General features: G+C 65.0%; 53 protein-coding genes and 1 pseudogene (2 of these 54 running past the window's edge). 25 read left to right on the forward strand and 29 right to left on the reverse strand.

Going from position 1 to position 56,814, the window contains the following annotated elements; genetic code table 11:
- Both ilvD and LK440_RS00280 read right to left on the reverse strand, forming a co-directional pair.
- Window positions 1–1,106 carry the 5' portion of a dihydroxy-acid dehydratase gene (gene ilvD / locus LK440_RS00275; protein WP_005016653.1) on the reverse strand. The gene continues 751 nt to the left of window position 1, outside the view, so the window shows 1,106 of its 1,857 coding nt (coding positions 1–1,106); the start codon lies at window positions 1,104–1,106; its stop codon lies beyond the left edge, outside the window.
- A 91-nt stretch (window positions 1,107–1,197) separates the two neighbouring features.
- The gene (locus LK440_RS00280) at window positions 1,198–2,106 is read right to left on the reverse strand and encodes a LysR family transcriptional regulator (RefSeq protein WP_005016652.1); all 909 of its coding nucleotides are present in this window, start codon (window positions 2,104–2,106) and stop codon (window positions 1,198–1,200) included.
- Between the two features lie 105 nt (window positions 2,107–2,211).
- Between LK440_RS00280 and LK440_RS00285 the strand changes: the two genes are divergently transcribed.
- A complete protein-coding gene (locus LK440_RS00285) occupies window positions 2,212–2,754 on the forward strand; it encodes a GNAT family N-acetyltransferase (RefSeq protein WP_005016651.1) in 543 nt (180 codons plus the stop codon).
- Between the two features lie 12 nt (window positions 2,755–2,766).
- On the opposite strand, the gene queC is transcribed toward LK440_RS00285, so the two are convergent.
- Entirely contained in the window at window positions 2,767–3,480 is a 714-nt protein-coding gene (queC, locus tag LK440_RS00290) for a 7-cyano-7-deazaguanine synthase QueC (RefSeq protein ID WP_005016630.1), read from the reverse strand.
- A 146-nt stretch (window positions 3,481–3,626) separates the two neighbouring features.
- Between queC and ppc the strand changes: the two genes are divergently transcribed.
- The 5 genes from ppc (at window position 3,627) to LK440_RS00315 (ending at window position 13,019) form a co-directional block, all read left to right on the forward strand.
- Complete coding sequence (gene ppc / locus LK440_RS00295; RefSeq protein ID WP_005016629.1) at window positions 3,627–6,473, forward strand: phosphoenolpyruvate carboxylase; 2,847 nt, start codon at window positions 3,627–3,629, stop codon at window positions 6,471–6,473.
- Between the two features lie 256 nt (window positions 6,474–6,729).
- A complete protein-coding gene (locus tag LK440_RS00300; RefSeq protein ID WP_227944750.1) occupies window positions 6,730–9,684 on the forward strand; it encodes a S8 family serine peptidase in 2,955 nt (984 codons plus the stop codon).
- Between the two features lie 228 nt (window positions 9,685–9,912).
- Window positions 9,913–10,845 (forward strand): 3-hydroxyacyl-CoA dehydrogenase family protein, encoded by a 933-nt coding sequence (locus tag LK440_RS00305; protein WP_005016624.1) that lies wholly within the window; start codon window positions 9,913–9,915, stop codon window positions 10,843–10,845.
- Between the two features lie 94 nt (window positions 10,846–10,939).
- Window positions 10,940–12,280, forward strand: coding sequence for a short-chain fatty acid transporter (locus LK440_RS00310; protein WP_005016622.1), 1,341 nt, complete (start codon window positions 10,940–10,942; stop codon window positions 12,278–12,280).
- Between the two features lie 13 nt (window positions 12,281–12,293).
- On the forward strand, window positions 12,294–13,019 hold the full coding sequence (locus LK440_RS00315; RefSeq protein ID WP_005016620.1) for an SDR family NAD(P)-dependent oxidoreductase: 726 nt from the start codon (window positions 12,294–12,296) through the stop codon (window positions 13,017–13,019).
- A gap of 37 nt (window positions 13,020–13,056) precedes the next feature.
- Here LK440_RS00315 and LK440_RS00320 read toward each other — a convergent pair whose 3' ends face one another.
- Complete coding sequence (locus LK440_RS00320) at window positions 13,057–13,842, reverse strand: IclR family transcriptional regulator (RefSeq protein ID WP_005016619.1); 786 nt, start codon at window positions 13,840–13,842, stop codon at window positions 13,057–13,059.
- A gap of 181 nt (window positions 13,843–14,023) precedes the next feature.
- Between LK440_RS00320 and LK440_RS17780 the strand changes: the two are divergent.
- The 6 genes and pseudogenes from LK440_RS17780 to LK440_RS00345 all read left to right on the forward strand — a co-directional run.
- Window positions 14,024–14,104 (forward strand): annotated as a pseudogene (locus LK440_RS17780) (CoA-transferase); the annotation flags it as partial.
- A gap of 20 nt (window positions 14,105–14,124) precedes the next feature.
- A complete protein-coding gene (locus LK440_RS00325) occupies window positions 14,125–14,769 on the forward strand; it encodes a 3-oxoacid CoA-transferase subunit B (RefSeq protein ID WP_005016616.1) in 645 nt (214 codons plus the stop codon).
- 67 nt (window positions 14,770–14,836) lie between these two features.
- Window positions 14,837–15,112, forward strand: coding sequence for a muconolactone Delta-isomerase (gene catC / locus LK440_RS00330; protein ID WP_005016613.1), 276 nt, complete (start codon window positions 14,837–14,839; stop codon window positions 15,110–15,112).
- 14 nt (window positions 15,113–15,126) lie between these two features.
- Window positions 15,127–15,423, forward strand: a complete 297-nt coding sequence (locus LK440_RS00335) for a YciI family protein (protein WP_005016612.1) — start codon at window positions 15,127–15,129, stop codon at window positions 15,421–15,423.
- A 35-nt stretch (window positions 15,424–15,458) separates the two neighbouring features.
- Window positions 15,459–16,238: a 3-oxoadipate enol-lactonase gene (gene pcaD, locus LK440_RS00340; protein ID WP_005016609.1), complete on the forward strand. Its 780-nt coding sequence runs from the start codon at window positions 15,459–15,461 to the stop codon at window positions 16,236–16,238.
- A 3-nt stretch (window positions 16,239–16,241) separates the two neighbouring features.
- On the forward strand, window positions 16,242–17,282 hold the full coding sequence (locus tag LK440_RS00345) for a cyclase family protein (protein WP_005016604.1): 1,041 nt from the start codon (window positions 16,242–16,244) through the stop codon (window positions 17,280–17,282).
- A 48-nt stretch (window positions 17,283–17,330) separates the two neighbouring features.
- Here the strand turns inward: LK440_RS00345 and LK440_RS00350 are convergent, their stop codons facing one another.
- Complete coding sequence (locus LK440_RS00350; RefSeq protein ID WP_005016603.1) at window positions 17,331–17,663, reverse strand: PsiF family protein; 333 nt, start codon at window positions 17,661–17,663, stop codon at window positions 17,331–17,333.
- A 157-nt stretch (window positions 17,664–17,820) separates the two neighbouring features.
- Between LK440_RS00350 and LK440_RS00355 the strand changes: the two genes are divergently transcribed.
- The 5 genes from LK440_RS00355 to LK440_RS00375 all read left to right on the forward strand — a co-directional run bounded on the left by LK440_RS00355 (window position 17,821) and on the right by LK440_RS00375 (window position 23,373).
- On the forward strand, window positions 17,821–18,162 hold the full coding sequence (locus tag LK440_RS00355; protein WP_005016601.1) for an FxLYD domain-containing protein: 342 nt from the start codon (window positions 17,821–17,823) through the stop codon (window positions 18,160–18,162).
- A gap of 142 nt (window positions 18,163–18,304) precedes the next feature.
- Window positions 18,305–18,952 carry a carbonic anhydrase gene (locus LK440_RS00360; protein WP_005016600.1) on the forward strand — a complete coding sequence of 216 codons (648 nt, stop codon included), beginning with the start codon at window positions 18,305–18,307 and terminating at the stop codon, window positions 18,950–18,952.
- Between the two features lie 54 nt (window positions 18,953–19,006).
- The gene (locus LK440_RS00365) at window positions 19,007–20,530 is read left to right on the forward strand and encodes a phospholipase D family protein (protein ID WP_005016599.1); all 1,524 of its coding nucleotides are present in this window, start codon (window positions 19,007–19,009) and stop codon (window positions 20,528–20,530) included.
- Between the two features lie 156 nt (window positions 20,531–20,686).
- Window positions 20,687–22,195, forward strand: a complete 1,509-nt coding sequence (locus LK440_RS00370; protein WP_005016598.1) for a nitrite/sulfite reductase — start codon at window positions 20,687–20,689, stop codon at window positions 22,193–22,195.
- Window positions 22,196–22,252: 57 nt separating this feature from the next.
- Window positions 22,253–23,373, forward strand: a protein-coding gene (locus LK440_RS00375) for an IS3 family transposase (RefSeq protein ID WP_101557886.1) whose coding sequence is annotated in 2 segments (ribosomal slippage) — window positions 22,253–22,505 and window positions 22,505–23,373 — 1,122 coding nt in all. Because the reading frame shifts where the segments join, the coding sequence is not laid out codon by codon here.
- Here LK440_RS00375 and LK440_RS00380 read toward each other — a convergent pair.
- The 4 genes from LK440_RS00380 to LK440_RS00395 all read right to left on the reverse strand — a co-directional run bounded on the left by LK440_RS00380 (window position 23,341) and on the right by LK440_RS00395 (window position 26,731).
- The gene (locus tag LK440_RS00380) at window positions 23,341–24,048 is read right to left on the reverse strand and encodes a Bug family tripartite tricarboxylate transporter substrate binding protein (RefSeq protein WP_005016595.1); all 708 of its coding nucleotides are present in this window, start codon (window positions 24,046–24,048) and stop codon (window positions 23,341–23,343) included. The two genes, LK440_RS00375 and LK440_RS00380, sit on opposite strands and share 33 nt — an antisense overlap.
- Before the next feature lie 38 nt (window positions 24,049–24,086).
- A complete protein-coding gene (locus tag LK440_RS00385; RefSeq protein WP_005016594.1) occupies window positions 24,087–25,037 on the reverse strand; it encodes an IS481-like element IS481 family transposase in 951 nt (316 codons plus the stop codon).
- Between the two features lie 145 nt (window positions 25,038–25,182).
- Window positions 25,183–26,232, reverse strand: coding sequence for an NADP(H)-dependent aldo-keto reductase (locus LK440_RS00390; RefSeq protein ID WP_005016592.1), 1,050 nt, complete (start codon window positions 26,230–26,232; stop codon window positions 25,183–25,185).
- A gap of 85 nt (window positions 26,233–26,317) precedes the next feature.
- Window positions 26,318–26,731, reverse strand: coding sequence for a hypothetical protein (locus tag LK440_RS00395; protein WP_005016590.1), 414 nt, complete (start codon window positions 26,729–26,731; stop codon window positions 26,318–26,320).
- 135 nt (window positions 26,732–26,866) lie between these two features.
- Here LK440_RS00395 and LK440_RS00400 point away from each other — a divergent pair, with 135 nt between their 5' ends.
- Window positions 26,867–27,514 (forward strand): OmpA family protein, encoded by a 648-nt coding sequence (locus LK440_RS00400; protein ID WP_005016587.1) that lies wholly within the window; start codon window positions 26,867–26,869, stop codon window positions 27,512–27,514.
- A 53-nt stretch (window positions 27,515–27,567) separates the two neighbouring features.
- Entirely contained in the window at window positions 27,568–27,891 is a 324-nt protein-coding gene (locus tag LK440_RS00405) for a 4a-hydroxytetrahydrobiopterin dehydratase (RefSeq protein WP_005016586.1), read from the forward strand.
- A gap of 8 nt (window positions 27,892–27,899) precedes the next feature.
- Here LK440_RS00405 and LK440_RS00410 read toward each other — a convergent pair whose 3' ends face one another.
- The 3 genes from LK440_RS00410 to LK440_RS00420 form a co-directional block, all read right to left on the reverse strand.
- Window positions 27,900–28,625, reverse strand: a complete 726-nt coding sequence (locus LK440_RS00410) for a DUF6776 family protein (RefSeq protein WP_005016584.1) — start codon at window positions 28,623–28,625, stop codon at window positions 27,900–27,902.
- A 141-nt stretch (window positions 28,626–28,766) separates the two neighbouring features.
- The gene (gene murU, locus LK440_RS00415; protein WP_005016582.1) at window positions 28,767–29,447 is read right to left on the reverse strand and encodes an N-acetylmuramate alpha-1-phosphate uridylyltransferase MurU; all 681 of its coding nucleotides are present in this window, start codon (window positions 29,445–29,447) and stop codon (window positions 28,767–28,769) included.
- Entirely contained in the window at window positions 29,447–30,490 is a 1,044-nt protein-coding gene (locus LK440_RS00420) for an aminoglycoside phosphotransferase family protein (protein WP_005020202.1), read from the reverse strand. Before LK440_RS00420 ends, murU begins: the two co-directional genes overlap by 1 nt.
- A 171-nt stretch (window positions 30,491–30,661) precedes the next feature.
- On the opposite strand from LK440_RS00420, the gene LK440_RS00425 reads away from it, so the two are divergent.
- The 3 genes from LK440_RS00425 to rsmA are packed head-to-tail and all read left to right on the forward strand — an operon-like array spanning window position 30,662 to window position 35,413.
- Window positions 30,662–33,076 carry an LPS-assembly protein LptD gene (locus LK440_RS00425; protein ID WP_017685703.1) on the forward strand — a complete coding sequence of 805 codons (2,415 nt, stop codon included), beginning with the start codon at window positions 30,662–30,664 and terminating at the stop codon, window positions 33,074–33,076.
- Window positions 33,073–34,611 carry a peptidylprolyl isomerase gene (locus LK440_RS00430; protein WP_032826964.1) on the forward strand — a complete coding sequence of 513 codons (1,539 nt, stop codon included), beginning with the start codon at window positions 33,073–33,075 and terminating at the stop codon, window positions 34,609–34,611. The genes LK440_RS00425 and LK440_RS00430 overlap by 4 nt, the downstream gene beginning before the upstream one ends.
- Before the next feature lie 13 nt (window positions 34,612–34,624).
- Window positions 34,625–35,413 carry a 16S rRNA (adenine(1518)-N(6)/adenine(1519)-N(6))-dimethyltransferase RsmA gene (gene rsmA / locus LK440_RS00435; RefSeq protein ID WP_005016572.1) on the forward strand — a complete coding sequence of 263 codons (789 nt, stop codon included), beginning with the start codon at window positions 34,625–34,627 and terminating at the stop codon, window positions 35,411–35,413.
- 28 nt (window positions 35,414–35,441) lie between these two features.
- Here rsmA and LK440_RS00440 read toward each other — a convergent pair whose 3' ends face one another.
- Window positions 35,442–35,921: a thioesterase family protein gene (locus tag LK440_RS00440; RefSeq protein WP_005016571.1), complete on the reverse strand. Its 480-nt coding sequence runs from the start codon at window positions 35,919–35,921 to the stop codon at window positions 35,442–35,444.
- Window positions 35,922–35,939: 18 nt separating this feature from the next.
- Window positions 35,940–37,082, reverse strand: a complete 1,143-nt coding sequence (locus LK440_RS00445) for a glycerate kinase (RefSeq protein WP_005016569.1) — start codon at window positions 37,080–37,082, stop codon at window positions 35,940–35,942.
- Window positions 37,083–37,177: 95 nt separating this feature from the next.
- On the opposite strand from LK440_RS00445, the gene pyk reads away from it, so the two are divergent.
- Entirely contained in the window at window positions 37,178–38,620 is a 1,443-nt protein-coding gene (pyk, locus tag LK440_RS00450; RefSeq protein ID WP_005016566.1) for a pyruvate kinase, read from the forward strand.
- Here pyk and LK440_RS00455 read toward each other — a convergent pair whose 3' ends face one another.
- A complete protein-coding gene (locus tag LK440_RS00455) occupies window positions 38,621–39,850 on the reverse strand; it encodes a nucleoside recognition domain-containing protein (protein ID WP_005016565.1) in 1,230 nt (409 codons plus the stop codon).
- Between the two features lie 118 nt (window positions 39,851–39,968).
- Between LK440_RS00455 and LK440_RS00460 the strand changes: the two genes are divergently transcribed.
- On the forward strand, window positions 39,969–42,227 hold the full coding sequence (locus LK440_RS00460; protein WP_005020201.1) for an acyl-CoA dehydrogenase: 2,259 nt from the start codon (window positions 39,969–39,971) through the stop codon (window positions 42,225–42,227).
- Window positions 42,228–42,240: 13 nt separating this feature from the next.
- On the opposite strand, the gene def is transcribed toward LK440_RS00460, so the two are convergent.
- From def to glyQ, 10 genes are all read right to left on the reverse strand, one after another.
- Complete coding sequence (gene def / locus LK440_RS00465; RefSeq protein ID WP_005016562.1) at window positions 42,241–42,774, reverse strand: peptide deformylase; 534 nt, start codon at window positions 42,772–42,774, stop codon at window positions 42,241–42,243.
- Between the two features lie 5 nt (window positions 42,775–42,779).
- The gene (gloA, locus tag LK440_RS00470) at window positions 42,780–43,175 is read right to left on the reverse strand and encodes a lactoylglutathione lyase (protein ID WP_005016560.1); all 396 of its coding nucleotides are present in this window, start codon (window positions 43,173–43,175) and stop codon (window positions 42,780–42,782) included.
- Window positions 43,176–43,288: 113 nt separating this feature from the next.
- On the reverse strand, window positions 43,289–44,371 hold the full coding sequence (gene tcuB, locus LK440_RS00475) for a tricarballylate utilization 4Fe-4S protein TcuB (protein ID WP_005016559.1): 1,083 nt from the start codon (window positions 44,369–44,371) through the stop codon (window positions 43,289–43,291).
- On the reverse strand, window positions 44,358–45,773 hold the full coding sequence (gene tcuA / locus LK440_RS00480; RefSeq protein WP_005016557.1) for an FAD-dependent tricarballylate dehydrogenase TcuA: 1,416 nt from the start codon (window positions 45,771–45,773) through the stop codon (window positions 44,358–44,360). Before tcuA ends, tcuB begins: the two co-directional genes overlap by 14 nt.
- A 78-nt stretch (window positions 45,774–45,851) precedes the next feature.
- Entirely contained in the window at window positions 45,852–46,778 is a 927-nt protein-coding gene (locus LK440_RS00485; RefSeq protein ID WP_005016555.1) for a LysR family transcriptional regulator, read from the reverse strand.
- Window positions 46,779–46,782: 4 nt separating this feature from the next.
- Entirely contained in the window at window positions 46,783–47,616 is an 834-nt protein-coding gene (locus LK440_RS00490) for a M48 family metallopeptidase (RefSeq protein WP_005016554.1), read from the reverse strand.
- Entirely contained in the window at window positions 47,603–48,331 is a 729-nt protein-coding gene (locus LK440_RS00495; RefSeq protein WP_005016551.1) for a lysophospholipid acyltransferase family protein, read from the reverse strand. The genes LK440_RS00490 and LK440_RS00495 overlap by 14 nt, the downstream gene beginning before the upstream one ends.
- 3 nt (window positions 48,332–48,334) lie before the next feature.
- Window positions 48,335–48,874 (reverse strand): D-glycero-beta-D-manno-heptose 1,7-bisphosphate 7-phosphatase, encoded by a 540-nt coding sequence (gene gmhB / locus LK440_RS00500; RefSeq protein ID WP_005016549.1) that lies wholly within the window; start codon window positions 48,872–48,874, stop codon window positions 48,335–48,337.
- Window positions 48,871–51,006 carry a glycine--tRNA ligase subunit beta gene (gene glyS, locus LK440_RS00505; RefSeq protein WP_005016548.1) on the reverse strand — a complete coding sequence of 712 codons (2,136 nt, stop codon included), beginning with the start codon at window positions 51,004–51,006 and terminating at the stop codon, window positions 48,871–48,873. The genes gmhB and glyS overlap by 4 nt, the downstream gene beginning before the upstream one ends.
- Before the next feature lies 1 nt (window position 51,007).
- A complete protein-coding gene (gene glyQ / locus LK440_RS00510) occupies window positions 51,008–51,919 on the reverse strand; it encodes a glycine--tRNA ligase subunit alpha (RefSeq protein ID WP_005016546.1) in 912 nt (303 codons plus the stop codon).
- Between the two features lie 169 nt (window positions 51,920–52,088).
- Between glyQ and LK440_RS00515 the strand changes: the two genes are divergently transcribed.
- Window positions 52,089–53,309: an MFS transporter gene (locus LK440_RS00515; RefSeq protein ID WP_005016544.1), complete on the forward strand. Its 1,221-nt coding sequence runs from the start codon at window positions 52,089–52,091 to the stop codon at window positions 53,307–53,309.
- Here the strand turns inward: LK440_RS00515 and LK440_RS00520 are convergent.
- The 4 genes in view from LK440_RS00520 to LK440_RS00535 are tightly spaced (at most 21 nt apart) and all read right to left on the reverse strand, a layout consistent with a single transcriptional unit that may run on beyond the window.
- Window positions 53,300–54,163 (reverse strand): isocitrate lyase/PEP mutase family protein, encoded by an 864-nt coding sequence (locus LK440_RS00520; protein WP_005016543.1) that lies wholly within the window; start codon window positions 54,161–54,163, stop codon window positions 53,300–53,302. The two genes, LK440_RS00515 and LK440_RS00520, sit on opposite strands and share 10 nt — an antisense overlap.
- Window positions 54,160–55,482, reverse strand: coding sequence for an aconitase/3-isopropylmalate dehydratase large subunit family protein (locus LK440_RS00525; protein WP_005016540.1), 1,323 nt, complete (start codon window positions 55,480–55,482; stop codon window positions 54,160–54,162). Before LK440_RS00525 ends, LK440_RS00520 begins: the two co-directional genes overlap by 4 nt.
- A 12-nt stretch (window positions 55,483–55,494) precedes the next feature.
- A complete protein-coding gene (locus tag LK440_RS00530; protein WP_005020197.1) occupies window positions 55,495–56,271 on the reverse strand; it encodes a GntR family transcriptional regulator in 777 nt (258 codons plus the stop codon).
- Window positions 56,272–56,292: 21 nt separating this feature from the next.
- Window positions 56,293–56,814, reverse strand: the 3' portion of a protein-coding gene (locus LK440_RS00535) for a tripartite tricarboxylate transporter substrate binding protein (protein WP_005020195.1). The gene runs 435 nt beyond the window's last position; 522 of the gene's 957 nt are visible here — the last part of the coding sequence; its start codon lies off the right edge, out of view; the stop codon is at window positions 56,293–56,295.

Raw genomic sequence — 56,814 nt, forward strand, 5'->3', positions numbered from 1 at the left:
GCCACGTCCCATTGCGCGATCGCATTGCCCAGCGTGCCGCTGTGCACATTGCCGCAGCTCAGATCCAGCAGATCGGCTCGGCCCAACTCACCCAGGATGCCCAGGATGCCGCCGGCGCGATGCACGTCTTCGATGTGGTACTTGTCGGTCGCCGGTGCGGCTTTGCACAAGCAGGGCACCTTGCGCGAAATGCGGTCGATGTCAGCCATGGTGAAGTCCACCCCGGCTTCCTGGGCGGCGGCCAACAAATGCAACACCGTGTTGGTCGACCCGCCCATGGCCACATCCAGCGCCATGGCGTTCTCAAAGGCGGCCTTGGTGGCAATGCTGCGCGGCAGCACCGAGCTGTCTTCCTGTTCGTAGTAACGGCGGCACAGGTCCACCACCAGGCGGCCAGCCTGCTCGAACAGCCCCCGGCGCCAGGCGTGCGTGGCCACGATGGTGCCGTTGCCCGGCAGCGCCAGGCCGATGGCCTCGGTCAGACAGTTCATGGAGTTGGCAGTGAACATGCCGGAACAGGAGCCGCACGTCGGGCAGGCGCTGCGTTCGACCTGCTCGGCTTCGGCGTCGCTTACGTTGGGATCGGCGGCCTTGATCATGGCGTCGACCAGATCGAGCTTGATGATCTTGCCGTCGGTGGGCGAGGTCACCTTGCCAGCCTCCATCGGGCCACCGGAAACAAACACCACGGGGATGTTCAAGCGCATGGCAGCCATCAGCATCCCCGGCGTGATCTTGTCACAGTTGGAGATGCAGACCATGGCATCGGCGCAATGGGCATTGACCATGTATTCAACCGAGTCGGCGATCAGCTCGCGCGACGGCAACGAATACAGCATGCCGCCGTGCCCCATGGCGATGCCGTCGTCCACGGCGATGGTATTGAATTCTTTGGCCACGCCGCCGGCGGCTTCGATCTGGCCTGCCACCAGCGCACCCAGATCCTTCAGGTGCACGTGGCCGGGCACGAACTGCGTGAACGAGTTGACCACTGCGATGATGGGCTTGCCGAAATCGCCGTCCTTCATGCCGGTGGCGCGCCAGAGTGCGCGCGCGCCGGCCATGTTGCGGCCATGAGTAGAGGTGCGTGAACGGTAGTGCGGCATGATCCTTCTCGGGCGATGATGTCAGCAAAGGCGTAAATATTACGCTGGATCGGCCTGCGCTGCGCTCAAACCCCTCGAGACGCCGCGGCAATCAGGGTGCGTCCCCGGGCAGTTTGAGACTCAGCAGGCCGTCGAGCACCTGGCGCAGGGCGCGGCTGACCGGCTTGTCGCGCCGGGTGACCATGGCCAACTCGCGCCCAAGCCGGGGCTGCAGCGGGCGCGTCGTGAGGCTGGCGCGGGCCCCGGCGGCCGATACCGCCATACGCGGCAGGACGGCGCAGCCCAGGCCGGCACCGACGATCTCCTTCATGGCCTCGGTGCTGCCCAACTCCATCGTCGGCTTGGCCGACAGACCTGCCGTGCCGAACCAGCCGTCGACCAGCACCCGGGTCTGCGCACCGGGCTCAAACAATACCAATGGCCGTTGCATCAGCAGCCGGGGCGTGATGCGGCCGGCGGGCGCCGGGGCATTGGCCGGAAATATGGCCACGAACTCGTCTTTGAGAATGGGGGTGGCCAGCAGTTTTCGAGCGCGTATGGGCATGGTCAGCAGGCCGACATCCAGCCGGTTGTCTTCGATATCCCGTAGAAGATCCACGGTGTTTCCCACCCTGACCACGATATCCAGATCCGGAAACCGCTGCCGCAGATTGGCCAGCAGCGCAGGCAGCAGGTAGGTGCAGGCCGTCGCCCCCGTGCCCAGCCTGACACGCCCCGCCACCCCGCAAGCCAGCGACTGCATGGCCCGGTCGGCATCGTCGACCGCCGCGAGGATGCCGCGCAGATGGGTGGCCAGCTCCGTGCCGGCAGCCGTGGCACTGGCGCGCCGGCCCATGCGCTCGATCAGGCGCAGACCGAAACGGCGCTCCAGTTGCCGCACCTGCTGGCTCACGGCGGGTTGCGACAGCCCGTGGCGTTCAGCGGCCAACGAAAAACTTCCCTGCTCCATGACATCGAGCAGAACGCGCAGATGATCCAAGTTAAGGCCGGCGGTTTTCATGGCATACAGAATATTTTCTTATACGAATGATAATTCCAAGAATATTCACTTATCCATGGCCGGGGCGCACACTAGCGCCTCCCCGCCGCATCGCCATTGGTTGCCATGAACCCTAGCCTGACCCCTTTCATCCTGATTCGCTCCAGCGCCGAGCAGGACCTGGCCCAGATCCAGGCCATCTACGCCCACCATGTCGTCCATGGCACGTCATCCTTCGAGCTCGAGCCGCCTTCGACCGAAGAGATCGGCCAGCGCCGTGCTGCCGTACTGCAACACGGACTGCCGTATCTGGTGGCCGAGTGCGGCGGCGACATCGTGGGCTATGCCTATGCGACGGTCTACCGGCCCAGGCCCGCCTACCGGCATACCTGCGAAGACTCCGTTTATGTACGCAACGGCCGCCACGGCCTGGGCATAGGACGCAAACTGCTCGAAGCCCTGATCGAGCACTGCACAGGGCAAGGCTGGAGTCAGATGCTGGCGGTCATTGGCGACAACAACCCGGCCTCGCTGGGCTTGCACGCCCGTTGCGGCTTTCAGGTTGCCGGCACGTTGCGCGCTGTGGGTTTCAAGCACGGCAAGTGGCGCGATACGGCCCTGATGCAGCGTGCGCTGGGCGCGGGCGACCTCACTCCGCCCGAAGACTAAAGCCTGGCGCCTTCAGTCTTCGGCGCGGGCCACCCAGCGCAACCAACCAGCCTTGCGCAGGCTGCAGGCCGGACACTCTCCGCAGCCATAGCCCCAGTCATGCCGCTGGCCCCGCTCGCCCAGATAGCAAGTATGGCTTTCCTGCACGATGATCTGCACCAGATCCGGACCGCCCAGGGTGTCAGCCAATGCCCAGGTATCGGCCTTGTCCAGCCACATGAGCGGGGTCTCGATGGTGACCCGCGCCCCCAGCCCCAGGCCTAACGCAACCTGTTGCGCCTTGATGGTGTCGTCGCGGCAGTCCGGGTAGCCCGAAAAATCCGTCTCGCACATACCGCCTACCAGCACATCGAGCTGACGACGGTAGCCCAGCGCCGCGGCCAGCGTCAGAAACAGCAGATTGCGCCCCGGCACGAACGTGTTGGGCAGGCCGTTGGCCTGCATCTCGATGGCGCGATCGCTGGTCATGGCCGTATCGCCGACCTGGCCCAGTACTTTCAGATCCAGCAAATGATCCTCACCCAGGCGCGCGGCCCAATCCGGGAAGCGGGCGCGAAACTCGCGCAGCACATTCAGGCGGGCATCCAGTTCGATGCGGTGGCGCTGACCATAGTCGAAGGCGACCGTCTCGACGTGGGCGTAACGCTGCAGCGCCCATGCCAGGCAGGTGCTCGAATCCTGGCCTCCGGAGAAAAGAACCAGGGCGCGACGTTGATGATTTTGCATGACGGAAAGACGTAAACAGTGCCAGAGGTAGCCGCCAATGTAACGCAGCAGACGCCGTAAGCAAGCCTGCGTAGAATTTGGGTGTCCCGAATTTTTGCATTGCCCTATCGCCACACCATCCTTCCCATCCTTTTACGGAACGCTTGATGAACGCCACACGCGCGCAATCTGAATTGGCAGACCCCTTACGCAATGACATCCGACTCCTGGGACGCTCCCTGGGAAGCGTGATTCAGGCCTGCGAAGGCAAACGGGTTTTCGACACCATAGAGACGCTGCGCCGCAGCGCCGTGCGTTTCCGCCGCCAAGGACGGGAAGAGGATGGCCAACTCATGCAGCAACTGGTCAAACAGTTGCGCTCGGACGACCCCAACCTCGTGGCGCGGGCCTTCAGTTATTTTCTGCACCTGTTCAACATCGCCGAGGATCGCGACCAGAATCGCCGCAAGCGCGCCCGGGCGCTGACCGATCCCGCTGCGGCGGCCGGCAGCCTGCGCCAGACCGTGCAACTGTTGCATGCGCAGGGTGTGACGGCGGCGCGCATACGCCGCCTCATCGGCGAGGCCTGCGTCATGCCGGTACTGACCGCTCACCCCACCGAAGTCCAGCGCAAAAGCACGCTGGATGCCCACCGCGAGATCGCCGCACTCATCACCCAACGTGATCAGCCGTTGACCCACGACGAAATCGCCGAGATCGACAGTGCCCTGCTCGGCCGCGTGGACACGCTCTGGCAGACGCGCATGCTGCGCAACACGCGCCTGACCGTCGCCGACGAAATCGAAAACGCGCTGAGCTACTACCGCAGCACCTTCCTGGCGGCCATCCCCCGCCTGTACGCCGATCTGTCCCGCTTGCTGGGCCAGGAAGCCGCCAATCCCTTCGCTGCCCCGCCTGCGCCGCTCGAGCCGTTCTTGCGCATGGGCAGTTGGATAGGCGGTGACCGCGACGGCAATCCCAATGTAGACGCCGCCACCCTCGACCTGGCATTGCTGCGCCAGGCCACGGTGGTGTTCGAGCACTATCTGAACGAGATCCATGCTCTGGGCGCGGAAGTCTCGGTCAGCACCTTGCTGATCGACGCCGGCGATGCGTTGCAGGAACTGGCCGATGCCGGCGGCGACACCTCACCCCATCGCCGGGACGAACCCTACCGGCGCGCGCTGATCGGCATTTATGCCCGTCTGGCGGCCACCGCCCGCACGCTAACCGGCCGCGAACTGGCGCTCAGGGCGGCCCTGCCCGCGCAACCCTATCCCCATCCGCAGGCGTTCGCGCAGGACCTGGCCGTCATTGCCGAATCGCTGGCCAGCCATCACGGCACACCGATCGCAAAGCTCCGTCTGTCAGGCCTGCAACAGGCCGTCGAAGTGTTCGGCTTTCACCTGGCCACGGTGGACCTGCGCCAAAGCTCTGACGTGCACGAGCGTGTCCTGACCGAGCTCCTGGCACGCGCGGCGCAGGATGACCCGGGTCCCAGCTACGACCAGTTGGATGAAGAGGCCCGCGTGCAACTGCTGCGCCGCGAGCTGGCCACCGCGCGTCCGCTGGCTTCGCCCTGGATTACGTACAGCGAAGACACCACACGCGAACTCGCCGTGCTGCGCGCGGCCGCGGCCGCGCGTGCACGCTATGGCCGCGCCGCCGTACGGCAGGCCATCGTGTCGCACACCGAAACCCTGAGTGATCTGCTCGAAGTCCTCGTGCTGCAGAAAGAAACCGGGCTTATTTCCCCGGCGGGCACGCAGCCCCAACCCGAAGACGGCCTGATGGTCGTGCCGTTGTTCGAAACCATCCCTGACCTCGAACGCGGCCCGGCCATCATGGCCGCCTGGCTGGATCTGCCCGAAGTCCGGCAGCGCGTGCGTCTGGCTCAGAACGAGAGCCAGGAAGTCATGCTGGGATACTCCGACAGCAACAAAGACGGCGGATACCTGACGTCCAACTGGTCGCTCTATCGCGCCGAGCGCGAACTGGTCGATGTCTTTCGCGCCCGCCAGGTCAAACTGCGCCTGTTCCATGGCCGCGGCGGCTCCGTGGGCCGCGGCGGCGGCTCCAGTTTCGACGCCATCGTCGCGCAGCCTCCGGGCACCGTGGCCGGCCAGCTTCGCCTGACCGAGCAAGGCGAAGTCATCCAGACCAAGTACAAAAATGCCGATATCGGACGCTGGCATCTGGAACTGCTGGTATCTGCCGTGCTGCAGGCCTCGCTGGCTCAGCAACCCGCCGCCGCACGCCAGGCCGAAGACGCCCACATGGCGCACCACGGCCAGACCATGGACTTCCTGTCGGCCAGCGCGCAGACCGGCTATCGCAAACTGGTCTACGACACCCCGGGCTTTGACGACTACTTCTTCGCGGCCACGCCCATCAACGAAATCGCCGGCCTGAACATCGGTTCGCGCCCGGCCTCACGCAAGCAAGGCCAAAAGATCGAAGACCTGCGCGCCATCCCCTGGGGATTCTCGTGGGCGCAATGCCGCCTCATGCTCACCGGCTGGTACGGCATGGGCTCGGCCCTTCAGGCCTATCTCGAAGAGGGCGCGACTGGCGCGCCGCGCAGCAAACGTGCCCGCCTGGCGCAATTGCGCGAAATGGCCCGGGACTGGCCGGCCTTCCGCACCTTGCTGTCCAACATGGAGATGGTGCTGGCCAAATCCGATCTGGCCATCGCCTCGCGCTACGCCATGCTGGTGCCGCAGCGCGGCCTGCGCGAACGCATCTTCGGCGCCATCTCGGATGAGCATGGGCGCACGCTTGCCATGCTCAAGCTCATCAACCAGCGCGACCTGCTGGCCGACAACCCCGCACTGGCTGCCTCGCTGCGCGAGCGCTTTGCCTACATCGATCCGCTGAACTATCTGCAGATCGATCTGCTGCGCCGCCAGCGCGCCAGCCAGCGCCGGCCAGACGCCAAGGCGGACCCACGCATCACGCCCGCCATTCACCTGACCATCAACGGCATCGCCGCAGGCCTGCGCAACTCAGGTTGAGCAGGCGCCTGAGGGACGTGGCACGTTCCCCCTTTAGAGTCGCGGCAGGATGTTGAGTGCCTAGCGCGCGCAGCCGGAAAGTTCCGACAATCTAAAGGAGTGATCGCACGCCCTTAGGGGAACCCTACTGTCGCGCGCCTAATTGAATTCTTACGTGACATCTCCAGGACTTCGACTGATATATGCATGGAGGCGGCATATCGGACGGTTTGGCTGAGCAAAATGGCTATCGTTTTTTCGTCTTGCTCCGCTCGTCATGTCCACCCGCCCTACCTTCATGGCGGCGCAACGCCTCTCGCGTCGCGCCAGCCTCGCGCTGCTTGCTTTACTTTCTGCCTGCGGTGGAGGCGGCGGCGGAGGTGGCAGTACAGGAGATGACGGTCGAACCCCTCCCGCGCCCCCTCCCTCTGCCACGCCCCCCCTTTCGCCCTATCTCCCCGTGCCGCCCGCCCTGCCCGACCTTGCAGCGGATGGCCGTCCTGCGGCGCCGGTCCCATCCGCGGGCTACGCCAAGACCGCGCCCAGCCACTTTGCTTCCGCGCCGGGCCGCGCTTTCAATGCCGACCACGACCGGGTACTCAACCTGGTCAACCTCAAACCCGCGCATGACGCCGGTCTGAGCGGCTCACGCGTCAAAGTTGCCGTCGTCGACACCGGAGTCAGCCTCGACCACGCCCTGCTTCGCGTCAACACGCGCCACGGCGGGGACTACCAGGCCAATGGCACACGCAGCGCGGCCAATCGCGCCAATCAAGGCGAGCACGGCAGTTCGGTGGCCCTGGTGCTGGCCGGCCGCCCCACCGCCAGTTATCGCGGCGGCGTGGCGCCCGACGCCGATCTCTATTCCGCCAACATCGCCACCGCCGCGGACCGAGTGTCCGACGGTGGCGCGTTTCACGCCTGGAAGGATCTGCTCGGTCACGGCATGACGATCTTCAACAACAGCTTCACCACCGACGGACCAGATGGCGAGCGACGCGTCAAGCAAGACCAGATGGAGTACCAGCAGGCCGCCGACAAATCCCAAACTCAGATCGGCAAACTCCATGAGTTGGTCAAAGGCGGGGCATTATTGGTTTTTGCCGCGGGCAATGGCAGTAACGTGTCGGGGCGCGGCTACCAGGAAGTGGGCAGCCTGGGACGCACGCCACTGGTCGAGCCCGAACTGCAGAAAGGCCTGCTGGTCGTCACGGCAGTAGACAAGTTTGGCGATCTCGAGCGCTGGTCCAATCGTTGCGGCCAGGCCAGACGCTGGTGCCTGGCCGCAAGCAGTCAGGCCTATCTGCCCGGCATCAAGACTCACGACCCCAACTTTTTTCGTGTCCACCAGGGCACTTCGCTGGCTGCGCCTCAGGTCACGGGCGCGGCCGTGCTGGTCAAACAACGGTTTGGCTGGATGGACAACGACAACCTGCGCACGACACTCCTGACCACGACCCAGGATAAGGGCCGCCCTGGCGTGGATGCCGATTACGGCTGGGGCTTGCTGGACATCGGACGGGCAATAGAAGGCCCTGCCAAATTTGCCTTTGGCGATTTCGTCGCGAACGTGCAAGGCCAATCGGTGTTCGGCAACGACATCTCCGGCGCCGGAGGGCTGACCATCGATGGCCCGGGCCTGCTCACGCTCGCCGGCCACAACACTTACGCTGGTGCGACCGTCATTCGCCAGGGCACGCTGGACGTCCTGGGCAGCATCCGCTCGGGCACCACCGTACTCGAGCACGGCACGCTCGTGGGCCGGGGCAGCGTCGGCGCCGTCGACAATCACGGCACCGTCGCCGTCAAGGAATCCGGGCTCACCGTCAACGGCGATTACCACCAGCACGCGCAAGGGCGGCTGGTCACCGACATCGGCAGCGCGCTCAATGTCGCGGGCAAGGCGCGCCTGGCCGGGCAACTCCATGTCGAAGGCATTCGTCCGGGCTATGTGGTGGCTGAAGGCAGCGTGCACACCGTCGTGAAGGCTGCCTCGATCGAGGGCCGCTTCGACACACTCACCCGCGCGCCGAACCTGCTGCTGCAGGCGCAGTTGGACTATCAACCCCAAGGTGTCGGCCTGGCCGTGCGACGCGCGGCCTCGGTCGAGGCGGTAGCGCGGCGGCTGCCCTCTGGAGCCGACCGCGTGTCTGTCGTCGCTGGAGCGAGGCACTTGGACGCCGCCATGCATGCGCTCGATGCCCTGCCCCAAAAACAGCGGCAGACCACGTCGGCAGCCGCCTCGATCGCGCGGATCCAATATGCTCAAAATGGCATCGCGTTGCGCAACAGCCTCTACTCGCTATCCGGCAGCATCTACGCCAACGCCTCGGCACTCGTCACCCTGGGACAGAGCCAGTGGTCAGACATCTTGCAATCCCGAATCGCCCTGGCCTCGCCAGGCGGCCAGCCGCTGGCAGAATACCGTCGCGGCAGACTACGCTGGCAACCCCCTGGCCTTGACGGCCACCAGCGCAACAACGGCTTGCTGGCCGGCATCACCCACGAGATCAGCCCGCAACTGAGCGTGGGCGCAGCCTTGGCCTACGACCAGGGCAACTGGCGTGAGTCCGCCACCGCAGGCGCCGGCAGCAATGCCAAGGCCACCACCACGGCCGCCTTGCTGGGCGCGCGCAGGTCCTGGGACTCCGGATGGTTTGTGCAGACGGGGCTGAGTTACGGCCACTATCGCAACCGCGTCGAGCGGCAACTCGTTCTGGCCGATGTGCGCCAACGTGCGGCGGGCCTGGCGCGCGGCCAGCTCTGGCACGCCGAGCTCGGTGCGGGCAGACGCTGGCAGGCCTGGCCTGGCGTGGGGCTCACACCATCGGCAGGTGTAGCCGTCAGCCATCTGCGCCAACGCCGGTTTCGCGAAACCAGCGCATCGGGGCTGGGCCTGCACGCTGCCGGCCTGCATCGAAGCGTTCCCACGCTTTGGGCTCATCTGCAGGGTGACCACGCCCTGGCCGACGCGTTCGCGCTGCAATGGCACCTGGCCCTGCATCACGACACGCGGGAACGCCGTTATGCACCGCGCGCCAGCTTCGATGGGCTTGGCGACCCTCAAGACGTCAGCGGCCACTGGCCCCTGCCACGCACTCGTCTGTCGTTGGGGCTGAGCGCACACGCCCACCTGGCCGACGGGCTTGCCTTGCGTCTGCGCTACACCGGCCAGGCCGCAAGCCACTGGCGGGACCATCACGTCGGCGCGGCCCTCACCTACCGTTACTAGTCCCTAGGCGTCCACCAGATGGACACCATGTCGCGGCATTTGTCCACCAGCAGCAATTCTTAGCAATATCTGAGAAGAAATTCTATATCCGCACAAATGTTCGTATATAGAACATAAAGATTTTTCTGGCTACGGTACGGAGAAGCGCCCAGGACGAGACACCGGCCACGCCCGGACCCCGACCACAGGGAGGCGTCGTGCCAAGGCCGCTGGTAAGCGAGCTTCGTCATGGATTTCCCCATCCAGAATCTGGCCGTCATCGGTGCAGGCGCCATGGGCAGCGGTATTGCCGCCCTGTTCGCCTCTCAGGGACTGCCTGTTGTACTGATAGACCCTGTGGACGGAGCGCTTGCGCGCGCCACGCAGATCATTGAGCGCCAACTGAGCGTCTACGCCCCCCAGGACGTGGACAACTGTATGGCCCGCATCCAGATGTCCGCCGACTTGCTGGCCGCTGCCGAGTGCGACCTCGTGATCGAAGCCGTGCCCGAGAAGCTGGACCTGAAGCGCCATCTGTTTGCGCAGCTCGATCAGATCTGCAAACCTGCAACCATCTTTGCGACCAACACCTCGGGCCTGTCGATCAATGCCATTGCCCAGGCCGTCACAAGGCGCGACCGGTTTGTCGGCACGCATTTCTTCACGCCGGCCGATGTCATCCCGCTGGTCGAAGTCGTCCGCGGCGATGAAAGCGCCGACGCCGCCGTCGATCTTGTGATGGCCACGCTGAAGGCCGCTGGCAAGCGCCCGGTTCGCGTCAACCGCGACATTCCCGGCTTTATCGCCAACCGCATCCAGCATGCCCTGGCCCGCGAAGCCATCTCGCTGCTCGAAAAAGGTGTGGCCAGCGCCGAAGATATCGACGAAGTCGTCAAATGGAGCCTGGGCATCCGCCTGGCGCTCTCCGGTCCGCTGGAGCAGCGCGACATGAACGGCATCGATGTCCACCACGCCATCGCCAGCTACCTCTATGCCGACCTGGAAAACCGTGAAACGCCCTCCGCGCTGCTGACAAGCAAGGTGCAGAACGGCGAGATCGGCGCCAAAGCAGGTCAAGGCTTCTATGCCTGGCCCGCCGAGCGCCGCGAGCGCGTGCTGCGCGACAAAAGCGCAGCCCTGGCTGGCCTGGTCCAGTGGCTCAACACCCAAAAACTCGATTGATCCCCGGCTCGTCCGAGCTGCCTGCACGGGCAGCCTCGGCGCGGCCGCACGCATAAACACGCCTTAAGTATTACCGGAGTCTGTAGGAGGCACCATGAATAAACTCGCTTCATTTTTCACGGAGCTGATGCGCAAGTATCTGTCCGATCCGTTTGTGTTTGCGATCGGGCTGACGCTGCTGACGGTTGTGTTGGCCTTTGCCGTCGAAGGCCAGGGCCTGCCGCAGATCACGCGCGAATGGGGTTCCGGCTTCTGGAGCCTGCTGGCCTTCACGACCCAGATGGCCGTCATTCTGGCCATGGGCTATGTGCTGGCTACGGCGCCGCTGACCGACCGGCTGCTCAACCGTATCGTCAGCCACGTGCACAACCCGCGCACCGCGATCATCATCGCCACGCTGGTCGGTGGTATCGGCAGCTATCTGAACTGGGGCTTCGGCTTGGTGATCGGCGGCATCGTCGCCAAGAAACTGGCGCTCAAGGTCAAGGGTGTGCACTATCCGCTGATCATCGCGGCCGCCTACAGCGGATTTACGCTTTACGGCCTGGGCTTTTCGGCGAGCATTCCGGTGCTTGTCGCCACGCCTGGACACCCGATGGCCAAGGCCATGGGCGTGATCCCGCTGTCTGAGACCATTTTCTCGGTGCCCATGCTGCTGACCAGCTTGGTGGTCATCATCACGCTGCCTCTGCTCAATGCCTGGCTGCACCCGAAGGCCGGTGAGAAAATCGTCGAGGTTGACCCCGACATCGACAAGGCCAGCGAGAACACCTCGTCGGCGCACAGCATCGGCGGCGAAAACACCTTGGCCACGCGCTTAAACAACAGCCGTGTGCTGAGCATGCTGATCGGCATTCTCGGCATCGCCTATGTGGTGTTCTATTTCGCCGACGGCAAGTCGCTGGACCTGAACCTCATCAACTTCATCATTCTGTTCCTGGGCATCATTCTGCTGGGCTCGCCGGCGGCCTACGTCGCCAAACTGAATGAAGGCATCAAGACCATCTCCGGCATCATCCTGCAGTATCCCTTCTACGCCGGCATCATGGCCATCATGGCCGGCTCGGGTCTGGTCACGACGATCTCCGAAGTCTTCGTGGACGTTGCCACGCCAGGCAGCCTGCCCTTCTGGGGCCTGGTGGGCTCGTTTGTCATCAACTTCTTTGCGCCTTCGGCTGGCGGCCACTGGGTCATCCAGGGTCCCTTCATGATCGACGCGGCCAAGGAAATCGGCAGCGCCCTGAACCAGACGACCATGTCGGTCATGCTGGGCAATGCCTGGAACGATTTGATCCAGCCGTTCTGGATCCTGCCGGCGCTGGCGCTGTCCAAGCTCAAGCTGCGCGACGTGATGGGCTATACCGTGATTATGATGATCTGGGTTGGCGCTATCTACATCACCGCCGTGCTCGCTTGGGGCTACATGACCCACTAATCGGAGATTCCGCATGAAACCCACCGCCTATCTGGTCACCGGCGCGAGCAACGGCATCGGCGCGGCCATCGCCCGCAGCCTGCTCGATGCCGGCCACACCGTCGTCAACATCGATTACCGTCTGCCGGATGCGGCGCCCGCCGGGCTGGTCTCCTTTCAGGCCGACCTGACCGATGCCGCGCAGACCGAGGCGGTGGCCCGCGAAGTCACCGATCGCTACGCCATCGTTGGCCTGGTCAACAATGCCGGTGCCACGCGCCCCGGCTCGGCTGACACGGCCACGCTGGCCGATCTGGATTACGTCGTTTCGCTGCATCTGCGCACCGCGCTCATCCTCATTCAGGCCGCGCTGCCGGCCATGCGTGAGGCGGGCTTTGGCCGCATCGTCAACATGTCGTCGCGCGCAGCATTGGGCAAACCGGATCGCGTCGTCTACTCGGCCACCAAAGCCGGCCTGTTGGGCATGACGCGCACGCTGGCCATGGAGTTGGGCGGCGACGGCATCACCGTCAACGCCATCGGGCCCGGCCCCATCGCAACCGATCTCTTCACGAAGAGCAACCCGGCCGGCGCTCCCAAGACGCAACGCATCATCGACAGCATCGTCGTCAAGCGGCTGGGCACTCCGGAAGACGTGGCCCGCGCGGCGATGTTCTTCTTGTCGCCGGATAACGGGTTCGTCACGGGCCAGGTGCTCTATGTATGCGGTGGCACCACGCTCGGCGTGGCTCCCGTCTGAGAACGGGATGCTCAAGGCCCGGGTTCGCGTCTGGCAATCAGCGCCGCAACAAGGCCTGATTGACCTGGCCCGCTGCGTGCTGCAGGCCAGGCAGAAAGGCCCGCAGCATTTCATCGCGCGAAAAACGGCTGACATGGCCGCTGACATTCATCGCGGCGATGACGCGGCCACTGCGATCCATGATGGGCACAGCCACCGATTGCAGACCGGGTTCGAGCTCCTGCACCACACAGGCGTAGCCCTGTTCACGCACGCGGGTCAGCTCGTCCTTGACCTGCGCGACCGTGGTCAAGGTGCAGGCGGTGTAAGCCTGGATCGGGCTGGCGGCCAGCACACGGTCCAGCTCGGCCGACGGCAAGCCGGCCAGCAACACCCGCCCCATGGACGTGACCCACGCAGGCAAGCGGCTTCCAACGGCCAGATTGATGCTCATGACCTTGTGGGTGGACAGCCGCAAGATGTAGACGATGTCGGTGCCCTCGAGTACCGATACGGAACAGGACTCCCGCGTGGCCTGCGCCACCTCTTCCATGTAGGGCAACGCCAGATTCCACAACGGCGTGGCCGACAGATAGGCATAACCCAGCTCGAGAATGCGCGGCGTGAGCGAAAAGCGCCGCTCTTCCTGGGTGACATAACCCAGCTGCACCAGGGTCAACAGGATGCGGCGCGCGCCTGCGCGCGTCAGTCCCGCCACCGTGGCGACCTCCGACAGTGTCATCTGCGCGCGGTCCGGCCCAAAAGGCCGGATCACGGCCAGGCCTCGGGCGAAAGACTGCACATAGCTGTCGCTGGGGACTTGGGGGTGACCTTCTTCAATCACGCTCGCTCTTCCTACCGCAAGATTATGGGTGTTCGCGCATGCAGGCCTTGCCCTGGCATGCCCCCCCATCAAAGGATGTTCTACTGAAGAACGAATGTTCTACAGCAGAACAAAATTATCACACGCCACCTCTCTCGCAGACACCTATGATTTCTAGCTCGTTCCAAGCGCGGCGGCCGCCCTGGCGGATGTGCCGGACGGCGCCACCATCATGATCGGCGGCTTCGGCACTGCCGGACAACCCATGGAGCTGATCGACGCCAGCAGCGTCAAGGAGTAACCATGAGCGAAAAACTGAGCCGCGATGCAATGGCCGCCCGCGTTGCGCAAGACATCCCTGAGGGCGCGTACGTCAATCTGGGCATCGGCCTGCCCACCCTGGTCGCGAATCATTTGCCGGCCGGACGCGAAGTCATCCTGCACACCGAAAACGGCATGCTGGGCATGGGCCCGGCGCCGGCAAAAGGCCAGGAAGACTACGACCTCATCAATGCCGGCAAGCAACCCGTGACCGAGTTGCCAGGTTGCTCGTATTTTCATCACGCTGACTCGTTTGGCATGATGCGCGGAGGCCATCTGGATATCTGCGTGCTGGGCGCGTTTCAGGTGTCGCAGCAGGGCGACCTGGCCAACTGGCACACCGGCGCGCCCGATGCCATCCCGGCCGTGGGCGGCGCAATGGATCTGGCCATCGGCGCCAAGCAGGTCTTCGTCATGATGGATCTGCTCACCCGCGAAGGCCAGAGCAAGCTGGTTCAAGCCTGCACCTACCCGCTCACGGGCGTGGGCTGCGTCTCGCGTGTATACACCGATCTGGCCGTGTTCGACATCAACAAAGACGGCGTGACGGTCACCGACCTGTTCGGTGGCGTCACGCCCGAACGCCTGCTCGAACTGACCGGCCTGCCGCTGAAGTTCACCAACTGAATTTGGGCATGCCCCTGCGCGGGGCCTGCCACATCGACGCCGGACGCCCCGGCCAAGGAGAAAAAACATGTTGTATATGGTCGAAATGCAAGTCAACCTGCCCGTGGACATGCCCACCGACAAGGCTGACAAACTCAAAGCCGACGAGAAGGCTCTGGCGCAGAAACTGCAGCACGAAGGCAAATGGCAACACCTCTGGCGCGTGGCTGACCGCTATGCCAACGTCAGCATTTTCGACGTGGCCAGTCACGACGAACTGCATCAATTGCTGTCCTCGCTGCCGCTGTTTCCTTATATGGACGTGCGTGTCACCGCGCTGGCGCGCCACCCCTCGGCCATCTGATCCCGGAGCCGCTCATGCCCTACATCATCGAAACCTTCGACAAGCCCGGCAGTCTGGCCCTGCGCCAGGCCACGCGCGCCGAGCATCTGGCCTTTCTGGACGCCAACAAGCATCTGCTGCTGGCCTGCGGCGCCAAGCTGCATGAAGACGGCACGGATATCGACGGTGGCCTCTATGTCGTCAATGTCGATACCCGTGAAGAAGCAGAGCGGCTGATCCAGGCCGACCCCTTCCATAAGGCCGAATTGTTCGAGCGCGTCGCGATCACGCGCTGGCGCAAAGCCTATGTGGACGGCAAGAGCTATCTTTGATGTTGTAAACCGGCGCGCAGCGCCAAGGAATTCCCATGCCCTACGCTGATCTCAGCCAGGCTCGCCTGTACTACGTCGTTGACGGCCCCGCCGACGCCCCCGCCCTGGTCCTGTCCAACACGCTGGGCACCAATGCCGACATGTGGGCGCGCCAGGTGCCGGCCTTTGCCAAGCACTTTCGCGTCGTGCGTTACGACACACGCGGCCACGGCCGCTCGTCCGTGCCGCAAGGCGAATACCGCTTTGATCAACTGGCCGGCGACGTGGTCGAACTGCTGGATCACCTGGGCATCGAACGCGCCCACTTCTGCGGTCTGTCCATGGGCGGCCCCACGGGCCTGACCCTGGCTCTTGACCACGCCAGCCGCATCGATCGCCTGGTTCTGTGCAACACCGCTGCCCGTATCGGCAGTGCGCAGGGCTGGAGTGATCGCATCGGCGCCGTGCAGAAGCAGACGCTGGCCGCGATGGCGCCCGCCCTGGTCGAGCGCTGGCTCACGGAAACGTACCGGCAGCGCGAGCCGGGCCTGTCACAAGTCCTGATCGACATGCTGCGCCGCACGCCCGACGCCGGCTACAACGGCAACTGCGCCGCTCTGCGCGATGCCGATCTGCGCGAGCGCCTGGGTCAGATCCGTGCGCGCACCTTGGTCGTAGCCAGTACGCACGACCTGGCTGCCACCCCCGCCGATGGCCGCTACCTGAGCGAGCAGATCCCCGACGCGCGTTATGTCGAACTGAACACTTCGCACATTTCCAACTGGGAAGATCCCGAGACCTTCACCCGTGAGGTCCTGGCCTTCCTGACGGAGTAAGCCATGCAACGCTGGAAAAACCGCCCGCCGGGCTCGAACTGGGGTGATTACGGTCCGGACGACCAACTCGGGCGCCTGAACCTCATCACCGAAGAGCAGGTCCTGAAGGGCGCACGCGAAATCCAGGCGGGCAAGACGTTTTGCCTGTCCCTGCCGCTGGATTTGCCGGGCGGCAATGTCCTCAATCCGCGCCGGCATCCGCCTCAACTGAGCCCGACGCGGCTGCATGACACGCCCTACGTCAACTTCCCGCTGCGCGCCATCAATCCGGACGCCGTCGACGTCCTCAGCGATGACCAGGTATTGCTGTCCATGCAGTACTCGACCCAATGGGACTCGCTCGCTCATGTCGGCGCGCTGTTCGATGCCGACGGCGACGGACGCGACGAGCTGGTCTACTACAACGGCTTTCGGGCTGGGGTGGACGTGATTGGTCCGGCCGATGGCGACCACACCGGTTGCGGCTGCAACAGTGGCGGCCCTTCGGCAGCACTGAAGATCGGCGTGGAGAACCTCGCCGAAAAAGGCATGCAGGGCCGCGGCGTACTGGTGGATCTGGCGCGCGAATTCGGCACCGGCCGCACCCTGGTCGGCGCCGCCGAGCTGCATCAGGCCATGAAGGCGCAAAACGTGGCCATCGAACCTGGCGACATGCTGGTGCTGCGCACCGGCTACGCCGAGGCGGTGGTGCAGATGCAAGGCACTCCCGACGCCAACGTGCTGCACCAGTTCGGCGCGGCGCTTGACGGCACGGATGAGGCGTTGCTGTCATGGATCACGGAAAGCGGCGTAGCGGCCATCTGTGCCGATAACTACGCGGTGGAAGCTTATCCGGCGCGAGACCGCCAGGGCCGACGCGCCATGCTGCCGCTGCACCACCATTGCCTCTTCAAGCTGGGCCTGCCGCTGGCAGAACTCTGGTACCTGAAGGATCTGGCGCAATGGCTGCAGGACAACGGCCGCAACCGCTTCATGCTGACTGCCCCGCCGCTGCGTCTGCCGCATGCGATCGGTTCGCCGGTCACACCCATCGCCACGGTTTGAGGTCTACGTCACCCGCGCGGCGTGCCGCGCGGGTCACTGCCAGATGCTTTAGCCGCCCTTGAGGCAAGTGCTCATGAAGGTCTTGCGCTGGTCACCCGCCAAAGACTGAGCCCCCGCCTTGGCGTTGCAGTCTTTCATCCTCTGCTGCTGCGGCGTGAGCGGTTTGGCCGGCGCTTCGCCCTTGAGGCAGCTGCTCATATACGTTTTGCGGTCATCGCCCTTTTTACCCGCTGCGGACGCATTGCAATCGGACATGCGTTTTTGCTGCGGGGTCATTTCCTTGGTTGCTGCGGCCGGGGCCGCCGTCTGAGCAACGGCCGTGCCGCCGGCCATGAGGGCCAGACACAGACCGGCAACGATGGTGGATGTGCGGAAAATCATGCTTTCCTCCCTGCTCCAGCCCGAGCACGCTGCGCATCAACGCCGGAAGCGGACATGCCGGGGCCGTCCCCGGTCGGCACCAGTGTCGATCAAAGGTCTGGCTCTGGCAAGCCCGCTCAGGACATAATGGCCGGGTCTGCCACCCTGGAGGTGCACCATGACACTGTTCAAGAAATTGTCAGCTACCACCTTGCTTTGCCTTAGCACGCAGGTATCGGCCCAGAGCCTGCCCCAAGGCGTGAGCCTCGGCAATCTGGAGGCGTCCCGAGACGCCCAGACCGGGCAAACCGTCATTACGGGCACGTATGGCAATCAGAGTCAGGCCCGCATCGAGCACGCGTCGGTCACCTTTGCGCTATTTGATGCAGGCGGTCGCGAAATTGGCCGCATTTCCACGCAATCCGAGGCGGCGCTACTGCCGGGCGCCGTCTGGCACTTCCGCGCCAGCACACCGCTGGATGTCCGGCGCTTTTCGGCCATAAGCGCTACGGCGCAATAAGCCCCGGCCACCCGCCGTTTTCCAGCATCCAGCCATTGTGGGAAAATGCAGTACGCCCAGGGCCCGCCTAAGCGATCCCGGTGCGCGGCCTGGTCTGGCACCATGCAACGCGCCCAAGAGGCACTAACCGCAGGATACGATCATGTTTCCCAAAAGACTTACCGACGGCTACCAGTCCTTTCTCGAGGGCCGCTTTCCCGCTGAACGCAGCCGCTACGAAGCCCTGGCTGAGAAAGGCCAGCGACCGGAAATCCTGATCATCAGTTGCTGCGACTCGCGCGTATCGCCCGAAGCCATTTTCGATGTGGGCCCCGGCGAACTATTCGTCGTGCGCAACGTGGCCAACCTGGTGCCACCCTGCGATCCCGACTCCGAATCCTCCTACCACGGCACCAGCGCGGCAATCGAATTCGCCGTCAATGGCCTGGAGGTCAAACACATCGTCGTGATGGGCCACGCGTCCTGTGGCGGCATTCGCTCTTATTACGATGATGCCGAACCGCTGTCCAAGATGGATTTCATCGGCAAATGGATGTCGCAGATTGCGCCGGTGGCCACGTCGTTGGGTGAGAGCACAGGCGACCGCGCCCAGGATCTCAAGCGCCTGGAGTTGGCCGTCATCGGACACAGCCTGGACAATCTGATGACCTTCCCGTCCATCCGCCGCCGCGTGCAAAGCGGCGCGCTGCAATTGCATGGCTGCTACTTCGGCGTGGCCTCGGGTGTGCTGTTCGTGCGCGACACCGCATCCGGTGCATTCGTCCCCTGCCTTGAACATCAACCTGGCTGACATGCCACGGCGGTTGCGCTCGCGCGCCGGCCGTCACGGTGGCGACGCGTCGCGATGACTCGTTCCCGCGCCTCCTGGCTCGGCGGCCGCGCCCTGCCTTCGCACGAAGGCCGCGCCCCTTCGGCCTGCCTTCCCCGTCCCGAGGCCGACGACACACCGCTGGGCCGCGCCATTGCCCCACGTGTGGCACGGCATCCTGGCCTGGCAGGCATCCACGCGCTGGCCGACGCGTACGACGCTTTCGCCGCACGCATGCTGCTGGCGCGCGCGGCGCAGCGCACGCTGGATGTGCAGTACTACATCTGGCATGACGACATGACGGGCACGCTGCTGCTGGAGGCCTTGCATCAGGCGGCCGAGCGAGGCGTACGCGTTCGCCTGCTGCTCGACGACAACGGCACATCCGACCTGGATGCCACGCTTGCTGCACTCGCTCAGCATCCTCATATCGAGGTGCGGCTGTTCAACCCCTTCGTCGTGCGCCGCCCCAAGGTCATCGGCTACCTGACGGACTTCAAGCGCCTTAACCGGCGCATGCACAACAAATCCTTCACTGCCGACAACCAGGTGACGATTCTGGGCGGTCGCAATGTCGGCGATGAATATTTCGGTGCGACCGACAGCGTGCTGTTTGCGGATCTGGATGTCCTGGCCGTCGGGCCGGTCGTGCAGGAAGTCTGCGCGGATTTCGATCGCTACTGGAACAGCCCCCCCGCGTATCCGGTAGAACAGATTCTCGGCGCGGCGCCGGCGGGCGAACTCGGCCGGCTGGCCAGAACCGCCAGACGGCTCGAAGGCGACCCCAAGGCTGACGCCTATATCAAGGTACTGTCGCAGACCCCGCTGGTGCATCAGTTGTTGCAGGGCGAACTGCCGCTGGAGTGGTCGCCTGCGAGCATGGTCAGTGACGATCCCGCCAAGACGCTAGGCCAGGCCCGACCTGAAGCCCTGCTGACCTATCAGCTCAAAACCGTCATTGGCGAACCTCAGGCGCACGTGGACCTGGTCTCGCCCTACTTCGTGCCCACCACGCAAGGCACGGAGGCATTCTGCGCCTTGGCACGCCGCGGTGTGCAAGTGCGTGTACTGACCAATGCACTGGAGGCGACCGACGTCAGCGCGGTGCACTCCGGTTATGCGCGCCGCCGTAAAGATCTGCTGGCCAGTGGCGTACAGCTGTTCGAGATGCGCCGCACGGGCGGTGCCATGCAGCGCAACCGCAGCCTAGGCCCATTCGGCAGCTCCGGATCCAGCCTGCATGCCAAGACCTTCGCGATCGACGGCCACAGCGTTTTTGTGGGCTCTTTCAACTTCGACCCGCGTTCGGCTCACTTGAACACCGAACTGGGCGTGGTCATCGAAAGCCCGGCCCTGGCGCAAAGCATCTGCCAAAGCTTCGACACGCAGATACCCGCGGGCGCCTACCATGTGCGGCTGGACGAACGCGGCCGGCTCTACTGGCTGGAGCCCACCACAGGCGGCACCTTCATCCGCCACGATCGCGAGCCAGGCGCCAGCCTGTGGCAGCGTTTTGCCGTGTGGATCCTGTCGCTGTTGCCCCTGGAGTCGCAGCTCTGACGGCCCAGGCGCTGCGCTCCATATCCATATAACCACAATGACTTAGACGGGCTCGCGGGCCTGCTGTTACGGTTGTGTGCAAATCACCGCAATGGCGCCCGTCGATGCCGAGGCGCCTTTTGACGCCGGCGCGCCGGCGCATTCAGGGTTTCCATCATGTACGTGTATGACCCCGTCGACCAACAGCTCGTGCAAGAGCGCGTGGACCAATTCGCTGGCCAGACGCGCCGCTTTCTCGATGGCCAGTTGAGCGAAGACGAATTCCGCGTTCTGCGCCTGCAGAACGGCTTGTATATCCAGCGCCACGCCCCGATGCTGCGCGTGGCCATTCCCTACGGCATGCTGTCGGCGCGGCAACTGCACAAGCTGGCTCATATCGCGCGCCACTATGACCGCGGCTATGGCCACTTCTCCACCCGCCAGAACATCCAGTTCAATTGGCCGCGCCTCGAAGACGTGCCCGCCCTTCTGGGCGAGCTGGCCGAAGTGCAGATGCACGCCATCCAGACCAGCGGCAACTGTATCCGCAACACGACCACTGATCACTTTGCCGGCATCGCTCCCGATGAGTTGATCAATCCGTTAGTGTGGTGCGAAATCATCCGTCAGTGGTCCACGCTGCATCCGGAGTTCGCCTTCTTGCCCCGAAAGTTCAAGATCGCCGTCAGCGGTGCCATCGAAGACCGCGCGGCAGTGGGCGTGCACGACATCGGCCTGCAGGCGGTCGAGCGCGACGGCGAAGTCGGTTTCCGTGTCTGGATCGGAGGCGGCATGGGCCGCACGCCGATGGTGGGCCATCTGATCAAACCCTTTGTCGCGTGGCAGCATCTGCTCACGTACATGCAAGCGGCGCTGCGCATCTACAACCTGCACGGCCGGCGCGACAACAAGTACAAGGCCCGCATCAAGATCCTGGTCAAAGATCTCACCCCCGAGGTCTACGCCCAGCAGGTCGAAGAAGAATGGCTACGCATCAAGGACGGCCCGGACACCATCACCCAGCAGCAGCTCGACACCATCGCCGGGCGCTTTGTCTGGCCCGACTATGACGCGGCGGCCGCCAGCGAGCCGGATCCGAGCCCCGAACTCGCGCTCCAGGACAAACACTACGCCCGCTGGCTGCGCAGCAATGTCCATGGCCACAAAATCGCGGGTTACGCCGCGGTATCGCTATCGCTCAAACCCACGGGGGTGCCGCCCGGCGATATCACCGCCGACCAGATGGACGCCGTGGCCGACCTGGCCGAACGCTATGGCTTTGGCGAGCTGCGTGTCTCGCATGAACAGAACCTCATCCTGGCCGACGTCAAGCGTTCGCAACTGCCCGCGCTGTGGGCGGAACTCAAGGCGCTGAATCTGGCCACGCCCAATATCGGCCTGCTGACCAACATCATCGCCTGTCCGGGCGGCGACTTCTGCGCCCTGGCCAATGCCGCGTCCATCCCGGTGGCCGAAGCCATCCAACGCCAGTTCGATGACCTCGACTACCTGTTCGAGATCGGTGAGCTGGATCTGAACATCTCTGGCTGCATCAACTCCTGCGGCCACCATCACGTCGGGCATATCGGCATTTTGGGCGTCGATAAGGCAGGCGAAGAGTGGTATCAGGTGACCATCGGCGGACGCCAGAACGGGGCGGCACGGCCCCTGCCGGACCTCGAGTGACCTGCTCCCCGTGATTAGTACGAAATCGATGTAGAGTCCGTTCCCAAAGGAATGGCAATGAAGAAACGATTTACGGAAGAGCAAATCATCGGCGTGCTCAAGGAAGCCGATGCAGGTGCCAAGCCCGCAGAGTTGTGCCGCAAGCACGGAATCTCCGAGGCAACGTACTACAACTGGAAGGCGAAGTTCGGTGGCATGACGGTGTCGGACGCTCAGAGGCTCAAGGAGCTGGAGCAGGAGAACAACAAGCTCAAGAAGCTGTTGGCCGAGTCGATGCTGGACAAGGCGGCGCTTCAGGATCTGCTAAGCCGAAAGTAGTCAGCCCGCAGGCCAAACGCGAGGCGGTCAGGACATTAATGACCGAGCGCAGCATGGGTGTTACCCGGGCCTGTGGGCTGGTAGGAATTTCGCGGTCGCTGTTTGCCTACGAGAGCACACGCTCAGGCGATGCTGCGCTGACCGAGCGCATGAAAGAGATGGCAGTGGCGAAACGACGCTACGGCTATCGGAGGATCCATGTGCTCTTACGTCGCGAAGGCTGGCAAGCAAATCACAAGCGAATCTGGCGGCTGTACAGTCTGGCAGGGTTAAGCGTGCGAAAACGAAAGCGTAAGCGAATCGCGGCGACCGAGCGCGTGGTTCGCCCAGCGGCAATCGCGCCGAATCAGAGTTGGTCAATGGACTTTGTGGCCGACGGCCTAGCCTATGGCCGCCGATTCCGCTGTTTGACTATCGTCGATGACTACACTCGCGAATGCCTGGCCATCGAGGTCGATACGTCGTTGCCGGGACTGCGTGTTGCCATGGTGCTGCAACGGCTGGCGGAGATGCGTGGCCTGCCGCGATCTATTACCGTGGACAACGGGCCAGAGTTCGCCGGAAGAGCCTTGGACGCCTGGGCCTACCAAGCAGGCGTAAAGCTGTCGTTTATTCGGCCGGGTAAGCCGGTGGAGAACGCTTATATCGAAAGTTTCAACGGCAAGTTCCGCGACGAATGCCTTAACGAGCACTGGTTCTTGTCCCTGCGACAGGCTAAAAGCTTGATCGAAAACTGGCGAGTCGAGTACAACACCGATCGGCCTCACAGCGCGCTCGGATATTTAACGCCGGCGCAATTCGTGCAGGCTCATCAGAAAGAAGGTCTTTTACCCCTGGGCTCTATGTCGGTGCCGTACTAAATCTGGGGGCAGGTCACCAGCCTTGACGTGCGGACTGACCGCGCTCAAATTCAAGAACCCCACATCCGAGTGGCCCGCGAGCAAGTCTGAAACCGCCTGACCTGACCCCTTGTAGGGGACATGCAGCCCTTTCGTTTTGGTTTCCTGCCAGAAGAGTTCTGTATTCAAATGCTCGGACGAACCCAGGCCGCCGCTTGCGAAACTTATCTCGCCGGGCTTCTTCTTCAGCAGCTCAATCAACTCCGCAACGCTGTTGGCCGGGAAACTGGCGTTTGTCACGAGAACGTTGGGCGTGCGAACCGCCTCGGTCAGCAACGTGAAATCTTCCTGAGGCTTATAGGAAAGACGTGGTTGAATGGCCGGGTTGATAGCGTAGACGCCTATCGACGCGATCAGCATCGTGTCGCCATTGGGGTTAGAGCGAGCGACGGCGGACGCGCCAATTGCACCGGTGGCGCCCGGCTTGTTGTCAATGACGACGTTCCGTCCGAGATCCTGGCCTAGTTGTTGTCCGATAGTGCGGGCCACTATGTCCGACGATCCGCCGGGCCCAAACGGAACCACGACCATCAGCGGATGAGACTGCGCTGCGGCCTGAGATGCGGCACAGAGAATGCCTGCCGCGAAGAATGCGGTGGTGAGCTTTTTGAACGTGCTACGTCGCGCGTCTTGCATGGTTGTCTCCTGAAAGTTTTCTTTTGTTTGATTGGTCGCTAGCTGTGAACTGTCAATAGGTTGTATTCGTCCAGGTTGAGTCTGGAGATGGGTACAGCGCGCCCGATGCCTTGGTGGGGTCGATGCCAGTTGTAGTGGTGTAGCCAGGATTTCATGGCATCGGCTCGGTGTTGGGAGTTCTGGTAGGTGTGAGCGTAAGCCCACTCACGCAAGGCCGACTGGATGAAGCGTTCGGCCTTGCCATTGGTCTGTGGGCGGTAAGGTCGGGTAAAGCGGTGCTTGATGCCCAGCTCATGGCACAGCGCGGCGAAGGCGCGGCTGCGAAAGGCCGAGCCATTGTCGGTGAGCAAGCGCTGGATGGTCACGCCCAGGCGCTGGTAGTAGGCCACTGCGTCCTTGAGGAACTGGACGGCGCTGGGGAAGCGCTCGTCGGGGTGGATGTCGGTGAAGGCCACGCGGGCGTGGTCATCGATGGCCACGAAGACGAAGTCCCAGCCGGCCCCCTCAACGGTATCGCGTCGGTTGCCCGTGACCCGGTGGCCAGGGCGCTGGATACGTCCCAGCTTCTTGATGTCGATGTGCAGCAGATCGCCGGGGGCCTGATGCTCGTAGCGCACCACCGGCTCGGCCGGCTCCAGGTCGGCCAGGTGCGACAGACCGGCGCGGGCCAGGACGCGGCTGACGGTGCTGGCTGACACGCCCAGCGCCTGGGCGATGCGCACTTGGGTCAGCCGCTTGCGGCGCAGCTCCACGATAGCCAGCGCCTTGGCCGGCGCAATCGCTCGGGGCGAGACCGTCGGGCGCGAGGACGCATCGGCCAAGCCCGCCTGGCCCTGAGCCAGAAAGCGGCCCAGCCATTTGCGCACAGTCGGCGCGGTGACCCCATAGGCGCGGGCCGCTTCAGGCACACAAACTTGATGGGCGATCAATTGCTGGACCATTTCGAGGCGACGTAGGAAGGTCAATCGGGCATGCTTATGGGTGTTCATCCGGCCGGGCTCCTTGAGTGAACTGGGGGGTTGGCGATTTCCAGTTTCTCAAATCCGGTTCGGATGAACCATGCATACAACCTATTGAATCTTCACACCTAGCCAGGTATCGCCGGCCCTATGCGCGCGGCCGCCTGCCGGGCGTTCAGGGCGCCGGATTCGGCCAGCGCGCCTGGATGGCGTTGACGGCCTTGACGATTTCCGGCGATAGCGTGACGTCGGCGCTGTCGATATTTTCTTTGAGCTGCTCCAGTGTGGTCGCACCGATCAGGTTGCTGGTCACGAAGGGCTGGACGTTGACCCAGCCCAGGGCCAGCTGCGTGGGCGTCAGTCCGTGCTGGCGGGCCAGGGCGCAGTACTCGGCCGTGGCGGCTTCGGACTGCGGATTGCTGTAGCGCGTAAAGCGCTCGAACAGCGTCAGGCGCGCCCCTTCGGGGCGGGCCCCGTCAAGGTATTTGCCACTGAGCATGCCCATGGCCAGCGGCGAGTAGGCCAGCAGACCCACGTCCTCGAAGCGGCTGAACTCCGACAACCCGAGCTCATAGTGGCGATTGAGCAGGCTGTAGGGGTTCTGGATGGAAACCAGACGCGGCAGTTGGCGAGTCTCGGCCTCTTTGAGGAATTGCGCCACCCCCCACGGGGTCTCGTTGGAAACACCGATATGGCGGACTTTGCCGGCGCGCACGAAGTCGTGCAGGACTTCCAGCGTTTCGCCGATGGGCACCGTATGCGCATCGTCGACCCAAGGATAATTGGGGCGGCCGAACGTCATGGTCGTGCGGTCCGGCCAATGCAACTGGTAGAGATCCAGATAGTCTGTCTGCAACCGCTTGAGGCTGTCGTCCAGCGCCTGGGTCAGGTTCTTGCGATCCAGGAAGGTCTTGCCGTCACGAATGTGTCCGGGCCGTTTGGCGTCCCGTACCGGGCCGGCCACTTTGCTGGCCAATACGATGTCCTGCCGGCGGCCGCTTTTGGCCAGCCAGGTGCCGATGTAGCTTTCGGTGCGGCCCTGCGTTTCGGCCTTGGGCGGGACGGGATACATCTCGGCCGTGTCGACCAGGTTGACCCCGCGCTCCAGTGCATAGTCCAGCTGCTGGTGAGCGTCGGCTTCCGTATTCTGCTGGCCCCAGGTCATGGTGCCCAGGCCGATCAGGCTGACCGAAAGGTCGGTGCGGCCAAGCTTGCGGTATTCCAAGGAAGTGCTCCGGTCGGTGCGTCGCCCGCGGCAACGCCTTGGCTGCCGATCTTACACCCCGCCCCGCTGGCACGTGCCTGGGGGCTTATCGGCGGCGGGCCGCCCGGATGGCGCTGCGCGATGCCTGGCAGCGTCCGAGCAAATGGCCGTCCTTCCATGCCGCGGCGTTCTGCGGCAGATAGAAGGGATCGCGGCAGACGACGTAATGGGTGTCGATGACGTCCTCCAGCAGACTGCGACTGGTTTTCGCCCCCATCGTCGTGCCACTGATATGGCCGGCCGCGCAGTCATCGCCATCGCGTTTGATCTGGCAAAACGTGATGTTGATACGGAATGTGCAGAGGTTATGCAGTCTTTTGACGCTGGGCCCTGCCGGCTCGCTGACCAGGCATTGGGTGACCGCTGCGCCATAGACAATGTCGCTTGGCGGCGCCGCCAGTGTGGGCCGGGCGAGGGCGAAGACGAGCAGACAACAGAGGAATCGGGCGGCCTGGCGCATAGGGGGCGGTGTCGTGTACGCAGAGCGTTATACGCAATTCCGGCAAGCATGGCTACAAATTGTTGCGGCAGGCCTGCCTCGCATTGTTAGCATGAATTGCCGGCATATGCCGGCTGTCCCCTGAAGGAGGTCGTTATGCGAGAGCAGATCAGCAAGCGTGTTGCGGTCGTCGGCGTGATGGGCGCCCTGCTGTTGGCAGGTTGCGCCACGCCACAGCAAACGAATACGGCGGTGGGAACTGGCGCGGGTGCCGCCGTGGGCGCGGGCGTGGGCGCCTTGGTCGGGCATGGCAAGGGCGCGGCCATCGGGGCAGGCATCGGCGCGGTGGCCGGTGGCCTGATTGGCTACAACTGGAAGACGGTCAAGGACGATGTGCAGCAATCCGCCGCCTCGTCGCTGGGTGTGGACGTAGTCGAGATGCCGGACGGGTCGTTGAAGGTCAGCATTCCTTCGAATGTGTCGTTCGACACCGGGCGCGCCACACTCAAGCCAGCCTTGTTGCCTGTGCTCGATAGCGTGGCCAAATCGGTGGAGCAGCACCCGGAACTGCGGGTCAAGACCGTGGGACATACCGACAATACCGGCTCGGTGGCCACCAACCAGAAGCTGTCGCAGGCGCGTGCCCAGGCGGTGGCGACCTATCTGTCGCGCCACGGTGTGGCGGCTTCGCGCATCATGGTCGAGGGCCGGGCGGCCACCGATCCGATCGGCGACAACAGCACCGTCGACGGGCGTGCGGCCAATCGCCGCGTCGAGATATACCTCTACGCCGTGAAGCAGTAGTATGACGCACGGGTCTGCTCGCGAGGCAGCGGGCCCGTGCTGGAGGTGCATTCATGACTCAACGATATCTGCGCATGGACCTGTCCATTGCGCGCGCCGCGCTGCCGTCCTGGCAGGCGCACCCTAACCGTCAGGCGCTGCAAAAACGCTTCCGGTTCGATCACTTCAATGCGGCGTTCGGCTTCATGAGCCGGGTGGCGATGTTTGCCGAGAAGATCGATCATCACCCGGAGTGGACCAATGTCTACAACCGGGTGGATGTGATTCTGACCACGCACGACGCCGGCGGCGTGACCGAGCTGGACGTGCGGATGGCGCAATTCATGGATGAGGCGGCCGCTCAGGCCGGTGCCACCGGCCTGGCGATCCCCGCCTGAGGCCAGGCTCAGTTCACGCGCGCGCCGTCGGCGTTGCGCACGTAGTAGATGCGCATGGCGTGCTGGCGCTGCTGCGCGTCGAGCACCCGGATGGTGACCGACCGGGGCGTGAAGCCGGCGGGGGTGGCCAGTTTGCCCACCGCGTGGTCGTAGCGGGAAAGCGTCAGCGGGATTGCCTCGGGCGTGATGCGATCGCGTTTGCCGTTGGCGTAGTTGCCGTCGACCACGAGCTCGAGGGTGCCCTGAAAGGGCTTGCCGGTGTCGGTGTCGCGCATGACCAGCACCTGATAGTCCAGGTTGCCGGGCTCGCGCTTGAAGCGCGCCGAACGCACGCCGATGTCGCCGCCGCGCGGATCGGGAGGCACGGCATCCTGAAACAGCGCCAGTTCCTGGTTGAGCGCCTCGACGCGGCTGCGCGCCTGAGCCAGGTCGGTGGTGAGTTGTTCGTGCGTGGATTTGTTGCTGTCGCGTTGAGCGACCGCGTCATCGAGCTGGCTTTGCAGGCGTTGCCGGTCAACGTTGGCCGCGCTCAGTTCGGTGTGCAATTGCTCGGACTGCTCGACCGTCAAGCGTTGAGGGCCGTAATTGGCCTGCAAAAACAGCACGCCGCCGGCTCCCAGGGCAATGCCGATGAACCGTAATACCAGCCAGCGCGGCAAGCGGCGCGAGCGTTTTCCGGGTTGGTAGAGCGAAGGCCTGAATACCGGTTTTTGCGACCGTCCGAACATCCCCATGCGAGCTGAATCCTATAGCGGGTGTAATGCGTGGCGCCAGGCGCCTGCTAGCCAAAACGAGAGAGGATACCGCGAGACCTTGCCCGGATGGGTTCCGGACAACTCTGGTTTCCTCCGTTGATAACGTGAAATACGGGGCATCTATTGATCCCTGAGGGATTGGTCCAGCGCCGCCAATCGCTCGGGGGTGCCGACATCGGTCCAACGCCCTTGATGGTGCTGACCGCGCACGCGGCCTTGCCCCATGGCCGCGCGCAACAGCGGCGCCAGCGGTGCCGGCGTATCCGGCGCCATGCCCTGAAACAAGGCAGGATCGTAGATGCCTATGCCCGAGAAGGTCAAACGCGGGCCTTCGGCGCTGGATACCTGGCCATCGGCAGCGAGCAGGAAGTCGCCGGCCGGATGCTGGGGCGGGTTGTCCACCAGCAGCAGCCAGGCGCCGCGGGCCGGCAGTTGCGCCGCGGCCGCGCCGGCCTGCGCCGGATCCCAGTCGCACCAGATGTCGCCATTGATCACCAGAAAAGGAGCCTCGCCCAGCAACGGCAAGGCGCGCACGATGCCTCCTGCCGTCTCCAGGGGCACCGTTTCGGGCGAGTAGCGCACCGTCAGACCGTAGGCCTGACCGTCGCCCAGCGCGCTCTCGATTTGGCCGCCCAGCCAGGCATGGTTGATGACGACCTCGCGAAAGCCGGCAGCGGCCAGCCGTTCGAGGTGCCAGACGATCAAGGGTTTGCCGGCCACGGGCAGCAAGGGTTTGGGCGTGCGGTCGGTCAGCGGACGCATGCGTTGGCCGCGTCCGGCCGCCAGGATCATGGCGCGCATCAGAAGGTGTACCCCACCTTGACTTCCCGGTTGTCGAGTTTGTCCAGCAGGCGCAACAGCGGGCTGAAGACGCCGTAGCGCTGCGCGACCTGGCGAACGTAGGCATTCACGCGGGGCATGTGGTCCAGATAGCCGGGTTTGCCGTCACGGTGGTTCAGGCGGGCGAACACGCCCAGGATGCGCAGGTTGCGTTGCAGCCCCATCCACTCGTAGGCCCGGTGAAACTGCGCGAAGTCGTCGTCGACAGGCAGGCCCGCCTTGCGGGCCATTTCCCAGTAACGAATGGCCCAGTCCAGTTGCTGCGGTTCTTCCCAGGTGGTTCGGGCATCGGTCACCAGCGACGCCAGGTCGTAGGTGATGGGCCCGACCAGGGCGTCCTGGAAGTCGATCACGCCGGGGTTGGGACCGAATCGGGGTTCGTCGCAGACCATGAGGTTAGGCGAGTGGAAATCCCGATGAACGAAAACGGCCGGCTGGCTGCCGTTGCTGGTGGCCAGCAAGCTGAAGATGCGCTCGAGCGACTGCGAGGTCTGGTCGTCCAGCGTGGTCTGGTGGTGTACGCCGACGTACCATTGCCCAAACAGCTCCAGCTCGGCGCGCAGGCGCGGCGCGTCATAGGCGGCCAATCCGGCGGTGTCGGCCTTTTGCATGTGGACCAGCGCGGCCAGGGCGTCGCGGTACAGCTGTTGGAGGGTGGCGTCGTCGATCCCTTCGCGGATGCGCTGGGTATAGTTTTTTTCACCCAGATCGCTGAGCAGGAGCACGCCCTGGGTCGAATCCTGCGCTACGATGGCCGGCACGTTGACGCCGGCGGCCGCCAGCACGCCGTCCACATGGACGAAGGGCCGGATGTCTTCGTGCGGGGGCGGGGCGTCCATCAGGATCAGGCTGCGGCCCGCGGCCTGAAGCCGGAAATAGCGGCGGAAACTGGCATCGCCGGAGACGGGCGCCAGGGTTGCCGGTTGCAGGCCGAGGTCGGAGGGCAGGGTGGCAAGCCAGGCGTGCAGGGATGCCAGGCGGGGATCAGTCTGGGGGGAGTTCAAGGCGGCCAGTCTCGCGAAATGCACGTGGGTGGACGGGCGGCTCCCGAACCGGGGCGCCCAGCCTCGGGCGATCGGGGAAACCGGGTCGGCGAGGCTTCTCTATAATACCGGGTCAATCCAGCGTCCGCCCGGGGCTGGCAAGTCCTCACAGACACAGGTTGGTTTTTACTCGTGCATATGATCAGGTGGTTGATCCTCTCCGCTTTCAGCGTCGCCGGGGCCGCTCAGGCTCAAGGCAGCCAGGATGTCGCCCCGGTCAAAAAGGGAAGCCCGGCAGCCAGTACTACCACGGCCGGCGCCGCTGCGGACTCGGCTCAGGAGATGCCCGGCCTGCGTATCTCGCCGGGCTTGCGGGTCCGCCACTTTCCCGACGAGCAGATTCCCGCCTATCTCGAAGCCGATGAGATCGCCGGCGATCCCGATTCGGAGATCACGCTCAAGGGCAACGCCCAGGTGCGGCGTCTCGACGGGGTGGTCAAGGGCGACAGCATCCACTACAGCAATGAAACGGGCGACGTGAACGTCCAAGGCAATGCGCGCATCATGCGCGACGCCACGCTGGTGACCGGTCCGTCGGCCCGGCTCAACATGAATACCTACAGCGGCGAGATCGAGCAGCCCAATTTCTGGATCGGCGCCAGCGGCGGCACGGCCCGCGCCGACCATGCGGACATCTTCAGCCGTTCGCAGATGCGCCTGACCGAGGTCACCTACAGCGGTTGTCCCTGCGCCAAGCCGTCCTGGTACATCGAGGCCAATACCGTCGACCTGGATTTCGATGAGAATGAAGGCGTGGCCCGCAATGGGGTGCTGTACTTCAAGGACGTGCCGATTCTGGCGTCGCCCTACCTGACGTTCCCGATCCGCAAGGAGCGCAAGTCGGGCTTCCTGTTGCCAACCTACGGCTCGTCGAGCAAGACCGGGCTGGATATCTCGGTGCCGTATTACTTCAACCTGGCGCCCAATTACGACGCCACGCTGATCACGCGCTATATGGGCAAGCGTGGTCTGCAGATCGGTGGCGAAGGGCGCTATCTGGGCGAGAGCTATGTCGGGTCGGTGTCGGGCACCTATCTGCCCAACGACCACGACGCCGGTTTTGACCGCTATATGTACCGCCTGACGCACCGGCAGTTCTTCGGCGGCGGCTTCTACGCCGACTGGGATATCAACGGCGTGTCCGATGATAATTATTATCGCGACATGACCACGCTGGGCCTGAATACGGCTTCGACGACGTATCTGCCCCGCCAGGCGCGGGTGGGTTGGTCGTCCAGCTATTGGCAGACCTATGTGCAGGTCTACAAGTACCGCACGTTGCAGGATCCCGACGCGCCCATCGTCCCGCCGTACAACAAAGAGCCGGAGATCTTCCTGCAGGGCGCGCGTTACGACTGGAACGGTTTCGACGTACGCATGGACTCCACCGCCGTGCGATTCCGCCGCGCGTTGTTTGCGGGCACGCGCGTCGGCCAGGAAGGCGAGCGCCTGCAGGCTTATCCCACGATTTCCTATCCCATCGTGCGTGCCGGCTGGTACATCACGCCCAAGGTCGGCGTGAACTACACCCAGTACCACACCTCCTGGTTCAACACCGATTGGAACAAACTGGGCAGCATGTCGCCCTACCAGGCGACCGACTCGCGCACGGTACCGATCTTCTCCGTGGATGCGGGGATGACCTTCGAACGCCCCACGACGCTGTTCGGCAAAGAATCGACGCAGACGCTGGAGCCGCGCCTGTATTACCTGCGGGTGCCTTACCGCAATCAGGATGCTCTGCCGGTCTATGACACCAGTCTGTCGGACTTCAGCTTTGAGCAGGCTTTCCAGGAAAACGTTTACACCGGCGGCTGGGATCGCATCGCCAATGCGAACCAACTGACTGCCGCGCTCACCACGCACTGGCTGGACGCCAACACGGGCTTTCAGCGGGTGGCGCTGTCCGTGGCGCAACGCCTGTACTTCGAAGACCAGCGCGTCACCTTGCCGGGCGAGACGCCCCGCGAAAACGTGCGCTCGGATTTCCTGGTGGGTGCCAGTGCGGCCCTGACCGACACGCTGACGACCGATGTCGCCGCCCAATACAACCCGTATGACAACAACTGGTCGCGCGGGCTGGTGAGCGCGCGCTGGTCGCCGCAGCGTCAAACGACGGTGGCGGTGGCCTATCGTTATCAGCGCGACCCGATCAACAACATCTCCTACGCGCCGCGCGGACAGAATCAGGTCACGTTGGCGCTGCAATGGCCCTTCACCAACCGTTGGTATGGCGTGGGCCGTATCGACTACGCTATCAAGTCCGACCCGGGCTCGGTGGTCGGTGCTTCGGATGGTCCGCGGGTGACGCAGGCCATTGCCGGGGTCGAGTACAAGGGCGATTGCTGCTGGACGGGCCGGATGGTCTTCCAGCGTTATGCCGTGGCGGCCAACGACACCAATACGGCGATTTTCTTCCAGCTCGAATTGACCGGGCTGGGTGCTTTGGGGACCGATCCCCTCAAGCTGCTCGATAAGAGCATTCCGGGCTATCAGCCGGTTTCGCAGCCTGCCGCGGCAGGCACGACATTTGAAAGGTATGAATGATGCGTAGGTTGCACTCGTCGCGCCGTTTTCGCGGCAGCCTTCTGGCGCTGGCCTTGGGCCTGGCCATGCCCTTGGCTCACGCAGCGGACAAAGCAGGAGCCGCCAAGCCGGCACCGACCAAGGCGCCCGCCGCGTCCTCCGAGCAGTTTGTCGACGGCATCGCCGCCATCGTCAACAAGGATGTCATCACCATGCGCGAGGTGCAGGAAGCCACCACGCGCGCCAAAGTGGACCTCAAGCGCCGCGGCATTCAACTGCCCGACGACAGGACGCTGCAGAAGCAAGTGTTGCAACGGTTGATTTTCGAGCGCCTGGAGCGCCAGGAAGCCGACCGTCTCGGCATCCGCGTCGATGATAATCAGGTCAATCAGGCCATCAACATGGTGGCCACGCGCAACAAGATCACGCAGCAGCAGTTGCGCGCCGAAGTCGAAAAGAGCGGCGTGAGCTGGGATGAGTACCGCAAGTCGCTGCGCGACGAAATCCGCGCCGATCGCCTGCGTCAGCGCACCATCGATAACCACATCGTCATCACCGACGCCGAGGTCGACGCCTATCTGAAGGATCAGGCACGCAATCCGGCGCTGCAGCGCGAGGCTGCGGCGCCTGCTGCCGCACCCGCGCCGCAGCAGGCTCAGCCTCAAGCGGCGGGCCCGGAGCAGATCGCGCTGGCGCAGATCCTGGTGCGCGTACCCGAGGGTTCATCGCCCGAGACGGTAGCCAGCCTGCGCAAGAAGGCCGAGGAGGTGTTGGCCCGCCTCAAGCGAGGCGATGATTTCGCCAGCGTGGCGGCTGCGGCCTCCGATGGCCCCGAGGCGCTGCAAGGTGGCGTCATGGGCGCGCGCACGCTCGACGGCTGGCCGGATCTCTTCGTCAAGGCCGTGCAAGGCGTGCCGGCCGGACAGGTCAGCGGCATCGTGCAGTCGGGCAATGGCTTCCATATCCTGAAGGTGTTGCAGCGCGCCGATGGCCGGGCCCCGGCCCGCGCGCAGCAACGTCCCGCCCCCGCCCCCGCCCCGGCCGCACAGGCGCCCGGCCAGCGTGCCTCGCAAGGCCCGGTGCGTGTGACGCAGACGCATACCCGCCACATTCTGATCAAGACCTCGACTGTCATGAGCGATGACCAGGCGCGCCAGCGTCTGGAGCAGGTGCGCCAGCGCCTCGCTGCGGGCGGAGCCAAGTTTGAAGACATGGCGCGCCAGTATTCGCAGGATGCCACGGCGCCGCAAGGCGGCGATCTGGGCTGGGTCAATCCGGGGGAGATGGTGCCGTCGTTCGAGGCTGCCATGAATTCGCTCAAGCCGGGCGAGGTCAGCCAGCCCATCGAGTCGCCGTTCGGCTGGCACTTGGTCCAGGTGCTGGAGCGCCGCGAAAAAGACGTCACCGACGAGGTTCAGCGCATGCAGGCCCGCCAGACGCTGTTCGAGCGTCGCGCCGGCCCGGCGTTCGAGGATTGGATGGAGCAACTGCGTGGCCAGGCTTTCATCGACAATCGCCTGGAAAAGCAGGACCGCATCGAGCAGAACAACCGCTGAGTACGGAAGCACCATGTCGCAACACCAGGCGCGCAAGCGCTTTGGCCAACACTTTCTCACCGACGAGAGTGTGGTGGAGTCCATCGTGCGGGCCATCGCGCCCGCGCGTGACGACGCCGTGGTCGAAATCGGCCCCGGCCTGTCGGCCCTTACCGCTCCCTTGCTGGAGAAGCTGGACACGCTGTCCGTGGTCGAGATCGATCGCGACCTTGCTGCCCGTCTGCGCAAGAAGTATCCGCCCGAACGCCTCGTGGTGGTCGAGGCCGACGCCCTGACCGTGGACTTCGGCCAGTTTGGCGCGGGTATGCGGGTGGTGGGCAACCTCCCCTACAACATCTCCAGCCCCTTGTTGTTTCACCTGATGAGCGCAGCGGATCTGGTGCGCGATCAGCATTTCATGCTGCAGCGTGAGGTCATCGATCGCATGGTGGCCGAGCCCGGCACGGCCGACTACGGCCGCTTGTCGGTGATGCTGCAATCGCGCTATCGCATGGAGAAGTTGTTTGATGTCCCTCCCGAGGCCTTCGACCCGCCTCCGCGCGTGGTCTCGGCGGTGGTGCGCATGATCCCCCTGGGCGCGGATCGGCCGCGTCCGGTGAGCGCGGCGGCCTTTGAAGCTGTCGTGGCGCGAGCCTTCTCGCAGCGGCGCAAGATGCTGCGCCGGGGACTGGGTGACTGGGCGGCCCACGTGCCCTGGGAAGCCGTTGGCGTGCCGCCCACGGCGCGCGCCGAGGAAATCGGCGTGGCGCAGTTCATTGGCCTGACCGACGCGCTGGTCAACGCCGGCGTGGTCAAGGGCTAGCGTCTGGCTGCGGCCTGGCCTGAAGGGGCTAGCCGCGCGCCGGCTTGAGCGGCAGGATGCGCTGGTAGCCGGGGGGCAGTGGATGGCGGGCATGCGCCTGGACGATGCCAGCCAGCCGCCGGGCCAGATCCGGTGCAAACGGCGTGGCGCGGCGCAGGCTGAGATCCACATGTAGCGAAAGCTGCTCCATCGTGGCGGCCAGATAGTTGTCGCGCGTCTGCCAGAGCTCCATCAGACAAAGCAGGCGTTTGTCATCGGCATCGAGCAAGCGCAGTTGCAGCGCCAGGGGATCGCCGTCGAGCACCTCGCGCATGTAGGCGACCTGGATATGCATCGTATAAATGCCGCAGCCGCTCGTGCGGGTGTAATCCAGGCCCACGCCCGCCTGTCCCAGAAGTTCGAAACCCAGGCCATCGAAGACGCCTACATAGTGAGCGGCGTTCATGTGGCCGTAGGCGTCGATCCAGGCCGGATCGACGCTGAGCGTGGTACGAGGCAGGTCTGTCATGGGGAGTTGTCGCAGGGTTCACAGACGACGCCGGGCGGCCGCCATCCACAGTTGCATGACATCGCGCGCGCGCGCGGTGAGGTAGTCGCTGGCATGCGTCAGGGCATGCTCCAAGGTGTGCGAGCCGGGCAGCAGGCTGAACGCGGCGGTGATACCCGCCGGGTGCAAGGCTTCGTAGCCTTCGCCCAGCGATCCGGCCAGGGCCACCACGGGCACTCCCGCCTGTTGGGCCAGGCGGGCGACGCCGGCCGGTGTCTTGCCGCGCAAGGTCTGCGCATCCATGCGGCCTTCGCCGGTGAAGGCCAGCGTGGCGCCTTGCAGCGCTTGCGCCAGGCCTCCCCGTTCGGCGACGAGTTCCACGCCCGGCCGAAACCGGGCGCGCAGAAACGCGTGCGCGGCAAAGCCCAGGCCGCCGGCGGCTCCGGCACCTGCGGTGTCGCGATGGTCGTGCCCCAGCGTGTGATGAGCGATAGTGGCCAGTTGGCCGAGTGCGGCGTCGAGTTGCGCGACCTGTTGAGGATTGGCGCCCTTCTGGGGGCCGAAGACATGCGCCGCCCCTTGCGGGCCGCACAGCGGATTGTCGACGTCGCAGGCGACGTGCACATCCAGGCTGGCCAGACGCGCATCCAGGCCGTCGAGGTCGATGCGGGCCAACGTTTGCAGCGCCGCGCCGCCGGGCGCGATCTCCTTGCCCTGGGCATCCAGAAAACGCGCGCCCAGCGCTCGTAGCATGCCGCTGCCGCCGTCGGTGGTGGCCGAGCCGCCCAGCCCCAGGATGAGTGTGCGGGCGCCGTCGTCCAGGGCCGCCAGGATCAATTGACCTACGCCATAGGTATCGGCGCCCAGCGGGTCGCGCTGCGCCGCGGCGATGCCTTCCAGGCCGGCGGCCGATGCCATTTCGATGACGGCCGTTGCGTCATCGAGCCAGCCCCATTGCGCCAAGGTGTCGCGGCCCAGCGCGTCGCGCACACGTGTCTGGCGGGCCTGTCCACCCGTGGCCGCCAAGACGGCCTCGACCGTGCCTTCGCCGCCGTCGGCCATGGGCACGAGCACGGTGTGAGCGCCGGGGCAGGCCTGCTTGACGCCGCGCTCGATGGCGCGCGCCGCGTCGGCGGCGCTGAGACTTTCCTTGAACGAATCCGGGGCAATGACGATCTTCACGGCCGCTCCTGTGTCGAGGCAAGCGGCCATGATACCCGCGTGCCTCGAGGCGGCGTACCATAGGGTTTCCTGTGGACTCCTCCCTGAGCGTATTCATGACTGTATTGCGCCGCACCAAAATTGTCGCAACCCTGGGGCCTGCCAGTTCAACACCGCAGATGATCGGCGCGCTGATCGACGCCGGCATGGACGTGGCCCGCTTGAATTTCTCTCATGGCAGCGCGGATGACCACCGCGAGCGCGCGCGCACGATACGCCGGCTGGCTGCCGAGCGCGGGCGCTTTGTGGCCATCATGGGCGATCTGCAGGGGCCGAAGATCCGCATCGCGCGGTTTGCCGACAAGCAGGTCACGCTGGCGGTGGGCCAGCCTTTCACGCTGTCGCGCACCCATCCCAAAGACGCCGGTAACGCCACCGTGGTCGGGATCGATTTTCCCGAGCTGGTGCATGACTGTCGGCCCGGCGACGAGCTCTTGCTCGACGATGGCCGCATCGTCCTGCAGGTGGATCGTGTCGTGGGTGACGAGGTCCACACCACGGTGACCGTGGGCGGCTCGTTGTCAAACAACAAGGGCATCAATCGGCGGGGAGGCGGAATCTCGGCGCCCAGCCTCACGGACAAGGATCGCGAGGACATCCGGCTGGCCGCCGAGCTGGCGCTGGACTACGTGGCGGTGTCGTTTCCGCGCTATGGCCATGATATCGACGAGGCGCGCGCCCTGGTGCGGGCGGCGGGCAGCGAGGCCTGGATCATCGCCAAGATCGAGCGCGCCGAAGCCGTTGCCGACGACGAGGCGCTGGATTCGCTCATCCGTGCCAGCGATGGCGTGATGGTGGGGCGCGGCGATCTGGGAGTGGAAGTCGGCGACGCCGAGCTGGTCGGTATCCAGAAACGCATCATCCAGCATGCCCGCACCCTGAACAAGCTGGTCATCACTGCCACGCAGATGATGGAGTCCATGATTTCCAGCCCGATGCCGACGCGCGCCGAGGTATCTGACGTGGCCAACGCGGTGCTGGATTACACCGATGCGGTCATGTTGTCGGCGGAAAGCGCGTCGGGGCAATACCCGGTGCAGGCGGTGCAGGCCATGGCCCGGATTTGCCTCGGGGCGGAAAAGCATCCGACCACCACGCATTCGCATCACCGTTTGGGCGAAACGTTCACGCGCTGCGACGAGACGATCGCGTTGGCGGCCATGTATGCGGCCAATCACTTTCCGGGCGTCAAAGCCATCATCGCCCTGACGGAAAGCGGGCATACGCCGCTGATCATGTCACGCATCCGCTCGGGCGTACCTATCTATTGCTACAGCCCGCATCCGTTGACGCAGAATCGCGCCGCGCTCCTGCGCGGGGTGTATACCGTGCCATTCGCGCCAGCCGACTACGAGCCGGCCGAGCTCAGCGACGCGGCCATCGAGGCGCTCAAGCAGCGTGGCCGCGTCGAGACCGGCGATTGGGTCATCCTGACCAAGGGGGACTTCTATCGCGACAGCGGCGGCACCAATGGCATGAAGATATTGCGCGTGGAGTGATCAGCCGAAAAACCAGTAGCACACGCCGATGGACGCCAGCACACCGGCCAGGTCGGCGATGAGCGCGCAGCCGACGGCGTGACGCGCGCGCATGATGCCCACCGAGCCGAAGTACACCGCCAGCACGTAGAAGGTGGTTTCGGTGCTGCCTTGCATGACGGCGGATAGCAGCGCCGGAAAACTGTCCACGCCGAAGTGCGCCATGGTTTCGAGCATCATGGCACGCGCGGCGCTGCCCGAAAACGGTTTGACCAGGGCGGTGGGCAGGGCGTCAACGAAGCGGGTGTCCCAGCCGGCCGACGCCGCCAGCCAGCGAATGCCATCGAGCAGGAAGTCCAGCGCGCCCGAGGCGCGCAGCACGCCGACGGCACACAGCATGGCCACCAGATAAGGAAGCAGATCGCGCGCGATACCGAAACCCTCTTTGGCGCCGGCGATAAAGCTTTCATAGACGGGGACTTTTTTGCATGCGCCGACCACCAGGAAGGCCACCAGCACGGCAAATAAGGTCAGATTCCCCAACAGCGACGACAGGGCGGCGATGGCGCTGGCGGACATGCCGGCCAGCAGCCCCATGAAGCCGCCAAGCAGCAAGGCGCTGCCGCCCAGCCAGGCCAGCACGACCGGATCCCAGAGCCTGAGCCGCTGGCAGACCGCCACGGCGAGCAGGCCGGCCAGCGTGGAGGCGCAGGTGGCAAGCAAAATGGGCAGAAAGACCAGCGTGGGGTCGGGCGAGCCCTGCTGGGCCCGGAACATGAACAGCGTGACCGGCAAGAGCGTCAGGGACGATGCGTTGAGCACCAGAAAGAGAATCTGCGCGTTGCTGGCGGTGTCGGGCCGCGGGTTGAGCGACTGCAGTTCACGCATGGCTCGCAGGCCGATGGGCGTGGCGGCATTGTCCAGGCCGAGGCCATTGGCCGCGAAATTGAGCGTGATCAGGCCGATGGCAGGGTGGTTGCGCGGTACGTCCGACATCAATCGCGCAAACAGCGGCCCGAGCAGCCGGGCCAACGTGCCGACCAGGCCGGCGACCTCGGCGATGCGCAAGAATCCCAGCCAAAGCGTCAGCGTGCCGAACAGCAGCACCATGACCTCGACCGAGACGCGCGCCATCTCGAACAGGCTGGCGACGATGGCACGGAACACGTCGGGCTCGCCCAGCCCGATCCAACGCACCAGGCCTGCGGCCGCGGCAACCAGAAAGAAAGCCAGCCAGAGTTTGTTCAGCATTGCTCACCAGGGAAGCAGGGGTGGCGCTATTGTCGCAGACCGCCATCGCGGCAGGTTTGTGCGAGGCCGTTCAAACTGGTAACTTGGTTACATAATCATGCTCCCGCGGAGGACAGCCATGAGTGTCAGATCACGCTTGGCGCAGTGGCGTCGCAAACGCATTTCCGAGCCCGCCTATCACTGGGCCCGGGCGGCGCTGCCAGGCCTGTCGGCCACAGAGCGCGAGGCCATCGAGGCGGGCGACGTCTGGTGGGACGGCGACCTGTTTACCGGCAACCCGGACTGGAACAAGTTGCTCGCGGTGCCCGCGGCCACGTTTACCGAACAAGAGCGCCAGTTCATCGCCGGGCCGGTAGCCCGCTTGTGTGCGCTGCTCGACGAATGGGAGATCGAGTGGAAGCGGCGGGATCTGCCTGCCGAGGTCTGGGATCTCATGCGGCGCGAGCGCTTCTTCGGTATGATCATCCCCAAGGAATACGGCGGACTGGGTTTTTCGCCTTACGCGCATTCCGAAGTCGTGCGACGCGTCTCCGCCTATTCGATCACCGCCGGCGTGACGATCATGGTGCCCAATTCGCTTGGCCCTGGTGAGTTGCTGCTGCAGTTCGGTACGGATGCGCAGCGCGAGTTCTGGTTGCCGCGGCTGGCCGATGGCCGTGAGATCCCCTGCTTCGGGCTCACCAGTCCGCAGGCCGGGTCCGATGCCGCGGCGATGACCGACGTCGGCGTGGTGTGCCGCCAGGTGATCGATGGGCAGGAGTTGTTGGGTATCCGCCTTAACTGGCACAAACGGTATATCACGCTCGGGCCGGTGGCCACGGTGCTGGGCCTGGCCTTCAAGTTGCGCGATCCGGACGGGCTGCTGGGCGGGCCGCAAGAGATCGGCATTTCGGTGGCCTTGGTGCCCACGGATGCGCCCGGGGTCGAAATCGGCCGTCGCCATCTGCCGTCCATGCAGGTATTTCAGAATGGCCCGAACCACGGCCGGGATGTCTTCGTGCCGATCGAAGCGCTCATTGGCTGCCCGGCCAAGGCCGGACACGGCTGGCAGATGCTGATGAGCGCGCTGGCGGCCGGGCGCGGTATTTCCCTGCCGTCGCTGTCGGCCGCCGGCGCGGTCATCAGCGCGCACACCTCGGGGATGTACGCGCGAGTGCGCCGCCAGTTCGGTATCCCGGTAGGACGGTTCGAGGGGGTGCAGGAGAAGCTGGCGCGCCTGGCGGGCCACGCCTATCTGATCGAGGCGGCCCGGCGGCTGACGTGCGCGGCGCTGAATCAAGGCCACAAACCGGCGGTGGTTTCGGCCATCATGAAATACCACGCGACGGAACGCATGCGCATGTCGGTCAACGACGCCATGGATATCCACGGCGGCAAGGCGGTGATCGACGGGCCGGGCAATTACCTCGGCGCGCTCTACCGCGCGCTGCCCATCGCCATTACCGTGGAGGGCGCCAACATCCTCACGCGCTGCCTCATCGTCTTCGGTCAGGGCGCCATCCGCGCCCATCCCTATTTGATGCGCGAGGTCATGGCGCTGGGAGAGACCGATCAGGCCGTAGGGCAGGCGCAATTCGAGCAGGCGTTCTGGTCGCATATGCGGCACAGCGGCATGACCTTTCTGCGCGCCTGGGGGCGTGCATGGACGGGGGGGCTGTTCGCACCCGCCCCGCCGGTGCGTGAGGTCAGCCGGTATTTCCGCCGGTTGAGCCGCTATTCAGCCGGGTTTGCCCTGCTGGCGGATGTTTCCATGGCGCTGCTGGGCGGTTCGCTGAAGCGGCGCGAAATGTTGTCCGCGCGACTGGGCGATATCCTGTCCGAGCTTTATCTGTTGTCGGCCCTGCTAAAGCGCTGGGACGACGAGGGCCGTTGCCACGCCGATCTGCCGCTGGTGGCCTGGGGGATGGAGGAGGGTTGCCTGCGCATCGAGCAGGCCATGGATCAGGTCCTGTCCAATCTGCCGCGCCGCGCCGCGCCGCGCCGCGGCCGTCGCGTTGCGCGCTGTCATCCTGCCCATGCGACTGGCGCGCGGGCCGAGCGATGCGCTCACACGCGAGTGCGCCAACGTGTTGCTGGAGCCTTCGGCCACGCGCGACCGGCTCAACGCCGATCTGCAGCGCGGGGGGGCAAAGACGCCATCGCCACGCTGGAGGAGGCCTTTGCGCGGGTGACGGCCTTGGGACCGTTGCGAGACCGGCTGCGGCGCGAGGGTGTCAAAGATTGGCGCCAGGCGCACCAGGCCGGGGCCATCAGCGACGAGGTCGCGGCCCAGATTCTGGCCGCCGAAGCGGCCGTGGCGGAAGTGGTCGCGGTCGACGACTTCGCGCCGGAAGAACTGACCGGCCAGACCGAAAGCCCGGCGCACCGCGCGCTCTGAGCCTGGATGGGCCTCAATCGTCCTGATTGGGGTCCATATCGGGGAACAGGATTTCGGTGTAGCCAAACTGCGAAAAATCCTGGATCCGCGAAGGATAGAGGCGGCCGATAAGATGGTCGCACTCGTGCTGAACCACGCGCGCGTGGAAGTCGCTGGCCTCGCGGTCGATGCGTTGGCCATCGGGATCGCTGCCCTGGTAGCGGATATGGCGGTAACGCGGCACCCGTCCGCGCAGGCCAGGTACCGACAGGCAGCCTTCCCAGCCGTCCTCCATCTCATCGGACAGCGGCGTGATGACCGGATTGCACAGCACGGTCTGGGGCACCGCCGGGGCGTCGGGGTAGCGTGGGTTGCGCTCGAAACCGAAGATCACCAGTTGCAGATCCACGCCGATCTGCGGCGCGGCCAGGCCGACGCCGTTGGCGGCGATCATGGTTTCGAACATGTCTTCGATCAGTTGCCGTAACGCAGCGCTGCCGAAGTCCGTCACCGGAGCGGCCACCCGCAGCAGGCGCGGATCGCCCATTTTCAGGATGGGGTGAATCATGGGTGTTAGTCCGCGCGGCCTTTTTTCTGGATGAATTCGATCTTGTAGCCGTCGGGGTCTTCGACGAAGGCGATGACCGTGGTGCCATGCTTCATCGGGCCGGCTTCGCGCGTGACCTTGCCGCCCTTGGCCTTGACCTTGTCACAGGCTTCGTAGGCGTTGTCGACTTCGAGCGCGACGTGGCCATAGCCATTGCCCAGATCGTACTGCTCGGTGTCCCAGTTGTGGGTCAGTTCGATGACGGCGCCTTCATCTTCGTCCTGGTAGCCGACGAAGGCCAGCGTGAAACGGCCATCGGGGTAGTCTTTCTTGCGCAGCAGGCGCATGCCCAGCACGTTGGTGTAGAAGTCCAGGGATTTTTCGAGATTGCCGACACGCAGCATGGTGTGCAGAAAACGCATATTTCTATCCTCAAGGCGAGCCGCGCCAAGCGCGGCGTTCAGACCCCAATCGTAACAGGGGGGCGCCGGATGCCGCGAGGGCTGCCGAATCGGCGCCCGCCTCGAGGGTTTTCCTAATCGGAGCCCAGTTGCAGTTTGCTGGGCTGGCATTTTTCGATGGACGATTTCAGTAGTGCGGCGCAGCGGAAGATGCCGTGGGCGAATTTGCCATAAGGCAGGGTCAGAAACAGCGCCATCACCACGCCCAGATGCACCGCCAGCATTATCCCCATCCAGCCCGTGTCGCGTAGCGCCAGCAGCAGCAGACCCAGGCCGCCGGCCGTGCCCAGGAGCACGGGCAGGCTGAAGAAGGGATACGGCGCGTGCAGGTCCAGCAGATAGTGGTAGAGGGTGGCGACGGAGGTCGCGGCAAAACACAGCATGAAGCCGTAGAAGGTGAAATGATGGAAACGCCGGCGAGCCAAGGTGAAGGCGTCGTCGGCCTCGTTGCAACCCTTGCCATGCCCGCCATCGAGGTATTTCAGCCGCAGTGCGTCGTGCGCCGCTTCGGCCACCGCCGGGCCGCTCGCCGCGCCGGGGCTGACATCGCGCCAGAAGCGGATCACACCCACGGCCAGCGCAACCACGGCGAAAGCGAACACCACGCCGAACATCAGCGCCAGCGTGTTGTGCGGGAAGATGGCGTAGAAGTTGCCGGCCAGGGGGGCGTGCAGCCAGCCGCCATTGATGCTCACCACCAGCACCAGAAACAGCGCCAGCGTCGCGGCCACGGCCAACGACAGGGTCAACCCATTGTGTTTGTACAGCGAACCCAACGCCTGAGGCCAGGCGTAGTCGGTATAGGTCTGCATGCGCACGCGCGCCATGGCCTGCGGCACGTTCACGCCGGATTCGTGTGGCGGCGCGTACTGGCAGGCATGCAGACAGGCGCCACAGTTGTGGCAGAGGTTGGCCAGGTAATTGACGTCGCCTTTGTCGAACTCCAGCCGGCGCGTCATGGCGGGAAAGACCGCGCAGAAGCCTTCGCAATAACGGCAGGCATTGCAGATCTGCATCATGCGTGCCACCTCGCTTTCGTCTGCGCTCATGCGCGCGCCCGCCGTGGTGGCATGCGCGACGAATGTCAGGGGTTGCGCGCTGGCGGGGGCGGCGCCGGTCAGTTCTGCCTGGCGGGCAAGGTGTTCAAGCTGCTGCACGATGGGCTCCTTCTTGGGCCAGGTCCCGCGCTGCCGCGGCGGCCCGGGTGCCGGCGATGCGGCCGAAGGCCGTGCCGATGGACATGCCGACACCGGCGGTATAGCCCTTGCCAAGCACATTGCCGGCCATCATCTCGCCGGCCACGAACAGGTTGTCGCTGGGTTTGCCGCCGAAACGCACGGCGGCGGTTTCGTCGACTTTCAGGCCCAGATAGGTGAAGGTGATGCCCGGCCGCAGCGCATACCCGAAGAAAGGGGCGGTGTCGATGGGGCGGGCCCAGTGTGTCTTGGCCGGTGTCAGGCCGTCGGTGTGACAGTCGTCCAGGCTGGTGTGGTCGAAGCGGCCGACGCGACAGGCCTGGTTGTAGGTGTCGATCGTGGCCACGAAACGCTGTGGGTCGAGTTGCAGTTTTTCGGCGAGTTCGGCCAGCGAGTTGGCGCGCACGCCCGGAAACACCGGTGGCATGAATCGGCCCACGGCCTTGGCGTCGATGATGGAGTAGGCGATCTGCCCGGGTTGCATGGCGACCAGGCGACCCCAGATGGCGTAACGCTTGGGCCAGAAATTCTCGCCCTCATCATAGAAGCGTTGCGCGTCGCGATTGAGGACCACGCCCAGCGAGACGCAGTCGATCCGCGTGCAGATGCCGCCGTCGTAGAGTGGCGCACGCGCATCGATGGCCACGCAATGGGATTGCGAGGGGTCGCCGATGATGTCCGCGCCCGCTTCCATCATGAACTTGAGCAGCACGCCCTGGTTAAAGCGTGTGCCGCGGATCAGGAAGTTGTCGGCCGGCCATTCGCCGCGCTCGTTCTGGCCCCAGGCTTGACGCATCCATTCGAGGTTGGACTCGAAACCGCCGGCGGCCAGCACGCAACTGCGCGCTTCGATGCGCTCGGCACCGATGCGGGCGGCCACGAAGCGGCCATCTTGCAGTTCCAGCGCGTCGACCGCAGCGTCATAGCGTATCTGCACCCCCAGTTTCTCGGCGCTGCGGTAATAGGCATTGACCAGCGCTTTGCCTCCGCCCATGAAAAAGGCATTGGTACGCGCTACGTGTAACGCGCCGGACAAGGGCGGTTGAAAGTTCACGCCATGGCTGCGCATCCAGTCGCGACAGGACGATGACGCGCGGATGACCAGGCGCGCGAGCTTTTCGTCGGTCATGCCACCGGTGACCTTAAGCAGGTCCTGCCAGTACTCTTCTTCGGGGTAGGCGTCGATGAGCACATCCTGGGCAGCGTCGTGCATGCAGCGCAGGTTGCGGGTGTGCTGGGAGTTGCCGCCGCGCCATTCCCGTGGCGCGGCCTCGAGCAGCAGCACACTGGCGCCGGCCTCGCGGGCCATCAGCGCCGCGCACAAAGCGGCGTTGCCGCCGCCGATCACGAGTACGTCTATCATGTTGTCGTCCATCTTCAGATGGTGGCGACTATAGGATGCGCGTTCAACGCCCGCCAGAAGGCGGCGGGCAATGCCTCTTCACGATTTGTGAAGGGTAGCGCCAGGCCATGCGCCGGCGCGCACCAGGTCGGCAGCCACCTGAGCCAGCAGGACCCTGACGGCCAATGCGGCCGGCGACAGTTCGTCGTCCGAGAGGCTGACCAGCAGATTGCTGCGAGCCAGTTGGCGGTCGCGGATCTGGCGGGTGGCCAAGGGGGCACCGCGCAGGCGCACGGTGGCCGCGCCGGGCTGGATCGTCGCGCCCAGGCCGGCCTCGACCAGTTCCATCAGGACATCCAGCCCGTCGATTTCGGCGACCAGGTCGGGCCGCTCATTGAAGCGGGCAAAGCCGTTGTTGACCAGTGCGCGCAGGCCATGGCTGTCGCTGGGCAGCAGCAGTGGCAGCCCCGTCAGATCGCGCAGCCGCACCCGCCCGGCCGGGGGCAGGCCGGGCATATCGTCGCGCGCAATCAGAAACAGGCTTTCGTCCAGCAGGGGCATGACGCTCCAGCGCCGGGCGGTTTCGGTCTGAAAGACGATGGCCAGGTCCAGCTGCCGTGCATTGAGCATCGTGGACAAATGGCCGGACAGGCTTTCGACCAGCCGCAGGCGTACATCCGGATAGCGCTGGCGCATGGCGCGCATGAACGGCAGCGCCAGCACCGAGGCGGTGGTCTGTACCAGTCCGATGCTGACGTGCCCGCTCAGGCGCGACTCGCGCGCGGCCTTCATGGCATCGTCGGCGTGGCGCAGCGACAGTTGCGCCTGCCGCAGAAAGGCCAGGCCGGCATCGGTCAGCACGACACCGGTGGAGGTGCGCGTGAGCAGGCGTGTGCTCAGCTCGCCTTCCAGCCGGCTGATCTGCTGGCTCAGGGCCGAGGTGACCACGCCCAGTTCGGTGGCCGCACGCCCCAGGCTGCCGCATTCGACGACCTTGACGAAGTAGCGCAGCTGGCGCAGTTCCATGGTGTCAGAACCGGGGCAGCGTGGCGGGATCGTGGCGGCGCAGGACTTTCTTGGCGGCTTCGAATCCGGGCAGGATGTGGCCGACTTCGGCCCAGAAATCCTGGCTGTGGTTCATCTCGCGCAGATGCGCGAGCTCGTGGGCGATGACGTAATCGATGATGTCGGGACTGAAGTGGATCAGACGCCAGTTGAGCATGATGTTGCCGTCGCTGGTGCACGACCCCCAGCGGGTGGCCGCCGACGACAGGCGCCAGCGGCGGATCTGCAGACCGGTGCGCATCAGGAAATGAGCCAGGCGCTCGCCAAAGAGGATGCCGGCACGTTGCTGCAGCCACGCTTGCGCGGCGCCGCGGATGCGCGAGGCGTCGGCGGTGGCCGGCAGCGGCAGCCAGAGCGTGGCACCATCGAGCGGGTTGGCGGCATCGCCGTCGAGATGGGCCTGCCGTCCGTCGGCCGCCAGACCGATGATGATGCGCTTGCCCAGGTAGGGCAGTTCGCCGCCGGCCTGCCAGCGAGTCTGCGACATCGCGAGCTGTTCGCGGCGGGCGTGCCAGTCGCGCAGCTTGGACAGTATCCAGCGTGCTTTTTCGCGCACGGCGTCGTCGATCTGGGCCAGTGTCACCCAGTTGGGCGCGGTCACCCGCAGGCCGTCGTCGGCGATGACGAAACCGATGCTGCGGCGGCGTGAGCGCAGCAGTACGAAACCGATGACTTGCTGTGGCGTTTGCACCTCGCGCCAGCGGGCGCCGGCGGGCAAGGGATCGGGGCAGGGGGTGGCAATGGAGGCAGACGGCGCGCCGGCGTCGAACGAGAGTTCGAGCTGATCAGCGCTGGTCATACCTTTCTGGACTGAGCGTGCGCATTTCCGCGTCGATCCAGGCATGGACCTTGGCGTTGAGTTCGTCAGGGGTGAGCCCTTGCGATGCGATGGCGGGCCCGAAGAAGACGGTGACCAGCCCGGGCCGCTTGACAAAGGCATTGCGGCGCCAGCATTCGCCGGCGTTCAAGGCGACCGGAATCACGGAGGCACCCGTGCGCGAGGCCAGCAGGGCGCCGCCCATCTTGAAGCGGCCCATCTGTCCTGGCGGCACGCGCGTGCCCTCAGGAAACAGCAGCGGCCAGCGGCCGTCGTCCAGGCATTTCTGCCCTTCTCGCACGACTTGCTCGAAGGCGTCACGGCCTTTGGCGCGGTCGATGGGAATCATGCGCAGCAACGCCAGACTCCAGCCGAAAAAAGGCACCCAATGCAGCGATTTCTTGTAGACGAAGCACACCGGACGCGGCATGTGCCCCGGGAAAAACAGGGTTTCCCAGGCCGATTGGTGTTTGGACAAAAGCACGATGGGGCCGTCGGGAAGGTTTTCCCAGCCTTTGACCTGCCAACGGATACCGCAGATCACCTTGGCGCCCCAGATTGCCAGGCGCGGCCAACCCACGGTCAGCCTGTAGCGCAGACGCAGCGGCAGCGGCGCCCAGAGAATGCAGGCAAACGCGTAGGGGATGACCGTGACGGACAGGAACACCATGTAGAGAAACGAGCGCAACCAGGCCATGGCTTATTCGTCCTGCAAAAGAAGGTCGACCACTTCGCCCAGATGGGCGCCGACCCGCGTGCCCTCGGGCAGGTTGCCTTTGGCGCGGGTCTTCTCGCCGTTGCCGGTCAGCACGAGCCAGGGCGAGCAGCCGGCCGACGCGCTGGCCTGCAGGTCGCGCAGCGAGTCGCCCACCGCGGGCACGCCGTTCAGATCGGCGTCGTAGCGCAGGGCGATGTCGTGCATCATGCCCGGCCGCGGTTTGCGGCAGGCGCAGCCATCTTCCGGTCCATGCGGGCACAGAAAAATCGCGTCGATGCTGCCGCCCAGCGCGGCCAGTTGACGGCGCATCTTGATATGGATGGCGTTGAGCGTGTCCATGTCGAACAGCCCGCGCGCCAACCCCGACTGGTTGGTGGCCACGACCACCCTCCAGCCCGACTGACTCAGGCGGGCGATGGCTTCCAGGCTGCCTGGCAAAGCCACCCATTCGTCAGGGGATTTGACGAAGGCGTCGCTGTCGCGGTTGATGACCCCGTCGCGGTCCAGGATGATGAGTTTCACTGCGCCAGCCTGGAGATGTCAGCGACCTGGTTCATCAGGCCATGCAGTTGCTTGAGCAAGGCCAGGCGATTGGCGCGCAGCGCCGGATCGTCGGCCATCACCATGACGTCGGCAAAAAAGGCGTCCACGGGTTGGCGGGCCTGGGCCAGCGTGCGCAGGTTGCCGGCGAAGTCGCCCGCAGCCAGTTGTGCGCCGGCCTGCGGGCCGAGCGTGGCGATGGCTTCGGCCAGGGCTTTCTCGGCCGCATCGGCCAACCGTGCGTTGTCGACGGCGCCGATGTCGCCTTCGGCCTTTTTCAGCAGGTTGCCGATGCGCTTGTTGGCCGCAGCTAGGCTGGCGGCTTCGGGCATCTGGCTGAACGTCGTGACGGCGCGCACACGGTCTGCGACCTGATGCAGCGGCGGCGTGAGCGCGATCACGGCTTCGACGGCGTTGCGATCATGCTCGGCGATCAGTTGATTGCGGTAGCGTTCATAGATGAATGCCTGTACTTCGGGCAGGGTGCTGGCGGGCACTTTGCCGGCCGGGAAGCTCGCGCCGGCCAGCCCCAGCAGGCTGGTGAGCGACAGCGGGCCGTTCTCGCTGATCTTGAGCCAGCCGCCGGCGGCCAGTTGCTCGAATGCGCTGATCAGGCCCAGCGCGGCGCGGCGCAGGCCGAAAGGATCGCGCTCGCCGGTGGGCGCCAGGCCGATGGCCCAGATGCCGACCAGGGTTTCGGCCCGCTCGGCGATGAACAGGACCGCGGCAGTCAGGGTCTCGGCCGTGACCGGGCTGTCGTAGCGGTTGCGGTACTGCGTGCGCAGCGCTTCGACCACCTCGGCGGGCTCGCCGTCACCGGCGGCGTAGTACGCGCCCATGACGCCTTGCAGCTCGGGGAATTCTCCCACCATGTTCGAGCCCAGGTCGGCCTTGGCCAGCAGCGCGGCGCGGTCGCTTGCGGACACGTTCGCGCCCAGGGCTTCGGCCACGCCACGCGCGATGGCGCGCACGAGGTCGACGCGTTCGAGCTGGGTGCCCAGCTTGTTGTGATAGACGATGCTGCCCAGCGGCTCGACGCGTGCGGCCAGGGGCACCTTGCGGTCGGTCTCGAAGAAGAATTGCGCATCGGCCAGCCGTGGCCGCACGACACGCTGATTGCCTTCGACGATGTTGACGGGGTCGGCGACTTCCATGTTGCTGACGATCAGGAAGCGGTGGGTGAGCTTGCCCGTGGCCGGATCGAACAGCGGAAAATATTTCTGGTTCAGGCGCATGGTGAGGATCAGGCATTCCTGCGGAACCTGCAGGAATTGTTCCTCGAACTGGCCCACGTAAACGGTGGGGTGTTCGACCAGGGCCGTGACTTCGTCAAGCAGCGCCGCCACTTCGGGGTCATTGCCCAACGTGGCCGACAGGCGGGTGGCCTGCGTCTGCAGTTGCTGGTCGATATCGGCGCGGCGTTTCTCGAAGGACGCCACCACGCGCGCCTGCGCCAGCGTGGGCTCGTAGGCGTCGGCCTGCGAGATCACGACGTCGCCTTCGCTCATGAAGCGGTGGCCCAACGTGTTGCGGCCGGCCTGAAGGCCCAGGGCCGACACCGGAACGATGTCCGCGCCAAAGAGGGCGATCAGGCGGTGGGCGGGGCGCACGAACTTCACGCTGCTGACGCCGTCGGCCAACTGATAGCGCATCACTTTGGGGATGGGCAGTCCGGTGAGGGCCGTGTCCAGGCCCTCCTGCAGGCCGGCGGCCAACTGGGCGCCGGGCGCGGTGCCACGGGCGATCAGGTAGTCCTGCTTGCCATCGGATTCGCGTTCCAGCGTGGCGGGGTTGAGATGCTCCAGACCCTTGGAGGCCAGTTTCTTGATCAGCGCGGGGGTGGCCTTGCCGTCTTCGGTCAGGCCGATCTTGGCTGGCATGAGCTTTTCGGCATAGGCCTGGTCGGGGGCTTGCGCCCGTACGGCGGACAGATGCACGGCCAGCCGGCGCGGTGTGGCGTAGGCGGTGACCTGGCAGTCCGGGGCCAGCAGGCCCAGGCGGTCCAGCGTGGCGCGCACGCCTTCAGCGAAGGACTGTCCCAGGCGATTCAAGGCCTTGGGCGGGAGTTCCTCGGTCAGCAGTTCAACCAGCAGGGGGCGGATAGTGGTGGTCATGTCAGGCAGCCTCCCCGGCGGGGGCGCTGCCGCCCAGCATGGGAAAGCCCAGTCGTTCACGGGAGTCGTAGTAGGCCTGCGCGACGGCGCGCGACAGGTTGCGGATGCGGCCGATATAGGCGGCACGCTCGGTCACGCTGATGGCGCCACGCGCATCGAGCATGTTGAAGGTGTGGGCGGCTTTCAGCGCGGCCTCGTAGGCCGGCAGGGCCAGCGGCACGTCCATCAGGCGTTTGGCCTCGGCTTCGTAATCGTTGAAATGTGCGAACAGCATCTCGGCCGAGGAGTGCTCGAAGTTGTAGGTGGATTGCTCGACCTCGTTCTGGTGGAACACGTCGCGGTACAGCACGCGGCGGCCATTGGCGCCTTCCGTCCAGACCAGGTCGTATACGCTTTCGACACCTTGCAGATACATGGCCAGACGCTCCAGGCCATAGGTGATCTCGCCGGTCGTGGGCGTGCAGTCCAGCCCGCCGACCTGCTGAAAATAGGTGAATTGGGTGACTTCCATGCCATTGAGCCAGACTTCCCAGCCCAGGCCCCAGGCGCCCAGCGTGGGATTTTCCCAGTCATCCTCGACGAAACGGATGTCGTGCTCGGCCGGATTGATGCCCAGGGCCTTGAGCGAACCGATGTAGAGATCCAGGATTTCAGGCGGCGCCGGCTTGAGCACGACCTGATACTGGTAGTAGTGCTGGAGGCGGTTGGGATTTTCGCCGTAGCGGCCATCCTTGGGGCGGCGCGAGGGCTGGACATAGGCGGCGCGCCAGGGTTCCGGCCCGATGGCGCGCAGAAAGGTCGCCGTGTGCGAGGTACCGGCGCCGACTTCCATGTCATAGGGCTGCAGCAGGGCGCAACCTTGTTTGTCCCAGTACTCCTGGAGCGTGAGGATGATTTGCTGAAAGGTAAGCATAGAAGTTGGAAATTGGGGCGCGTTGGGCGCGCCGCCCGCCAGCGTGGAAAACCCGGCATTTTAACTGGCCTTGGCGCCGGGGGTGGGCCGGCAGCGTTTTGCCGGCCGCCGGCGCGTTCGCGACAGGGGACGGGTCTGGCTAGAATAGCCGCTGCCCGTCCGCAGGCTTTTGCCGTTCACCTTGCCGCCTACCGTGCCCGATACCGATCCCGATTCTGATTTCCGGCTGCGCGCCATCGCCATCCCCGCCTTTGGCCCTTCCTTGCTCTACGGGGTGAGCAACGGCGCCATTTTGCCGGTGATCGCGCTGAGTGCCCGCGATCTGGGCGCGTCGATGGCCGCCTCGGGTTTCATCGTGGCGCTGGTGGGCGTGGGGTCGCTGGTGAGCAATATTCCCGCCGCGCTGTTTACGGCGCGTCATGGCGAGCTCCGGTCGATGGTGGCGGCATCGCTGGTCAGCGCCGTGGCCATGTTGCTCTGCATTTTCGCCTCCTCGATCTGGGCGCTGGCTGCCGGCGTGTTCATGGTGGGGGTGGCGTCGTCGGTGTTCCTGTTGGCACGCCAGGGGTATATGGTGGACGCCGTGCCCGTCTGGATGCGGGCTCGCGCCTTGTCCACGCTGGCCGGCACCATGCGTATCGGCGTGTTCGTCGGGCCATTCGCCGGCGCGGCGTTGATACATCTGATCGATCTGCAGGGCGCCTACTGGGTGGCGCTGGTGGCCGTGTTGGGCGCGGGCGCCATCGCGGCGGTCGCGCCCGATATGAAAACCCCGGCCGCAGCCGGGGCGGTGCCGCTTGCCCGCCCGCGTATGCATGAGGTGTTTCGCGCCCATCGCCAGGTCTATCTCACGCTTGGGTTGGGCATTTTGCTGGTGAGCGCCGTGCGGGCATCGCGCCAGGTGGTCATCCCCTTATGGGCGGATCATCTGGGGATAGACGCGGCGGTCACGTCCTTGATTTATGGGCTGGTTGCCGCCGTGGACATGTCGGTGTTCTATCCGGCAGGCGTGCTGATGGACCGCCGCGGGCGGCGCGCCGTGGCGCTGCCGTCGGCGCTGATGATGGGGCTGGCATTTATCGGCATCGCGTTGTCAGGGGGGACGGTGGCCTTTGTCGTCACGGCCATGCTGCTGGGCCTGGGCAATGGCATCAGTTCCGGTATCGTGATGACCCTGGGCGCCGACGCCTCGCCCGCGCATGGCCGCACCGAGTTTCTGGGCATATGGCGCTTTATGGCAGACCTGGGCAGCAGCCTCGGCCCGGTGCTGCTGTCTGCCCTGACCGCGTTGGTGTCGCTGGCTGCCGGGGTGGCGGCCATGGGCGCGCTGGGTCTGGCCGCTGCGGCGGTATTCTGGCGTCGCCTGCCGCGCGGGCCGGCTCAGCGGTAGCGTTCTGCCCGGGCCAGCAGTTCGGGTGTGCCGATGACGTCATTGAGCTGGTCGAAGTCCAGCATCTGCGAGCGCCAGGCGGCGGTGCTGCCCTGGGCCAGCAGGCTGCCGTAATAGCCTTGCAGGGTGTGGGCGACGGCCCGCGCGGTGCCACCCGGGAAAATCACGATCTGGAAGCCGCGGGCGGCCAGAGCCTGGGCGCTTTCTATCGGCGTTTGACCGCCTTCGACCATGTTGGCCAGCAACGGTACCCGGCCGGCAAACTGCGCGCAGGCGGCATCCATCTGGGCGGGCGAGCGCAAGGCCTCGATGAACAGGGCGTCCACGCCGCAGTTCAGATAGCGCTCGGCGCGTTCGAGGGCCGCCTCCAGCCCCTCGACGGCCACCGCATCGGTGCGTGCCAGGATCAGCGTATCGTCGTTCTGCCGGGCGTCGAGCGCGGCGCGCAGCTTGCCGCACATCTCGTCAGCCGAGACGAGCGACTTTCCCTCCAGATGGCCGCAACGCTTGGGGAAGTCCTGGTCTTCGAGCTGAATCATGGCCGCGCCGGCGCGCTCCAGCCCGCGTACGGTGCGCTGGACGTTGAGCGCATTGCCAAAGCCGGTATCGGCGTCGACGATGACCGGGCAGCGCACGCGCTCGGTGATGCGGCCCAGCACGGACTCGACCTCGCTGTAGGTGGTCAGGCCGACGTCCGAACGCCCGAGCCGGCTATAGGCGATGGAGGCTCCCGACAGATACAGGGCGTCAAAGCCGGTTTGCTCAGCGATCAGGGCGGACAGCGCGTCATAAACGCCGGGAGCCAGCAAGGCCTGGCCCGTTCGCAGACGGGATTTCAATGCGGAAGAAGTCATAGGGCACTCATGGGATGGCGGGGCAGGCTGCCGTCTGCCAGACGGCGTTTGAGTTGCATCAGCAGGCCTCCGGCCTGCACCATATCGAGCAGGAAGTCGGGCACGGGTTCGCAGGGCAGAACGGTGCCGTCGACCTTGCGCACGCATTGGCCGGGCAGGTCCAGTTCGATCGAGTCGCCGGCCGCAATCTCGTGGGCCCGTGCGCAGGTCAGCAGCAGCAACCCGACGTTGAAAGCATTGCGAAAATACAGGCCGCTGTAACTGGGGGCAATGACCGCACGCAGCCCGAGTTGCACCAAGGCGGAGGCGGCCTGTTCGCGCTGGCTGGCGGGCGCCACCAGCAGGTGCACCTGAGGGGGCACACGGCGGCCGCGCAGGACACTGGCTGCGGCGCGCAGATCATCCAGTTTGGCGCCCGTGCATGCGCCGATGTAGGCGACCTGGACGGGCGTATCGGGGTAGTCGTAGACCGGCGCGGTGTTGGCCGGGCTGTGCGGCGCGGCGACCTGAGGCGCCAATGTGCTGGCGTCGAACTCATGCCAATGCGCCGGCGCGCCGGTGTCGGATCGCCAGTGCGCGATGTCGGTCAGCGCGGCGCCGGCGTCGTGCAGATAGGCCTGCGTGACGGCGTCCGGCGCGATCAGGCCGGCTTGCGCGCCCATCTCGGCCGAGAGGTTGGACAGTGTCATGCGTTCGCGCATCGAGAGGGCGCCGACGGCTTCGCCACAGAATTCAACGGCCTGATAGCGCCCGCCGTTCATGCCGTAGCGGCCGATCAGATAGAGCATCATGTCCTTGGCCATCACCCCGGGCGCGAGGCGTCCGTGCCAGCACATCATCAGGGTTTCGGGCACGCGCATCCAGATCTCGCCGCTGCTGACCACGCCCAGCATCTCCGTGCTGCCTACGCCGAACATATAGGCCCCGAACGCGCCGCCGGTCGGCGAGTGCGAGTCACCGCCGACGCAGAACATTCCGGGTCGGATATGGCCATGTTCGGGCAGCACGACGTGGCAGATGCCGACCGAGTCGTAGACGTGCGGCAGGCGCTGCTCCTGCGCCCAGTCGCGCGCGATGCGGACGATGCGGCGCGATTCGTCGTCGGCTTCCGGCACATAGTGGTCCATGACCAGCACCACCTTGTTGCGGTCCCACAGGCCGGTGTCCAGATCCTGCAACATGGGCTGCAGGCGCCGTGGGCCGCTGGAATCGTGGAACATGGCGAGAGCGACCTTGCAGGTGATGATTTCGCCGGGAAGGGCCGCGTCGCGTCCGGCGGCGGCGGCCAGCAGCTTCTGGGCCAGGGTCTGGGCAGTCATAGACGGAACATCTCAGGTGGAAGGAGTGCCCGCCGGCAGCCAGGTCGGTTGCCCCGGCATGTTATGGGCTTGCATATCCATGCGGTATTTATAGCGGTCCGGCCGGTACAGGGCGTGCAGCCACTCCACCGGCTGGCCGTCGGCGGCACGCACGCGCCGTTGCAGGCTCAGCAGTGCCGAACCCACCGGCACGTTCAGCGCGGCGGCCGCGTCGGGTTCGGCCAGGACCGCCGAGATGGTCTGCTCGGCCCGCGCGACCTGTATGCCCAGGTCGCGGAAGATGGCCAGCAGTGGCTTGCTTACCAGATCGGCATGCGTGATCGCCTGGCCAATGGTTTGCGGCACGTAGGTGGTCAGATACGAAAAGGGCTGGTTCTCATGGCTGCGAACGCGGATCGCGCGTTGCACCGCCGTGCCGGGTGCCTGCTCCAGGTGGGCGGCGATCAGGGACGAGGCGGCGATGGTGTCCAGCGCCAGCAAGGTGACTTGAGTCTGCATGCCCATGCGAGCGAGGTGGACCATCAGCGAGTCCATGTCGGAGCTGTGCTGGGTGGACGACGCGGCGCTTTGCAGCGCTGCGAATGTCCCCCGGCCCTGATGCCGCTCGATCAATCCATCCGCTTCGAGCGCTTCGAGCGAGCGGCGTATCGTCAGGCGTGACACTCCGTACTCGGCTGCCAGGGCGTTTTCCCCCGGCAGCGCCGTCTGCGGGGCGAAGCCGCCCGCCAGCAGGCGTTGCCTGATAAGCAGATAGACCTTGTGATAAAGCGGTAGCGGGCTGTCGGCCACAGAGACTCCAATGAGTAGTGATCAGTCGACCGTCGCACCGGTGAACTTGACGATCTCCGCATAGCGGTCGATGTCCTGGCGCACGAAGGCGCCTAATTCTTCCGGGCTGCTGCTGACGGCGGTAGCCGATTCATTTTCCAGCAGTTTGCGGAATTCCGGCGCGGCGACGGCTTTGCTGGCGGCGGCATTGACCGACTGCAGCGTCTGCGGCGGCAGATCGGCCGGGCCCAGCAGAGCGAACCAGGCATTCGATTCGAATCCCTTGACGGTGTCGCCGATGGGTTTGACGCCGGGGTACTGCGGCAGTTGCTGCGGGCTGGTGACGCCCAGCGCTTTGAGCGATCCGCTCTTGATATGCGGCTGCGCGCTGAGCGAGCTGGCAAACATCATATCGACCTGTCCGCCCAGCAGGTCGGCCAGTGCGGGTGAGGTGCCTTTGTAGGGAACGTTGAGAATGTCCAGGTCGGCCAGCATTTTCATGCGTTCGCCGGCCAGGTGCAACGACGAACCGACCGCGCCAAGAGCCATGGTGTATTTGCCCGG

This window comes from Bordetella holmesii (assembly GCF_020735985.1).
GTDB lineage: Bacteria > Pseudomonadota > Gammaproteobacteria > Burkholderiales > Burkholderiaceae_B > Bordetella > Bordetella holmesii.

Bases quoted from the DNA above. Each gene is read 5' to 3' on its own strand.
- LK440_RS00280 (WP_005016652.1), bottom strand. From the start codon at position 2,106: ATGAAAACCGCCGGCCTTAACTTGGATCATCTGCGCGTTCTGCTCGAT.
- LK440_RS00285 (WP_005016651.1), top strand. From the start codon at position 2,212: ATGAACCCTAGCCTGACCCCTTTCATCCTGATTCGCTCCAGCGCCGAG.
- queC (WP_005016630.1), bottom strand. From the start codon at position 3,480: ATGCAAAATCATCAACGTCGCGCCCTGGTTCTTTTCTCCGGAGGCCAG.
- ppc (WP_005016629.1), top strand. From the start codon at position 3,627: ATGAACGCCACACGCGCGCAATCTGAATTGGCAGACCCCTTACGCAAT.
- LK440_RS00300 (WP_227944750.1), top strand. From the start codon at position 6,730: ATGTCCACCCGCCCTACCTTCATGGCGGCGCAACGCCTCTCGCGTCGC.
- LK440_RS00305 (WP_005016624.1), top strand. From the start codon at position 9,913: ATGGATTTCCCCATCCAGAATCTGGCCGTCATCGGTGCAGGCGCCATG.
- LK440_RS00310 (WP_005016622.1), top strand. From the start codon at position 10,940: ATGAATAAACTCGCTTCATTTTTCACGGAGCTGATGCGCAAGTATCTG.
- LK440_RS00315 (WP_005016620.1), top strand. From the start codon at position 12,294: ATGAAACCCACCGCCTATCTGGTCACCGGCGCGAGCAACGGCATCGGC.
- LK440_RS00325 (WP_005016616.1), top strand. From the start codon at position 14,125: ATGAGCGAAAAACTGAGCCGCGATGCAATGGCCGCCCGCGTTGCGCAA.
- catC (WP_005016613.1), top strand. From the start codon at position 14,837: ATGTTGTATATGGTCGAAATGCAAGTCAACCTGCCCGTGGACATGCCC.
- LK440_RS00335 (WP_005016612.1), top strand. From the start codon at position 15,127: ATGCCCTACATCATCGAAACCTTCGACAAGCCCGGCAGTCTGGCCCTG.
- pcaD (WP_005016609.1), top strand. From the start codon at position 15,459: ATGCCCTACGCTGATCTCAGCCAGGCTCGCCTGTACTACGTCGTTGAC.
- LK440_RS00345 (WP_005016604.1), top strand. From the start codon at position 16,242: ATGCAACGCTGGAAAAACCGCCCGCCGGGCTCGAACTGGGGTGATTAC.
- LK440_RS00350 (WP_005016603.1), bottom strand. From the start codon at position 17,663: ATGATTTTCCGCACATCCACCATCGTTGCCGGTCTGTGTCTGGCCCTC.
- LK440_RS00355 (WP_005016601.1), top strand. From the start codon at position 17,821: ATGACACTGTTCAAGAAATTGTCAGCTACCACCTTGCTTTGCCTTAGC.
- LK440_RS00360 (WP_005016600.1), top strand. From the start codon at position 18,305: ATGTTTCCCAAAAGACTTACCGACGGCTACCAGTCCTTTCTCGAGGGC.
- LK440_RS00365 (WP_005016599.1), top strand. From the start codon at position 19,007: ATGACTCGTTCCCGCGCCTCCTGGCTCGGCGGCCGCGCCCTGCCTTCG.
- LK440_RS00370 (WP_005016598.1), top strand. From the start codon at position 20,687: ATGTACGTGTATGACCCCGTCGACCAACAGCTCGTGCAAGAGCGCGTG.
- LK440_RS00380 (WP_005016595.1), bottom strand. From the start codon at position 24,048: ATGCAAGACGCGCGACGTAGCACGTTCAAAAAGCTCACCACCGCATTC.
- LK440_RS00385 (WP_005016594.1), bottom strand. From the start codon at position 25,037: ATGAACACCCATAAGCATGCCCGATTGACCTTCCTACGTCGCCTCGAA.
- LK440_RS00395 (WP_005016590.1), bottom strand. From the start codon at position 26,731: ATGCGCCAGGCCGCCCGATTCCTCTGTTGTCTGCTCGTCTTCGCCCTC.
- LK440_RS00400 (WP_005016587.1), top strand. From the start codon at position 26,867: ATGCGAGAGCAGATCAGCAAGCGTGTTGCGGTCGTCGGCGTGATGGGC.
- LK440_RS00405 (WP_005016586.1), top strand. From the start codon at position 27,568: ATGACTCAACGATATCTGCGCATGGACCTGTCCATTGCGCGCGCCGCG.
- LK440_RS00410 (WP_005016584.1), bottom strand. From the start codon at position 28,625: ATGGGGATGTTCGGACGGTCGCAAAAACCGGTATTCAGGCCTTCGCTC.
- murU (WP_005016582.1), bottom strand. From the start codon at position 29,447: ATGCGCGCCATGATCCTGGCGGCCGGACGCGGCCAACGCATGCGTCCG.
- LK440_RS00430 (WP_032826964.1), top strand. From the start codon at position 33,073: ATGATGCGTAGGTTGCACTCGTCGCGCCGTTTTCGCGGCAGCCTTCTG.
- rsmA (WP_005016572.1), top strand. From the start codon at position 34,625: ATGTCGCAACACCAGGCGCGCAAGCGCTTTGGCCAACACTTTCTCACC.
- LK440_RS00440 (WP_005016571.1), bottom strand. From the start codon at position 35,921: ATGACAGACCTGCCTCGTACCACGCTCAGCGTCGATCCGGCCTGGATC.
- pyk (WP_005016566.1), top strand. From the start codon at position 37,178: ATGACTGTATTGCGCCGCACCAAAATTGTCGCAACCCTGGGGCCTGCC.
- LK440_RS00455 (WP_005016565.1), bottom strand. From the start codon at position 39,850: ATGCTGAACAAACTCTGGCTGGCTTTCTTTCTGGTTGCCGCGGCCGCA.
- LK440_RS00460 (WP_005020201.1), top strand. From the start codon at position 39,969: ATGAGTGTCAGATCACGCTTGGCGCAGTGGCGTCGCAAACGCATTTCC.
- def (WP_005016562.1), bottom strand. From the start codon at position 42,774: ATGATTCACCCCATCCTGAAAATGGGCGATCCGCGCCTGCTGCGGGTG.
- gloA (WP_005016560.1), bottom strand. From the start codon at position 43,175: ATGCGTTTTCTGCACACCATGCTGCGTGTCGGCAATCTCGAAAAATCC.
- tcuA (WP_005016557.1), bottom strand. From the start codon at position 45,773: ATGATAGACGTACTCGTGATCGGCGGCGGCAACGCCGCTTTGTGCGCG.
- LK440_RS00485 (WP_005016555.1), bottom strand. From the start codon at position 46,778: ATGGAACTGCGCCAGCTGCGCTACTTCGTCAAGGTCGTCGAATGCGGC.
- LK440_RS00490 (WP_005016554.1), bottom strand. From the start codon at position 47,616: ATGACCAGCGCTGATCAGCTCGAACTCTCGTTCGACGCCGGCGCGCCG.
- LK440_RS00495 (WP_005016551.1), bottom strand. From the start codon at position 48,331: ATGGCCTGGTTGCGCTCGTTTCTCTACATGGTGTTCCTGTCCGTCACG.
- glyS (WP_005016548.1), bottom strand. From the start codon at position 51,006: ATGACCACCACTATCCGCCCCCTGCTGGTTGAACTGCTGACCGAGGAA.
- glyQ (WP_005016546.1), bottom strand. From the start codon at position 51,919: ATGCTTACCTTTCAGCAAATCATCCTCACGCTCCAGGAGTACTGGGAC.
- LK440_RS00520 (WP_005016543.1), bottom strand. From the start codon at position 54,163: ATGACTTCTTCCGCATTGAAATCCCGTCTGCGAACGGGCCAGGCCTTG.
- LK440_RS00525 (WP_005016540.1), bottom strand. From the start codon at position 55,482: ATGACTGCCCAGACCCTGGCCCAGAAGCTGCTGGCCGCCGCCGCCGGA.